At 38.5% G+C, this 57,671-nt stretch carries 50 protein-coding genes and 1 tRNA gene (2 of these 51 cut by a window edge); 29 read left to right on the top strand and 22 right to left on the bottom strand.

All coding sequences use genetic code 11. The features are described 5' to 3' along the window. Positions 1 to 445: the 5' portion of an ABC-F family ATP-binding cassette domain-containing protein gene (locus tag B3E92_RS13680; protein WP_070569254.1), read on the bottom strand. The gene continues 1,151 nt to the left of window position 1, outside the view; the window shows 445 of its 1,596 coding nt (coding positions 1-445); the start codon lies at positions 443 to 445; its stop codon lies beyond the left edge, outside the window. A gap of 228 nt (positions 446 to 673) precedes the next feature. Between B3E92_RS13680 and B3E92_RS13675 the strand changes: the two genes are divergently transcribed. Next, positions 674 to 2,011: a sigma-54-dependent transcriptional regulator gene (locus B3E92_RS13675; protein ID WP_070569931.1), complete on the top strand. Its 1,338-nt coding sequence runs from the start codon at positions 674 to 676 to the stop codon at positions 2,009 to 2,011. After that, positions 2,008 to 3,753 (top strand): sensor histidine kinase, encoded by a 1,746-nt coding sequence (locus tag B3E92_RS13670; protein ID WP_286897225.1) that lies wholly within the window; start codon positions 2,008 to 2,010, stop codon positions 3,751 to 3,753. Before B3E92_RS13675 ends, B3E92_RS13670 begins: the two co-directional genes overlap by 4 nt. 97 nt (positions 3,754 to 3,850) lie before the next feature. On the opposite strand, the gene yiaA is transcribed toward B3E92_RS13670, so the two are convergent. Next, complete coding sequence (gene yiaA, locus B3E92_RS13665) at positions 3,851 to 4,318, bottom strand: inner membrane protein YiaA (protein ID WP_046675653.1); 468 nt, start codon at positions 4,316 to 4,318, stop codon at positions 3,851 to 3,853. A gap of 141 nt (positions 4,319 to 4,459) precedes the next feature. Here yiaA and B3E92_RS13660 point away from each other — a divergent pair, with 141 nt between their 5' ends. Further along, positions 4,460 to 5,962, top strand: a complete 1,503-nt coding sequence (locus B3E92_RS13660) for a hypothetical protein (RefSeq protein WP_115047854.1) — start codon at positions 4,460 to 4,462, stop codon at positions 5,960 to 5,962. Here the strand turns inward: B3E92_RS13660 and B3E92_RS13655 are convergent, their stop codons facing one another. Together B3E92_RS13655 and B3E92_RS13650 are read right to left on the bottom strand one after the other, a co-directional pair. After that, positions 5,963 to 6,586: a murein L,D-transpeptidase catalytic domain-containing protein gene (locus tag B3E92_RS13655; RefSeq protein WP_286897223.1), complete on the bottom strand. Its 624-nt coding sequence runs from the start codon at positions 6,584 to 6,586 to the stop codon at positions 5,963 to 5,965. It lies immediately after the preceding gene. Between the two features lie 61 nt (positions 6,587 to 6,647). Continuing rightward, positions 6,648 to 7,751, bottom strand: a complete 1,104-nt coding sequence (locus B3E92_RS13650; protein WP_115047858.1) for a DUF695 domain-containing protein — start codon at positions 7,749 to 7,751, stop codon at positions 6,648 to 6,650. A 235-nt stretch (positions 7,752 to 7,986) separates the two neighbouring features. Here B3E92_RS13650 and B3E92_RS13645 point away from each other — a divergent pair, with 235 nt between their 5' ends. From B3E92_RS13645 to B3E92_RS13625, 5 genes are all read left to right on the top strand, one after another. After that, positions 7,987 to 8,493, top strand: coding sequence for a BON domain-containing protein (locus B3E92_RS13645; RefSeq protein ID WP_115047859.1), 507 nt, complete (start codon positions 7,987 to 7,989; stop codon positions 8,491 to 8,493). Between the two features lie 12 nt (positions 8,494 to 8,505). After that, positions 8,506 to 8,925: an SH3 domain-containing protein gene (locus B3E92_RS13640; protein WP_286897220.1), complete on the top strand. Its 420-nt coding sequence runs from the start codon at positions 8,506 to 8,508 to the stop codon at positions 8,923 to 8,925. A 228-nt stretch (positions 8,926 to 9,153) separates the two neighbouring features. Next, positions 9,154 to 9,993, top strand: a complete 840-nt coding sequence (locus B3E92_RS13635; protein WP_115047861.1) for a hypothetical protein — start codon at positions 9,154 to 9,156, stop codon at positions 9,991 to 9,993. A 239-nt stretch (positions 9,994 to 10,232) separates the two neighbouring features. Then, positions 10,233 to 11,432 (top strand): tyrosine--tRNA ligase, encoded by a 1,200-nt coding sequence (tyrS, locus tag B3E92_RS13630; RefSeq protein WP_070569280.1) that lies wholly within the window; start codon positions 10,233 to 10,235, stop codon positions 11,430 to 11,432. Between the two features lie 133 nt (positions 11,433 to 11,565). Further along, positions 11,566 to 13,323, top strand: a complete 1,758-nt coding sequence (locus B3E92_RS13625; RefSeq protein WP_201639459.1) for an aromatic amino acid hydroxylase — start codon at positions 11,566 to 11,568, stop codon at positions 13,321 to 13,323. A 105-nt stretch (positions 13,324 to 13,428) separates the two neighbouring features. On the opposite strand, the gene B3E92_RS13620 is transcribed toward B3E92_RS13625, so the two are convergent. After that, the gene (locus B3E92_RS13620; RefSeq protein ID WP_201640128.1) at positions 13,429 to 14,328 is read right to left on the bottom strand and encodes a flavin reductase family protein; all 900 of its coding nucleotides are present in this window, start codon (positions 14,326 to 14,328) and stop codon (positions 13,429 to 13,431) included. A gap of 10 nt (positions 14,329 to 14,338) precedes the next feature. Further along, a complete protein-coding gene (locus B3E92_RS13615; protein ID WP_201639458.1) occupies positions 14,339 to 15,313 on the bottom strand; it encodes a fumarylacetoacetate hydrolase family protein in 975 nt (324 codons plus the stop codon). Positions 15,314 to 15,630: 317 nt separating this feature from the next. Between B3E92_RS13615 and B3E92_RS13610 the strand changes: the two genes are divergently transcribed. The 8 genes from B3E92_RS13610 to B3E92_RS13575 all read left to right on the top strand — a co-directional run bounded on the left by B3E92_RS13610 (position 15,631) and on the right by B3E92_RS13575 (position 25,571). After that, positions 15,631 to 16,788 carry a homogentisate 1,2-dioxygenase gene (locus B3E92_RS13610; RefSeq protein ID WP_070569289.1) on the top strand — a complete coding sequence of 386 codons (1,158 nt, stop codon included), beginning with the start codon at positions 15,631 to 15,633 and terminating at the stop codon, positions 16,786 to 16,788. Between the two features lie 31 nt (positions 16,789 to 16,819). Beyond that, positions 16,820 to 17,947: a 4-hydroxyphenylpyruvate dioxygenase gene (hppD, locus tag B3E92_RS13605; protein ID WP_201639457.1), complete on the top strand. Its 1,128-nt coding sequence runs from the start codon at positions 16,820 to 16,822 to the stop codon at positions 17,945 to 17,947. Next, on the top strand, positions 17,919 to 19,199 hold the full coding sequence (locus tag B3E92_RS13600; protein WP_236586100.1) for a Glu/Leu/Phe/Val dehydrogenase dimerization domain-containing protein: 1,281 nt from the start codon (positions 17,919 to 17,921) through the stop codon (positions 19,197 to 19,199). The genes hppD and B3E92_RS13600 overlap by 29 nt, the downstream gene beginning before the upstream one ends. 826 nt (positions 19,200 to 20,025) lie before the next feature. After that, positions 20,026 to 20,805: an N-formylglutamate amidohydrolase gene (locus B3E92_RS13595; protein WP_201639456.1), complete on the top strand. Its 780-nt coding sequence runs from the start codon at positions 20,026 to 20,028 to the stop codon at positions 20,803 to 20,805. Beyond that, positions 20,795 to 22,627, top strand: coding sequence for a flavohemoglobin expression-modulating QEGLA motif protein (locus B3E92_RS13590; RefSeq protein WP_286897216.1), 1,833 nt, complete (start codon positions 20,795 to 20,797; stop codon positions 22,625 to 22,627). Before B3E92_RS13595 ends, B3E92_RS13590 begins: the two co-directional genes overlap by 11 nt. Before the next feature lie 13 nt (positions 22,628 to 22,640). Further along, a complete protein-coding gene (locus B3E92_RS13585) occupies positions 22,641 to 23,645 on the top strand; it encodes a glutathione synthase (protein ID WP_286897214.1) in 1,005 nt (334 codons plus the stop codon). Positions 23,646 to 23,777: 132 nt separating this feature from the next. Beyond that, complete coding sequence (locus tag B3E92_RS13580; protein ID WP_286768304.1) at positions 23,778 to 24,761, top strand: lipoate--protein ligase; 984 nt, start codon at positions 23,778 to 23,780, stop codon at positions 24,759 to 24,761. 42 nt (positions 24,762 to 24,803) lie between these two features. After that, a complete protein-coding gene (locus B3E92_RS13575) occupies positions 24,804 to 25,571 on the top strand; it encodes a methyltransferase domain-containing protein (protein ID WP_115047878.1) in 768 nt (255 codons plus the stop codon). Position 25,572: 1 nt separating this feature from the next. Here the strand turns inward: B3E92_RS13575 and ybaK are convergent, their stop codons facing one another. Together ybaK and B3E92_RS13565 are read right to left on the bottom strand one after the other, a co-directional pair. Beyond that, positions 25,573 to 26,049, bottom strand: a complete 477-nt coding sequence (gene ybaK, locus B3E92_RS13570) for a Cys-tRNA(Pro) deacylase (RefSeq protein ID WP_115047880.1) — start codon at positions 26,047 to 26,049, stop codon at positions 25,573 to 25,575. 3 nt (positions 26,050 to 26,052) lie between these two features. Next, complete coding sequence (locus B3E92_RS13565; RefSeq protein WP_286897212.1) at positions 26,053 to 27,714, bottom strand: DNA polymerase/3'-5' exonuclease PolX; 1,662 nt, start codon at positions 27,712 to 27,714, stop codon at positions 26,053 to 26,055. 261 nt (positions 27,715 to 27,975) lie between these two features. Between B3E92_RS13565 and B3E92_RS13560 the strand changes: the two genes are divergently transcribed. Then, positions 27,976 to 29,100 (top strand): lipid II:glycine glycyltransferase FemX, encoded by a 1,125-nt coding sequence (locus tag B3E92_RS13560; protein WP_286710309.1) that lies wholly within the window; start codon positions 27,976 to 27,978, stop codon positions 29,098 to 29,100. Between the two features lie 3 nt (positions 29,101 to 29,103). Here the strand turns inward: B3E92_RS13560 and B3E92_RS13555 are convergent, their stop codons facing one another. Then, entirely contained in the window at positions 29,104 to 30,306 is a 1,203-nt protein-coding gene (locus B3E92_RS13555) for a hypothetical protein (RefSeq protein ID WP_236560154.1), read from the bottom strand. 342 nt (positions 30,307 to 30,648) lie between these two features. Between B3E92_RS13555 and B3E92_RS13550 the strand changes: the two genes are divergently transcribed. Then, positions 30,649 to 31,077, top strand: coding sequence for a nuclear transport factor 2 family protein (locus B3E92_RS13550; RefSeq protein ID WP_083296087.1), 429 nt, complete (start codon positions 30,649 to 30,651; stop codon positions 31,075 to 31,077). A gap of 63 nt (positions 31,078 to 31,140) precedes the next feature. Here B3E92_RS13550 and B3E92_RS13545 read toward each other — a convergent pair. The 3 genes from B3E92_RS13545 to B3E92_RS13535 form a co-directional block, all read right to left on the bottom strand. Further along, positions 31,141 to 31,214, bottom strand: a tRNA-Ala gene (locus B3E92_RS13545). Between the two features lie 220 nt (positions 31,215 to 31,434). Beyond that, entirely contained in the window at positions 31,435 to 32,163 is a 729-nt protein-coding gene (gene bla, locus B3E92_RS13540; protein ID WP_070569933.1) for a BlaB/IND/MUS family subclass B1 metallo-beta-lactamase, read from the bottom strand. Positions 32,164 to 32,259: 96 nt separating this feature from the next. Continuing rightward, positions 32,260 to 32,598 (bottom strand): cupin domain-containing protein, encoded by a 339-nt coding sequence (locus B3E92_RS13535; RefSeq protein WP_070569321.1) that lies wholly within the window; start codon positions 32,596 to 32,598, stop codon positions 32,260 to 32,262. Positions 32,599 to 32,813: 215 nt separating this feature from the next. On the opposite strand from B3E92_RS13535, the gene B3E92_RS13530 reads away from it, so the two are divergent. Next, the gene (locus B3E92_RS13530) at positions 32,814 to 34,727 is read left to right on the top strand and encodes an AAA domain-containing protein (protein ID WP_070569327.1); all 1,914 of its coding nucleotides are present in this window, start codon (positions 32,814 to 32,816) and stop codon (positions 34,725 to 34,727) included. Between the two features lie 82 nt (positions 34,728 to 34,809). On the opposite strand, the gene B3E92_RS13525 is transcribed toward B3E92_RS13530, so the two are convergent. Beyond that, positions 34,810 to 36,330 carry an acyl-CoA dehydrogenase family protein gene (locus B3E92_RS13525; RefSeq protein WP_201639451.1) on the bottom strand — a complete coding sequence of 507 codons (1,521 nt, stop codon included), beginning with the start codon at positions 36,328 to 36,330 and terminating at the stop codon, positions 34,810 to 34,812. Positions 36,331 to 36,506: 176 nt separating this feature from the next. Beyond that, a complete protein-coding gene (locus tag B3E92_RS13520) occupies positions 36,507 to 37,373 on the bottom strand; it encodes a helix-turn-helix domain-containing protein (protein WP_172462352.1) in 867 nt (288 codons plus the stop codon). A gap of 224 nt (positions 37,374 to 37,597) precedes the next feature. On the opposite strand from B3E92_RS13520, the gene B3E92_RS13515 reads away from it, so the two are divergent. Further along, on the top strand, positions 37,598 to 38,812 hold the full coding sequence (locus B3E92_RS13515) for an exo-beta-N-acetylmuramidase NamZ family protein (protein ID WP_286897210.1): 1,215 nt from the start codon (positions 37,598 to 37,600) through the stop codon (positions 38,810 to 38,812). Between the two features lie 24 nt (positions 38,813 to 38,836). Then, the gene (locus tag B3E92_RS13510; RefSeq protein WP_070569336.1) at positions 38,837 to 40,090 is read left to right on the top strand and encodes a PQQ-binding-like beta-propeller repeat protein; all 1,254 of its coding nucleotides are present in this window, start codon (positions 38,837 to 38,839) and stop codon (positions 40,088 to 40,090) included. 33 nt (positions 40,091 to 40,123) lie between these two features. Here the strand turns inward: B3E92_RS13510 and B3E92_RS13505 are convergent, their stop codons facing one another. Next, positions 40,124 to 40,474 (bottom strand): DUF2200 domain-containing protein, encoded by a 351-nt coding sequence (locus B3E92_RS13505; protein WP_070569339.1) that lies wholly within the window; start codon positions 40,472 to 40,474, stop codon positions 40,124 to 40,126. A gap of 190 nt (positions 40,475 to 40,664) precedes the next feature. Between B3E92_RS13505 and B3E92_RS13500 the strand changes: the two genes are divergently transcribed. Both B3E92_RS13500 and B3E92_RS13495 read left to right on the top strand, forming a co-directional pair. After that, positions 40,665 to 41,414: a ThiF family adenylyltransferase gene (locus tag B3E92_RS13500; RefSeq protein ID WP_070569344.1), complete on the top strand. Its 750-nt coding sequence runs from the start codon at positions 40,665 to 40,667 to the stop codon at positions 41,412 to 41,414. Positions 41,415 to 41,532: 118 nt separating this feature from the next. Next, entirely contained in the window at positions 41,533 to 42,225 is a 693-nt protein-coding gene (locus B3E92_RS13495) for a hypothetical protein (RefSeq protein WP_070569347.1), read from the top strand. Between the two features lie 2 nt (positions 42,226 to 42,227). On the opposite strand, the gene B3E92_RS13490 is transcribed toward B3E92_RS13495, so the two are convergent. Further along, positions 42,228 to 42,989, bottom strand: coding sequence for a response regulator transcription factor (locus tag B3E92_RS13490; protein ID WP_070569349.1), 762 nt, complete (start codon positions 42,987 to 42,989; stop codon positions 42,228 to 42,230). A gap of 799 nt (positions 42,990 to 43,788) precedes the next feature. Between B3E92_RS13490 and B3E92_RS13485 the strand changes: the two genes are divergently transcribed. The 3 genes from B3E92_RS13485 (at position 43,789) to B3E92_RS13475 (ending at position 51,849) form a co-directional block, all read left to right on the top strand. Beyond that, a complete protein-coding gene (locus B3E92_RS13485) occupies positions 43,789 to 46,926 on the top strand; it encodes a GH92 family glycosyl hydrolase (RefSeq protein ID WP_115047891.1) in 3,138 nt (1,045 codons plus the stop codon). A gap of 356 nt (positions 46,927 to 47,282) precedes the next feature. Next, on the top strand, positions 47,283 to 49,568 hold the full coding sequence (locus tag B3E92_RS13480) for a GH92 family glycosyl hydrolase (protein WP_201303499.1): 2,286 nt from the start codon (positions 47,283 to 47,285) through the stop codon (positions 49,566 to 49,568). A gap of 34 nt (positions 49,569 to 49,602) precedes the next feature. Then, entirely contained in the window at positions 49,603 to 51,849 is a 2,247-nt protein-coding gene (locus tag B3E92_RS13475; protein ID WP_286897208.1) for a GH92 family glycosyl hydrolase, read from the top strand. A gap of 87 nt (positions 51,850 to 51,936) precedes the next feature. Here B3E92_RS13475 and B3E92_RS13470 read toward each other — a convergent pair whose 3' ends face one another. The 3 genes from B3E92_RS13470 to B3E92_RS13460 form a co-directional block, all read right to left on the bottom strand. After that, positions 51,937 to 52,497 (bottom strand): GNAT family N-acetyltransferase, encoded by a 561-nt coding sequence (locus B3E92_RS13470; RefSeq protein ID WP_112374362.1) that lies wholly within the window; start codon positions 52,495 to 52,497, stop codon positions 51,937 to 51,939. A gap of 114 nt (positions 52,498 to 52,611) precedes the next feature. Then, positions 52,612 to 52,842: a hypothetical protein gene (locus B3E92_RS13465; RefSeq protein ID WP_197084131.1), complete on the bottom strand. Its 231-nt coding sequence runs from the start codon at positions 52,840 to 52,842 to the stop codon at positions 52,612 to 52,614. 7 nt (positions 52,843 to 52,849) lie between these two features. Continuing rightward, entirely contained in the window at positions 52,850 to 53,098 is a 249-nt protein-coding gene (locus tag B3E92_RS13460) for a hypothetical protein (RefSeq protein WP_046675688.1), read from the bottom strand. Positions 53,099 to 53,485: 387 nt separating this feature from the next. Between B3E92_RS13460 and B3E92_RS13455 the strand changes: the two genes are divergently transcribed. Next, entirely contained in the window at positions 53,486 to 53,986 is a 501-nt protein-coding gene (locus tag B3E92_RS13455; RefSeq protein ID WP_070569355.1) for a hypothetical protein, read from the top strand. A gap of 26 nt (positions 53,987 to 54,012) precedes the next feature. Next, positions 54,013 to 54,888, top strand: coding sequence for a hypothetical protein (locus tag B3E92_RS13450; protein WP_139145081.1), 876 nt, complete (start codon positions 54,013 to 54,015; stop codon positions 54,886 to 54,888). A 65-nt stretch (positions 54,889 to 54,953) separates the two neighbouring features. On the opposite strand, the gene B3E92_RS13445 is transcribed toward B3E92_RS13450, so the two are convergent. Continuing rightward, positions 54,954 to 56,063, bottom strand: a complete 1,110-nt coding sequence (locus B3E92_RS13445) for a glutaminyl-peptide cyclotransferase (RefSeq protein ID WP_070569358.1) — start codon at positions 56,061 to 56,063, stop codon at positions 54,954 to 54,956. A gap of 199 nt (positions 56,064 to 56,262) precedes the next feature. Between B3E92_RS13445 and B3E92_RS13440 the strand changes: the two genes are divergently transcribed. Then, positions 56,263 to 57,027, top strand: a complete 765-nt coding sequence (locus B3E92_RS13440) for a DUF72 domain-containing protein (protein WP_070569952.1) — start codon at positions 56,263 to 56,265, stop codon at positions 57,025 to 57,027. Positions 57,028 to 57,040: 13 nt separating this feature from the next. On the opposite strand, the gene B3E92_RS13435 is transcribed toward B3E92_RS13440, so the two are convergent. Together B3E92_RS13435 and B3E92_RS13430 are read right to left on the bottom strand one after the other, a co-directional pair. Beyond that, entirely contained in the window at positions 57,041 to 57,373 is a 333-nt protein-coding gene (locus B3E92_RS13435; protein WP_286897207.1) for a hypothetical protein, read from the bottom strand. A gap of 11 nt (positions 57,374 to 57,384) precedes the next feature. Further along, positions 57,385 to 57,671, bottom strand: the 3' portion of a protein-coding gene (locus B3E92_RS13430; protein WP_070569365.1) for a hypothetical protein. 34 nt of this gene lie beyond the right edge of the window; 287 of the gene's 321 nt are visible here — the last part of the coding sequence; its start codon lies off the right edge, out of view; the stop codon is at positions 57,385 to 57,387.

The following is a 57,671-nucleotide window of genomic DNA, read 5'->3' as shown; positions in this document are numbered from 1 at the left end:
AAACTTTCGTTTTTTGTCCACCACTAAGGGAAGACATTTGCTGAGCCAATTGTATGTTGGGCAGATCCCATTGTTTGAAAGCCTCTTGGCAACGTTCTTCCAAAGCCCAGTCATCTTGAAGTCTATTGAAATTTTCCTCAGACGCATCACCGGCCAATATGGCATAAAGAGCATTCAATTTTTTATCGATTCTAAGTGCTTCAGCCACCGTCTTATGCTCGAATTGTCCAACAACCTGAGGGACATAATAGGTGCTAGCGCTATTATGTATGCTCCCACTGGTCGGCGATAATTCTTTGGCAATCAGTTGTAGTGCCGTTGATTTTCCAACGCCGTTATGACCGATCAGTGCGATTTTCTCTTGCGCGTTTATGTGCAGATTTATGTTCTCAAACAATAAATCTTTATTTGGATGTATATAGGAAAGTTGTTGTAATGAAAGCATGTTGAAATTCTTTAAATGTTAGAAAAGACCATTTGTACGGGTATCGTCAATGGATGGTATTTATTTCGTTCTAAAGAATTTTAATCTTACATGCAGTTTTAACGATGTTGAGCGCTACAAATATAGCGTTTTTATTTTGATGTCGGGAAATTTTTTGAGGAATAGTCAAATTGTTTATTTTTCTACTATTTGCTTGGGACAAATTGTACTTTTGAAAAAACGAATATTGTGAATAGAGTTCTCCTTATAGATGACGAAGAGAAGCTTCGGAAATTGCTGGCCAAAATTATTAGCCTGGAAGGTTTTGATGTGATCGAGGCTGCTGACATTAAATCGGGGTTAAAAAAGCTTGAAGTCAGTGATGTAGATGTTGTACTTTGTGATGTGAAGCTACCTGATGGTAATGGAGTTGAAACGGCTAAATTAATTAAAGAGCGGTATCCAATTTTAGAGATTATCTTATTGACGGCATACGGGAATATTCCGGATGGCGTTCGGGCGATAAAAAATGGTGCTTTTGAATACATTACGAAAGGAGATGACAATAATCGCATTATACCGTTGCTTTATAAAGCCTGTGAAAAGGTTGCATTAGCTAGAAGGGTGGAGCAGTTAGAAAAACGATTAGGCGACCGACTTTCTTTTGATAAGATTATTGGGAAATCCAGTGCAATAAAAGCGGCCATCGGCATGGCACAAAAAGTTGCTGTTACAAATACAACGGTCTTGCTAACGGGCGAGACCGGCACAGGTAAGGAGGTTTTTGCACAGGCAATCCATCAGGCGAGTTCAAGAAGAGATCGTAGTTTTGTGGCGATTAATTGTGCCGCATTTACAAAAGATTTGCTGGAAAATGAGTTGTTTGGCCATAAATCCGGTGCTTTCACTGGTGCGACTAAGGATCAACGTGGTTTGTTTGAAGAAGCGCATTTGGGGACTATTTTTCTGGATGAAGTCGGGGAGATGGCTTTGGAACTTCAAGCTAAAATTCTTCGTGTTTTGGAAACTGGCGAGTTTTTAAAAGTTGGGGACTCCAAACCAACGAAAGTGGATGTGCGCATCATAGCAGCAACCAACAGAAATCTCGAAACCGAAATTGCATCAGACCATTTCAGGAGTGATCTATTTTATAGGCTTTCTGTTTTCACGATTGAATTACCGCCATTGCGCGAGCGCATTGAAGATATAGCGACATTGGCGCAATACTACGCTGATATCTTTGCTTTAAAATCCAACTTGAAACCGTTGCAGATGACCCCTGAGTTTGTGCAGGCTTTGGAAGGCAACTTATGGCGGGGAAATATCCGTGAACTGAAAAATGTGATTGAACGCAGTGTGATTTTGAGTGAGGGTGGCGTATTAGGTGTGGAGAGCCTTCCTTTTGGTGAACGTGAGTATAGGGAAGGGGCAAACGTCTTGTCAAACTTTGCAATGTCCAACATGGAGAGGCAGCATATACAACGTGTATTAAAACATACGAATGGAAATAAAGCTGAAGCAGCTCGATTGTTAGAAATCGGCATCGCTACTTTGTATCGAAAAATTGAAGAATATCGAATCCAATGAAACTTAAAGCAAAGCTGACATTCGGGGTAGGATTTTTATTTTCTATGATCTTGCTGCTTGCGATAGTGAGTGGGTATTATGTTTATCGATTAAAAAAAGATACCAATAATATTTTAGTCGACAATTATAATACGCTGCATTATTCCAGAAATATGTTGCTGGCTTTGGAAGACCTTCATACGAATGGGAAGAGCATGGCGCTATTTGAAGATAATTTAAGACTCCAGAAGCGCAATGTAACCGAGCCTGGAGAACGGGCGGTGACCGAACGTATAGATCAACACTTTTTGAGTTTAAAGAAACAGGTGAAAGATGCAACAATTGCTGCTGACCTGCACAAAGATATATTTCAGTTAATGTATCTTAATATGCAGGCGATTGAACACAAAAATAATATTGCCAATGCAACAGCTGAAAAAGCAATTTTGGCCATCTCCATTGTAGGTGCGCTTTGTTTTATGATGGCATTTGTATTGCTTGTGAACCTCCCTCTAGCCATTGCTGGCCCAATTGTACAATTAACTGATAGTATTAAACAAATTGCTGCTGGGAACTATAAAAGGAGACTTCACTTTAAGCGAAAGGATGAATTTGGAGAAGTGGCGCATTCGTTCAATACAATGGCTCAAAAGCTCGAGGAATATACAGAAAGTAAATTGGGTAAGATCTTGCAGCATAAAAAGAGAATTGAAGCGCTTATTGATAATATGCATGATGCCGTTATAGGGATAGATGAGGAAAAAAGAGTGCTTTTTGCAAATGAACCCGCTTGTTTGCTCTCGGGGTTAAAACACGCAGAATTTGAAGGGCAAAAATTAGTGGAAATAGCTTCTTCCAATGATTTGATTCATAAGCTTCTCGATAGGATCGACGCTTTAAACCAGCAATCCGAACATCTGGGATTGGTTCAGATCTTTGCCTATGGAAAAGATAACTACTTTGAACTGGAGGTTATCGACATTAATGTTGTACCAACGGGAGAGGAGAGTTCGCAGTTTATTGGACAATTTATTTTGTTGAAGAACGTGACAAGTTTTAAGGAACGTGATGTCGCAAAAACAAATTTTATTGGAACGGTATCTCATGAACTGAAGACTCCAATCGCATCAATACGCATGGGGATCCAATTGCTCGAGAATAAGCGGATTGGAGCGTTGAATGAAGAACAAAAAGACTTGCTTGAAGGAATTGCTGATGATACAGAGCGACTTCTGAAAATTACGGGAGAACTTTTGGATATTGCACAAGTGGAGAGTGGTACCATTCAGATGAAGCTGAATCCGGCGACAATCGGACCGATTATAGATTATGCCCTGTTAGCCAATCGTTCAATGCTTGACCAAAAGAAAATTCGACTACAGGTTGAACTGGAAGAGGAACTGCCGATGGTTTTTATTGATAACGAGAAGACCGCATGGGTATTGACGAATCTACTGTCCAATGCAATTCGTTATTCCGATGAAGGGGGGGCGATTTGTCTTGCTGTCAAAAGAATGGGCGCCAGGGTGCTTTTGCGTGTTGAAGATCAGGGGCAAGGAATCCCGGTACAATATTTAGCGAAGATTTTTGATCGGTATTTCCGAGTTCCAGGGAGTACAAAGGGGGGGACAGGTTTGGGATTGAGCATAAGCAAAGAATTTATCGAAAGCATGGGGGGAGAGATTGATGTGCAAAGTGTTTTTGGAACTGGAAGTATATTTTTCGTTTACCTTCCTATTGCGTCGCTTAAACAATCCACTTAGAAAAAGGAAGAGTCAATGAAACGCTCTTCCTTTTTTGCTTAAGAGGGATTTAAAGATCCTGCAGCTTGCTAGGCAGAGGCTGCAGGATAGGCACCCGCTAAAGTTTTATTTCATTGTCATCGATCAGTTTTGCATCACGTGTGTTTTTTTGAACGGCGATAGCTGAAAAAATACTCAATGAGAAGGACATGGCATAGAATCCTTTTTCACTTAACAGCAGATCCGCGTTCCATAGGCCTACAGTTAATAGCACGACCGCAGCAATTGTTGCAAACCAGCTTAAACCATAGTACAATTCGGTAACAGCTAGTCCTTCTGCTTTATCTCTTACACTTTTTTGAACGGAGATAACCGCAAATAGCGCAAATAGTAAAATTGTAAAATAATACCCTTTTTCATTTAATGCCATTGTTGCATTCCATAAACCTACACAATAGCCAACGGTACCAACCAATAATGCAGTCCAGGAGGCTCCGATAAATGCTCCTGTTGGTTTAAATGGGTTTCTTTTGTCTAAATTTCTTTCAGCCTTTTTTTCTTCAATCATGTTTTTTAGCGGTTCCATAATTTTCTTGTTTTAGTTTTAATTTGTTGTTGTTTTATGATTCAAATATCGATAGGAACTAATTATTTTAAAACTTGAATTTATAAGAATACTGACGATATAATTTTGTTTAATATATTTGTTTAATTCTAAATTTTAGCTATGGCGGACGCGATATCGGATCTCCTATTATTATTGAATAAAGATGATATTAGGGATTTTAAAACCTTTTTGAAACAAAAGAATAAGCGAAATGATGTGAAAAATATCAAGTTACTTGATATTATAGAAACTGATGATATAAATAAGCTAAAAAAGTTATATGATCCCATTAAAAACCGGGATGCTTATCACGCATTGAGGAAAAGACTTCATGATAGTCTTTTGTTTTTTCTTTCAAATAAGGTTTTTGAACGAGACAACAGTGAAGCCCACGAAGCGTTGAGATTATTTGTTGTGGGCCGTTTTCTATTGGAAAGTCAGTTCATTAAGATTGGATTCAAATGCCTTCAACGGGCTGAGGACAAGGCTCTTGTTCTGGAGCAGTTTAGTTTGCTGAACGAAATCTTGCAAATCAGACTACAATATGCACATTTAGATTTGAATGTCAATTTGGAATTGCTTATCGATCGTTTTACCGAAAATCAGCAAAAACTGCAGCAAGAAGCAAAATTTCAGATTGCTTATGCGCTATTGCGTTCAGCATTGCAGGATATTCATTTGAAAGCAAAAATAATTGATATCAATAAGTTGATTTTGAGTGTACTGAGTAAATACAGTATTTCTTTGGATGATCTCTTATCATTTAAATCACTCTATCAACTTCTGTATATTGCAAATGAGTATGCCGCAATACATCAAAACTATACACTGGTTCATTCTTTTTTAAAAACAGCAGATAATTTTTTGATGAAGTACGATGAACCATCGGCGCATCAGCTATTTTACTATCTTCATATTTTGTATTATCTGGCCAATTTTAATTTGAGGAACGGATTCTTTAACGAGAGCATCGGGTATTTAGAACGCTTGAATGAAGTTTTATCTCAAGGAAATACGGTTTTTCGAGTCCAGTTTCAGCTGCGGTGCCATTTGTTGATGGCATTGAATTTCCATTACCTTGGCGATGGAGTAAAAGGTCTTTCCGTGTTAAGGGCGGGGATTAAGCAAGCCTCACCAAAATCAAGTGAGGTTGATCTTGCGGATCTACAGTTGTGTTTGGTGATGTTTTTAACGCAATTTGAAGATAAAACAGCATTGATTGAGCTTCGGCAGTTGATTCGAACAGATGCTTGGTACGAGAAGAAAATGGGCATGTTGTGGACGATTCGGAAGAGTCTGCTTGAAATTCTGATCCATATTCAATTCGATCACATCGATTTGGCAACCTTGAAATTAAAAAGCTTTGTCGGTAGGTATAAAAAATACTTGCTGAATGTCAAGGAAAACAGAGTGATTGATTTTGCCAAATTGGTAGAGAAATATCTTTTAAATCCAGCAGTTATTCAAGGGAAATCCTTTCGGGCAGCTGTTCAAACTATGGCGGAGGACAAAGAAAATAAAGATTTATTTATTATGGGATTTATTGCTTGGTTGAAAGCTCTTATTGTATCTCAAAGTCCGTATCAGGTTTTATTGAATTTGATCAAAGAGGATAGCCGGTGATCAATAATAAATATGTAAGACGATTTGTTTCTTTGAGGAGTCAATCAGGTTCTGTAGTCTTTTGTAGAATTCGACGTTTACCATAGGACAGCCTTCACTGAGACATATTGGATCTACTTGTTCATCGTAAGGCATGCGGTCATATTTGTGTAGAACGATGTTTCTAGCATATGCATTGCTATTGGAGCTATCTAAGCCATATAATTTATATGCTTTTCCAAATTTACCGTTATACGAGCTGCCGATAGCATAACTACCTAGCGATGTCGCATGAGAGTTATCCGTATTACTAAATTGCAAAAGATTCTTTTTTCCGGTTTCGGAGCCGGATCCATGTGCCACTAGCCCTTGATCTAGAATCCGATCTGTTTTTAGATCGACGACAAAAAAACGATTTCTTCCCGAGGGTCTTCTCATATCCAAGAGAAAGGATATGTCACTATTGTACTTTTTGTTGTTTGTGATGCGTTTTTTTACTTCCTTTATCGCCATCGTATAGCGGAAAGAGTCTGAAGGGGCATTTTCTTCCTTATCAACAACGGCTAAAAGCGTGTTCCTTTGAATGGTTTTGTATGTGATAATGCCAATGCAAAGGATAATGATCAAAAGAATGATTTTATTCATATAAATTAAGCATAATTCATCAAGTACTTTTAGTAGAACTTATGGCAGTTGTACGGGAGACCTATTCTATTTGTTTATAAAATCGTTCGAAGGTTTTCCAGTATTTATCTTTGTAGATGCTATAATCAATTTGAAGAATTTCCCTGTATTGTTCAATTAATCGATCGATCACTTGTGAGGCTTTTCGGAATTCTGTACAAGCCAGGTAAATTTCCCTTAGGCTATCGGCAGTTTCTCTACCGATATTAAGAAATCCAATATCATTTGGAAGACTATTCATTAATTCTTCTTCATATTTATCCATTAAATCGTAGGTCTCCTGATCGGGCATACCATTGGTTGTTGTTCCGTCATAACTAATCTTTAATGTAACTATCCAGGGATGAGAAGCTTTTCCATCCCAGTCCAACAAGGTCGTATTTATGATGGCAAAGATGGGTAAGTCATTCTCCAGGGTGCCCTCAAAAGCGGTGTATGTATCATCTGCAGTTAGGTGTCTAACGTCGGTATATTTTTCCACAAATTCCTTTTCCCGCCAGATCAAATAGTCTTTTAATTTAAGTAGTGGAATCAGCTCTTCTGCTGCAAGCTCTTTTGAGGTTACATTTAGGTTGTCTATGGCTATGATCGAGTTCAATTCACCAATGTAATTGTCGAGAAATATTTCTATACCATGGGAAATATTGGCTTTATGCTCTTCCGTATAATCGGGGTGAACAATAACAATATCAACTTCATCCGGATGGTATTTATGTTGAATGGGGTAAAAAAACATATCCTTGATGTCAAAAGTGAAGCCATACATCGTGATTTTGAATTTTTCCATATCCGCAATAGCGGGTTTTAATGCGGTAAATTTCCAATGCGCTAATGCTGGAGCAGAAGCGATCAGATGTTCTACGAACGCAATGTTTTTGATGACACCGTCAGGGGTGATTACAAGTTCTGCGGTGTTATCATCGTACATTCCCGTTAAAAAATACAGCTCCTTGCGAAGAGCATCGATCTTCGGCGAAAGTTTGCTGAAAAAATGCTGATCAATTTGTTCTCCAGCCTTGACGATTTGAAAAAATGCCTGTTCGTTTTTTTTAAACCAATCCCAAAACTCCGTTATACTGTCCTTTTTATTTTCTTTTTTACCAAAAATAGTGTTCAAAAATCCCATAATTAATAGCTGTTTGATTGAATAATCAACGTGCGTATCTGTTACTCAAAGCGTTTTTTATAACCGTAGCGGAGAAAATGATCCGAATGAAACCATCATGAATACCTCTGCTCCTAAATTTAATTATATAATTACGATCAGGCAAGGGAATTTAAGTTTAAAAAAAAATGAACAAACAATTGTGTAGGGAGTTTGTTAGGATTATTGTTGGAATTAATAAATTAAAATTGGTCTTATGAAATTGAGCAAATTAACATTTTGTCTATTGGCAACTACGGTTGTACTTTCCTTCACGGCATGCAAATCAGGTTTGTCTGATGATAAGTTGGAAGAAAAGATCGAAAATGCACTCACGGGGCGTAAAACAGTCGACGTTGAAGTTGAAAAAGGGAAAGTTATCTTAAGTGGTACAGTTGCTTCCGAAGAAGAAAAGCAACAAGTGGAATCGATTGCTAAAACAGCAGGTGATAAAGACGTCAAGTCTATTCAAAACAATATTATCGTTAGCGCACCAGTGTCTTCAACGCCAGCTCCTATTGAGGTATCCAATAATGATGCGGTACTTGGCGCAGCAGTGAATACGCTTATGAAGGATTTTCCTACAGTACAGGCCAGTGTAAAGGACGGTGTGATCGCAGTTACAGGTACTTTGGAGCAAGCTAAGATAATTACTTTAAAACAAGGTTTGGATAACTTAAATCCCAAAAAAGTAGATTTAAGCGGTATTGTTGTCAAAAAATAAACTAGTGAAATTATGTCATTGCAGGAAAAATATAAGGTTCTTTTAGATACGGCACAGTCTTCAGGTGTAAATGACTTGAACTATGCCGAAATGGATGGCGTATTACAAATTCGTGGTACCGCACCAACAGCAGATGTGAAAAATAAGCTCTGGGAAATCTACGGTAATATAGATCCTAATTTCCAAACCGGAGATGTGGTCTTAAATGTAGATGTGGCTACAGAAGTGCCCGAAAGCCAGGTGAAAGTTATAACAGAAAATAGCAATTTGAACATTCGAAAAGGTCCCGGTACAGACCAGCCTATCGTGGGAAAAGCTGCTAAAGGAGAAATCATCACATTGATTAGTAAGGCTAATGATCAATGGTGGTTGGTCAGAACCAAAGATAATGAAGAAGGGTATTGTTATGCACAATATTTAGAGTCTGTTTAGTTCTCGAATGTTATTCATACGATGGGTACCAGTACCAATTGGCTTTGAAAAAAGGGGAGTTATTGATAAATAACTCCCCTTTTTTCATTTCACGATTAAGCTTGTCTGTTCTGCAATATGAGGGTACTACAGCATCTATCGTATTGGGGAATTGTTTGGAAAATCAACTGTACTTTAATTTTTGGTGTAATAATTGTATTACTATGATTGCAACAATTTTATTACATTATGTCGAAATCACGTTTTATCCTATTATTATGCTTGTGTTTAGCTGTTCAGTTGGGAGTTGCGCAAGAGTATGTTCGCTTGGACAAAGATCGTTATCAATTGCATTTGTCGGAATATCCAAAGGATACCATCCGGATACTAGAAAAAGGTAAGGAGACGAAATTGAAACAGGGTAAATATATTCTGCAGAAGAATCAATTTATGGGACTTTCCAATGCATTTATTACGATTAATCAGGATGGCATCGTCGATCGTGATTTTAAAATTGAAAAAGATGGGCGTACCGGTGATGTTATCGTAAGACATGGTGTATTGCAGCAAATGAATGTGAGATCTGCTGCCTTGCCAGACTTTCAATATATGATAACGGATAGTTCAAGTGTGCAGCGTAATTTTAAGAATGGGAAAATCAGTCAGGAAAAGACGGTATTCTACCGAGCTGCCAATAGGGGTAAAAAAGTGACAAAAGTCTTTTTTGATAATTATTACACGGTTGAAAATGATTTTGACCATACCAGAGCCGACTATCGATTAGACAATACGTTGATGTACAGTGCCAAATTGAATTGTGGTGGTCAGGTACAGGAATCAAAGTCATTTGATGCCAATGGTCAATTACTAAAACATACCTATCGGAAAGCTAAAATTGAATACACGGATCTATATCAGAATAATAATCTTGTTGAGCGGAAATATAGCGTTAATAACTGCTTTTACCATGAGTATTTTAAGAATTCATTGTTAGTGCAAAAGGTCGTGGAGAAAAAGGATAAAGGGAATACAGAAAAGTATGTTTATAATGGAGCGGGAAAATTGATGGATAAAAATACGGGTGGATAATTTAAAAATGCATATCCAAGCAAGTGTGGATGCGAATATTTTTGAATTTAAAAAATATAGCGCTACCTTTGTCAAACAATGAAGAAAATGAACAACATATTACGTCTTCCATTTTTCTTTAATTATTATCTCCCGATAATCGTTCGGGACCCCTATGCCTATTAAATTAAGAAATTCAATTATTATTTATAGCTAAGCCCGAACATAACGTTCGGGCTTTTTTTATTTTATATCACACCATGTTAAAAGAGTTAGCAGAAAATATCGAGATTATTTTACCGAAGGAGGGACTTGCATCGAAGTTGAAGGAGGCTGAAGAAAAGAACCGACCACTGATTATAAAACTTGGTTTTGATCCAACAGCTCCGGATCTTCATTTAGGGCACGCTGTTGTGTTAAAGAAACTACGGCAGTTTCAGGAACTGGGGCACGAAATCGTGATCCTCGTTGGTAGTTTTACAGCCCGTATCGGCGATCCTACAGGAAAAAATAAAGCCCGTAAGCCTTTGCGCCAGGATGCGATCGCTCACAATGCGGCAACCTACATTGCGCAACTGTCTAAAATTATTGATGTTTCAAAAGCGAAAATTGTTTTTAATGGAGACTGGTTGGATCAATTAAATTTTGCAGCTGTTATCCAGCTGGTATCGAAAGTCACTGTTGCACAGTTGATGCAACGACATGATTTTAATAAGCGTTTTAACGAAAACCAATCAATAGCCATGCATGAATTGCTTTACCCGATATTGCAGGGCTTTGACTCCGTACATGTCAATAGCGATATCGAAATGGGGGGAACGGACCAGCTATTCAATTGCGCGATGGGCCGGCAGCTGCAGGAATCATTTGGACAGGATCCGCAAATCGTGCTGTGTATGCCGTTATTGCGCGGGCTGGATGGAAAAGAAAAAATGAGTAAATCATTAAACAACACGATTGGTCTTTTGGATGAACCGAATGAAATGTTTGGTAAAACCATGTCTATTCCTGATCATTTAATTCCGGAATATATTGACTTGACTACTGATTTCAATCAGGAAACCAAACTTAGCATGAAAACCCGTATTGAAATGGGGGAAAATCCAATGGAAATTAAGAAACTTATTGCACAGAATCTAGTTGCTCAATACCATGGCGACGAGTTTGCGACCAGTGCTGTTGATTATTTTGTCAGGCAATTTCAGCGCAAGAAATTGGAAGAAAAGGTCTTTGAGGAGGTATCGGGTCAACTATTGCGCGACCAGTTTGGTGAACAAGTTAAGCTGGTCGATCTATGTCATTTCCTAAAGGGGGGAACAAAGTCAGCTATGCGAAGATTGATTATGGGCGGTGCGGTGCAGATTGATACGATAAAACAGCTGAATGCGGAGCTAATGGTTGACTTGAATGTGTGTTTTAAAATTAAATTAGGAAAAAGAACTTATTTTAAAGTTATTTAGTAAGGTTTGTGAGGGTATACTTTTGTAATATTTTGCTAAAAGCCGTAAATTAACGTAAAGATTCTTTCTTAAACCATAAATAATTTCTACCTTCATATAGGAGTCTCATACTTTATTTTCATACCAATTATAGATGGAAACATATAATAATATTGTTTTGGAGCGGTTGCCCAAACATTTGAAACGCTATGTAGTAGCCCAACGATATGAACGTTACACCGCGCTGGATCAAGCATTGTGGCGTTATGTCATGCGTCAGAATTATTCTTTTTTAAAAGATGTAGCCTATTACCCCTATATTCCTGGATTGAAGAAAGCGGGATTATCCATTGCGACCATCCCGAACCTACAGGACATGAACGATAGTCTAAAATTAATTGGCTGGGGGGCAGTGACAGTGGATGGATTTATTCCGCCGGCTGCTTTTATGGAATTTCAGGCACATCGCGTACTTGTTATTGCTGCAGACATACGTCAATTGGAACATATCGAATATACACCGGCACCAGACATTATCCACGAATCTTCGGGACATGCACCTATAATCGGTGAGCCAGATTATGCGACATATTTGCAGTATTTTGGGGAGGTTGGCACGAAAGCACTTTCTTCGGGCAAAGATTTTGAACTCTACGAAGCTATTCGTCACCTATCTATTTTAAAAGAACACGCTACAACAACGGCGGCTGAGTTGGCGGAAGCAGAGAAAAATTTGCAGATCATTCAAGATAATATGGGCGAGCCTTCGGAGATGGCATTGTTGAGCAGGTTGCATTGGTGGACTGTGGAATACGGACTTATTGGAGATCTTCATAACCCCAAAATTTATGGAGCTGGTTTACTGTCTTCCATTGGAGAAAGCGCAAGCTGCATGCAGAAAGATGTGCCTAAGTTGGCGTATGGTTTAAATGCAATCGAATATCCTTATGATATTACCAAACCACAACCACAGCTATTTGTTACACCGGATTTTGAACACCTAAAGCTCGTATTGGATAAATTTGCTGATACCATGGCTTTTCGCGTAGGGGGCAAACAGAGCCTTGACAAGGCAATAGACTGTAAAGCTGTTTGCACTGTGGAATATAGTTCCGGTTTGCAGGTGTCGGGCGTTTTTAAGTTGGCCAACGCGGATAAAAATCTCTCTTATATTCAAACACAAGGACCTACAGCTTTGGCTGTAGCGGGTAAACAACTTGAAGGCCATAGTATAAATTATCATAGTGAAGGGTTTGGCTCTCCGGTGGGACACTTGCTAGGTGCCGATCGTAACTTAGCCGATTTTGATGAAACAACATTGATTCAATATGGTATAGCGGAAGGGCGGCAGTGTTCGTTAAACTTTGCTTCTGGGATTATTGTATCAGGAATTGTTCAAGGAGTTGTACGTCATTTGAGTAAGATTGTTTTGATTTCATTTACCGGATGTGAGGTATACCGTAGCAATGGGGAAGAGGTGTATTTTAAACCTGAATGGGGAACATACGATATGGCTGTCGGAGCAGAAATTGTATCTGTATTTGCGGGCGCTGCAGATAAAGATGCCTATGATTTGGTTGAGGAGCATTTGGATCAGGCTCTATCTTCAGTACCTACCGAAACGGAAGATGTTAAACTAGTGAAGTGTCATGCTGCGATACGGAATTTGCGGGACAACGGATTTAATCAAAAGATCTGGCTGGAAATTTTCAGTCAATTGGGGCCGGAAAATGCAGATCATTGGTTAGGTTTGGTTGAATTATTTGAAATTGCCTGGGCTAATGATGAAGCGCAATTATCTACTCAGGCCGAACAGAGGCTCTTGGAATTTATTACCCTATATCCAAATTTGAAAAAACTGATTCGCGATGGACTGCGTGTTGCTAAAGAGGAGGCTTTAAATAATCACTAAAATATCAGCTGAGCAATAGGAAAACTAATTGGCCTTTAGCATTGAGTTCTAGAAAATAGGACGGTCTAAGAGTTTGAACGTACTATTTTCTGAAACTTAATTATACTAGCCCCTTAATAAAATTTGCCACGCTTCATGAAGTTTGCCCGCATCTAATAGTTGGGCAGCGTATTCATGAACTTTTTGCGTGAATTTTGATGGGCTATCTTCGAAATTTAGCTTCAGATAGTTGAAGTATTTATCTTCTTGCTGTGGGTCTTTTATTGTTGGTTGTGTTTCAACATTAGCCAGCAAGCCCAGGTGATTTCCGGTCAATACAGTCGAAAATCTAATTTTTTCTGGAAGTTGATCTATGCCAATTCCTAGGCTACGGAGTGGCTTCGGTACAATAAATAGGTTTTCGTCGGTTACACGACAATACCAATCACCACCGAGCCTTGCTACCAAATCCAAATCTTTTTGTTGAACGGTATTGTTCTCGCCCAATAAGTGTTTATGAACATGCATATAGAGGATCTCGGCGACAACGAGATTGCCAGCTCCTGGCTCATCGCTTAATGCGACAACTTCTCTGACCTGGCATTCCAGCTGGACTGGGGATTCGGCTACACGGGGCGGCGCCACTTGAATAGAGGCGATAGGCGTAAAACCCGACTTATCAAATTCATTTATTTCCTTGGCATATTCGGTACTGGCAAGTGATTGTTGCTGGACCATAGCGTAGTTCACAATATTGATGACAACTTCATTGACCTCCTGGATATTATCCAATGTATGTTTGGTACTACCATCACGCATGCGTCGCAATGGAGAGAAAACACAGATTGGCGGCTGATGGGACATCAGGTTGAAATAGCTGAAGGGGCTTAAATTTATGTTTCCATTGTTATCGATCGTGCTTGCAAAACAAATTGGCCGCGGTGCAACAGCGTATTTAATTAAATTATCTATAATCGCTTTGTCTTTAACAGATTCAAAGGTGATGGTTTCAAAGGAAGAGGTCATATCCGTATATTTATGAATGGTATAATACAATAGAATTAAAAAGTTTTCCAAGCGCCGTGATTTCGAGCTCAATCTCATCGCCAAGGTTGAGCCATTGGTCTTTATGATTAGGGTCGGCTATGCGTGCCGTACCATTGAGCTCAAGAAAGCAACCTGTTCCGACTGTCCCAGAGCCGATTATATCACCGGGGTAAAGTTGTACACCATAGGAAACCCGCTCAATAATTTCTGCAAAAGTCCAATGCATGCTCGCAAAATTGCCCGCTGAGACTTGCGTGCCGTTTACTTTACAAGTCATATTGAGCGCATAACAGTCGCCAGTATGTCCTGCTGCAGGTTGAACCTTATAAGGTTCCAATTCATCCTTTGTCACCAAGTAAGGTCCAATTGCTGTTGCAAAATCTTTGCCCTTGGCAGGGCCCAAACTCAATTTCATTTCATCCATTTGATGTTTTCTGGCACTAAAATCATTCATAATCATATAGCCAGCAATATACTCATCCGCCTGCGCAGCGGGAATATTTATTCCCGGTTTATTGATGACTATTGCAATTTCTAGTTCAAAATCCAGTTGATTTAAATGCAGGGGCATGCATCGAACGGGGCCAGGTCCTTGTATGGACTGATGGTTGGAGAAATAGAAAACAGGAAATTCATCAAATTCAGGGATCATATCCAGCCCGCGGTTTCTTCTCGAGGTTGCGACATGCTGTCGAAATGCGTAAGCATCACGAAAAGATGCTGGCTGCGGCACGGGTGCGATGAGTTGGATGTCATCTAGTAGATGATAGGGCCTGTTTATAGCGCCGCGGCGCAAAGCTGTTTCAAGGATTTGTAGCTGATTCATGGTATCTTCGCCACCTTTGAGGAAGTCCGACATCGTTGTGGGAAGGTTTTGATCGATGGCTGAGCAACTATAAAAGCGGTCGTCTATAACAATGCCCAATTCTTGTTGACCATTTTTAGTGCTAGTGACAATTCTCATATATGAAGTGTTCTATTTGGTTATTCAATGTTGTTAGCATTCGACACAAATATATTGTATAAGATTTGAAAAAAATATTTCTTCTCTTGAAAACAGAAAAATATTCTTACCTTTATTAAAGCATTATAAACTATAAAAAATGATCAATCGTGGTGTACATCGCTTTGCGTCCTCCATGCCCTATGTTGCTTTTAATAAAGCAATCATAGCTGATATCGTTTTTGCACAATACTAATCTTCTCTCTTACTACTTGTCGATAGTTCTATTGGCAATTTGGATATTCATTTAATTTTATAACCGTTTAAATCGTAGAATTATGCCATTTTATGTTAAACAAGGGCAAATTCCAATGCAGCGACATACTGTTTTTAGAAAGCCCGATAACACGCTTTATGCCGAGGAATTAGTATCCACACATGGTTTTTCCAGTCTTTATTCCTTAGTGTACCATTGTCATCCACCCACACTCGTTAAACAAATCAGCGAACCTTATGATGTGTCTCCCCGGATTGCCCGCGACAAACATCTTAAACATACCAGTCTAAAGGGATTTCAGGTACAGGCAAAAGATGACTACCTCGAAAGCAGGACCCCTGTGTTGGTTAATCAGGACTTACATATATCCTTAGCCGCTCCCCGTCGGTCGATGGATGACTATTTTTATAAAAATAGCCAGGCAGATGAGATTGTCTTCATCCATCAGGGGATGGGAAAACTCAGGACTGGATATGGGAGTATCTCCTTCAAGTATGGAGATTATTTGGTAATCCCCCGAGGAACGATTTATCAAATGGAATTTGAACAGGAAGATAATCGGCTGTTTATTGTTGAATCATTTTCTCCTGTACGTACGCCCAAACGTTATCGCAATGAATTTGGTCAATTGATGGAACATGCGCCCTTTTTTGAGCGGGACATTCGGGTACCTCAAAATTTGGAAACTTTTGATGAACTGGGTGACTTTGAAGTGAAGATCAAGAAGCAGGGTATGATTTATCCGTATGTTTATGGGAGCCATCCATTTGATTTTGTTGGTTGGGATGGCTATCATTTTCCATGGGCATTTTCGATTCATGATTTCATGCCGATAACAGGCAAATTGCATCAACCACCACCCGTTCACCAGACCTTTGAAACAGACAATTTTGTATTATGCAGTTTTTGCCCTCGTATGTATGATTACCATCCGCATTCGATTCCGGCACCATATAACCATAGTAATGTAGATTCAGATGAAGTCCTATATTATGTGGATGGCGATTTTATGAGTCGAAAATCTGTGGAAAGGGGACAGATAACGTTACATCCAGGTGGTATACCCCATGGACCTCATCCAGGGACGGTGGAAAAAAGCATTGGGCAAGTGAAAACCGAGGAGTTGGCCGTGATGATCGATCCTTTTCGACCACTGATGTTGACCCAAGAAGCACTCGATATAGAAGATCCAGATTATTATAAATCTTGGATGAGTTAGGAAAAATAAACGGATAACCTTTATATAAATTATGGCAAATACATTTGCAGAAAAAATTGCCCAAGCGCAAGATTTTCTACCGATTAATGGCACAGATTATATTGAATTTTATGTTGGCAATGCCAAACAGGCCGCACATTATTACAAAACAGCTTTTGGATTCCAGTCGGATGCGTATGCCGGACCAGAGACAGGTGTTCGAGACCGTGTATCCTACGTGTTAAAACAAAATAAAATACGTTTAGTGCTTACCACCGCATTGAAATCTGACCATCCTATAACAGAGCATGTTAAAAAACATGGTGATGGTGTCAAAATATTGTCTCTTTGGGTCGATGATGCACGAAAATCATTCGAAGAAACAACAAATAGAGGGGCGAAAGTCTATCAGGAACCACAACTTCTGAAGGATGAAAATGGAGAAGTTTGGACAGCAGGTATTTATACCTATGGCGAAACGGTCCACATGTTTGTTGAACGCCGCAATTATTCTGGTCCGTTTATGCCGGGATATGAAAAATGGGAAAGCGATTACAATCCAACGGAGACTGGACTGCTTTATGTTGATCATTGCGTAGGTAATGTCGGATGGAATAAGATGAATGAAACCGTAAAATGGTATCAGGATGTAATGGGCTTTGTCAATATTTTATCTTTTGATGACAAGCAGATTAATACAGAATATTCTGCTTTGATGAGTAAAGTGATGAGCAACGGAAATGGCTTTGTGAAGTTTCCGATCAATGAGCCTGCCGAAGGAAAGAAAAAATCGCAGATAGAAGAATACCTTGAGTTTTATGAGGGTGAAGGTGTACAACATGCGGCTCTGGCAACCAAAGATATTGTGGCAACCGTGCGGGAACTTAAAGCAAGGGGAGTAGAATTTTTGGGTGCTCCTCCCGAAGCATACTACGATATGTTGCCCGAGCGAGTTGGAAAAATTGATGAAGAGATACGGATCATCCAAGAACTGGGCATTCTAGTTGATCGTGATGAAGAAGGTTATTTGCTACAAATTTTTACAAAACCGGTAGAGGATAGACCAACTTTATTTTATGAAATCATCCAACGTAAGGGGGCACAAAGTTTTGGCGCAGGAAATTTTAAGGCTCTTTTTGAAGCAATTGAACGTGAACAAGAACGCCGAGGAAACTTATAGCAGTATGGAAGGGATGAAGGAATTATTGGGCGCTTTTGAGCATAAAAGCCCTGAAATTGTTTTCGAATGGAAAGATAGTGAAACTGATGCCAGGGGATGGATTGTTATTAATTCCTTACGTGGAGGTGCCGCCGGCGGAGGTACCCGAATGCGGGCTGGATTGGACAGGCATGAGGTAGAATCTTTGGCAAAAACAATGGAGGTCAAATTTACGGTATCTGGACCTGCAATAGGGGGCGCAAAATCTGGAATTGATTTTGATCCACACGACCCAAGGAAAAATGAAGTGTTGGAACGTTGGTTTAAAGTTGTCACACCGCTATTGAAAAACTACTATGGAACCGGTGGAGATCTAAATATCGATGAAATTCATGATGTCATTCCGTTAACGGAAGAATATGGACTATGGCACCCTCAAGAAGGGATTTTGAATGGTCACTTTAAGGTGAATGAAAGCAACCGTATTCATCAAATTGGGCAATTGCGTTATGGGGTCTCCAAAGTATTGGAGGATAGTTCCTACAGTCCGGATCTGAAGCGTAAGTACAAAGTGGCAGATATGATCACGGGTTATGGGGTGTCAGAGTCAATTCGTCATTATTATCAACTTTTTGGTGAAAATTGCTTTGGGAAGCGAGCGGTAATTCAAGGTTGGGGTAATGTTGCTGCCGCAGCGGCATTTTATCTGTCTAAACTTGGTGTAAAAATAGTTGGTATAATTGATCGCGTCGGCGGACTTATCAATCCGGAAGGATTTGGAGAGGAAGAGATTACCCGTTTGCTTTTAGAACGCAAAGGCAATGAGCTTTGTTCTCCGGATTTGATTTCTTTCGATCAGATACAGAAAGAAATATGGAGTCTGGAAACGGATATTTTTGTGCCTGCTGCGGCCTCCCGTTTAGTGTCAAAAGATCAGATCCAACAGCTGATAAATCATGGGCTTGAGGTGATCGCGTCAGGTGCCAATGTACCATTTGCAGATCAGGAGATATTTTATGGTCCTGTGATGGAATTCGCAGATCAGCATGTTGCGGTTATACCAGACTTTATTGCCAATTGTGGTATGGCGAGAGTATTTGCTTATTTAATGCAACGGAATATCGAAATCAGTGATGATGCAATTTTTTCGGATGTTTCCAGCGTAATTTTTGAAGCACTAAAGAAAATTAGGTCGGTTTCTTCTAAAAAGACTCATATTTCATCGAGAGCATACGAAATTGCATTAAAACAGTTGGTAGAAGCCGGAAATTAACCGTAAGAGGCTAAATTCTAATTTGCTTTTGCCGCAACATTATAAAAAAAACACTTGAAGCGGGGAACTTCAAGTGTTTTAACTAACCAATTATTAACCTAAATTTATGAATGCTTAAAACATTGCAATACCTATGCCAAAACTTATTTTCTTAGCATGAACATATTGTCATTTTTTTGTTATTAAAATTTTCTGCCTGAAATTCGATTTTTTTGAAGTTTAGTTGAGAGATCAAAACAGCGTAGACTAAAAAAAACTCGTTGTACAGTTTTCAAAAACTGATGCTCTGAATGATTTTTTTTGTTTTGTATTTGTCTTAACGTGTTGATAAACAAAAACTCCTGAAGCGGGGAGCAACAGGAGTTTTCCTAACCAATTATTAACCTAAATTTATGAAAAGTACCTATATAACGTAGTAAGTTCAAGAAATGTTTCAGCTGATTGTGTATTTTTTTAATTTTTAACATTTTTTGACTATTTACTGTTGAATTTCAATAAAGTGTACTACTATTTATTTTGTTTTCTTTTTAGGGGAAATAAAAAACCTGTTAGCGGGGACTAACAGGTTTTTTATAAACTAACTAAATTATTAACCTAAATTTATGAAACTATTGAACAATATTCAAGAAAGATGCCAATGTGCTGGATCCGTTGGCTGTTTAACGATTTTTAACAGCTGCTTTTCCGACAAGAAGGGGAGCCTCTAATTCTGCAGGACAATCCATTTAATTTTCAAACCTTTTATTGCTCATAAGCGTTTATCTAAGCAAAAGGGGCAGCAATCCATGCTGTCTATTTGACACAAACTGTTTAAAAAAAAAGGTACATGTCTTTAACATATCGCTATCAATTTGAAAATGACGATAGCCCATTTTGGGCTTTTGCCATTCATGATGGCCATCAGGTCGATGCGCATTTGATGCCCTACATGAATATTGCAGAAGAGGAACGATTACGCGAAGAGGATCCTTATACAGCTATTTTGGCGGAATTACCTTGTAATCGATTTGTATCTGGAACTTCCAGGTTTCAATTGGATCTTAATCGAAAACGAGAAGATGCTATTTATCTTTTGCCTGAGCAATCTTGGGGGATACAGGTATGGCGAAGAGATCTACCCAATGAACTAAAAGATCAGCTGTATGCTGCCTATGATAGCATGTATGAGGAAATAAGCCAAGCGATTCAGCGTACGATTGATCGTTATGGTTATTTTATCGTGTATGATATTCATAGTTATAATATGCGTCGCGGGGGACCTCAAACTAGTGTGAATAATGCCGCCGACCCTCAAATCAACATTGGGACACAACATAATCACGAAAAATGGCGAATGCTGACTGATCAGGTACTGGAAGTACTACAGACTGGAAAAGATGGACAAGTTTACGACGTACGCGAGAATGTGAAATTTAAAGGCGGATTCCTTTCTGCGTATTTGAATGATAAGTTTGGCGATAAGGGCTGTATTTTTTCTATCGAATTTCGGAAAGACTTCATGGACGAATGGACCGGAGAAGTATTTCCGCAAAAGCTTCAGGAGTATAAGCAACTTCTCTTGCACAGCATTGGAACACTGGAAAATTATTTTGCCTATGAAAGATAATGCGAAACAACTTGCTGGCATTTTAAAAATGATCAAAAATAAGGAGGTTTTCCACGTACAGATTCCCCCAAAAAACAAACTGGTCTTTAATCAAGTTGTTCCTTATCTGTTTTTATACAGACAGTTTTTCAGTCAAGATCCTATGCTGGCAGAGTTGGTTAAATCAGAACCAGCTTATTTTAGGGTAAGAGATCCGCAGATGAATGTTTCTGAATGGATCGCTCCAATCCTCAATCAACTTGTCGAAGAGTTTGGTGCTTGTTTGATTATTGAAGCTTGGGCCGCAGATCCGGCACAGGAGGAAGATATCCAAATTCATATTGCGCGGAAAAATGTACAGGCTATCGCTCAGTATCTAGGCAAGCAACTGACAACAGAAGAATCGATTTCCAAAGTGGAGATACTGACAGATTCCAAAACAAATGCAACGCAAAGTTTATCCCCTTCGAGTGTACAGTTGGATAATCTGAACACCAATATATTTTACATGGGGCTAGAGATAAAACCGAAATACCTTTTAGGCGTAGATCAGCAAATTTTACCGATCGATCTGCGTCATTTCCGTGAAGCCATATCCAGGAGTCTGTCGAAAACATTCTTTGAATTCATACGTATGCACACCTTATCTAAACCTACGGCATTTAAAATAAGCCAGCCTAAAAAGATGCTTCCTTTAGCTTGGGAGATTGATCAGAAATTAGCACGGGAAAGTCAACGATTTGATTTTTTATTATTGGTTACGCCAACAAATTCGTATGATGCCTGGCAGCAATTCAAGAAAGGAAATTACCGAAAAACCCCTGTTTTTCGATATAGACCCATGCCCATTGATCCAGATATTATCAAGAGAAACCTCTATAACTTGCATATCGAAGATTTATTTGATCCTTCCATTGCTTATTTGTTTCGTGATAAACGCAAGGAGCTTGATCAGATGATGACCATGCTGAGTGAGCGGGGAAAAGAAGGATTTTTGTTGGGCAGCATGCAGGTCTTTGGTACTGTCAATGAAAAATTACTAGAAAAGGCACAAGCAATTTTGACCATTACGACAACGGATCGAGAAGTGAGAACGAAAGAAGAGGACATTGTCTATGCCGAGGAATTTGCCAAGCTTGCCCAGGAAGAATTCGATTATCTGAAAAACCAAGATCCAAGCTTTGGCACCACAGTGAGGCTACGGGATGATATTTATGGTGTGATGGTCAATCAAGGTGTACTCAATATAAGTAAGCAGTATAGTTTGCCGCGGAATAGGGTCAAGGCACTGATTCAACATGAGGTCGGTACACATATCGTTACGTACTATAACGGCAAGCAACAGCCGTTCAGTCTCTTTCGATTAGGAGTTCCCGGTTATGAAAAACTTCAGGAAGGCCTCGCCGTACTTGCTGAATATTTGGTAGGGGGCCTGACAAATAATAGACTACGTATTCTGGCAGGCCGAGTTATCGCTGTCCATCAGATGCAGCAAGGCGGTTCATTTATTGATACATTTTCCGTCTTGGTAGACAAGTATCAATTTTTGCCAGAAACAGCTTTTCAAATGACAATGAGGGTCTATCGAAGTGGTGGGCTTACCAAAGATGCATTATACTTGAGTGGTTTAATCGAATTGACCAATTATATCAAGAGTGGACGAGATCTATCCCTATTGACGATGGGTAAAATCCGCGAAGATTATATACCAATCGTAGAAGAACTTATGTTAAAGGGGGTATTGAAAGCCCCGACCCTAATCCCAAGGTATCTAATGGATCCATACAAGGATGCCTTGTTACACCTCAAAAAAAGTAATGGAATATTTCAAATGATTCAGTAATCAGATATTTTATATGAAGATAGCATTCGTGATCAACCAAACCCATAAAGAAACTGCTCGTTTCACGACGACTGTTTTGGCATTGAAAGCCCATCAAATGGGACATGAAATTTATTATATTGGCTTGGCCGATTTCTACTATGAATCGGCCCATATTGCCGCCCATGTACGAAAAGTACTTCCTGATCAGATGCTTACTTCTACTAATCAACTCATGGAGGTATTGCGCACAACGGAAAAAACTAAAATGATTTTGGAAGATATGGATGTGGTTTGGCTACGGTTTGATCCAGTCCTCGATATGGTTAGCCGACCTTGGGCTGCCGCTTCAGCCCTACAATTTGCCGCTCTCCTAAAAGAAAAAGGTGTATTGGTTATCAATGATCCCGATAGCCTTAGTCGGGCTAGTAATAAGTTGTATCTCGAGGGATTTGATGAATCTATTCGACCTAAAACAATTGTAACCCGAAACTATGCCGATGTCATTGAATTTTTTGAACAACAGAATAAGCTTATTATTTTGAAACCCTTGAAGGGGTCCGGCGGTAAAAACGTGTTTTTAATCAATAAGGATAATCAGCAAAACCTCAAGCAAACTGTAGAGGCTATTGCCCGAGATGGTTATGTGATTGGCCAGGAATATCTTCCGGAAGCTGCCCGCGGTGATATTAGATTCTTTTTACTAAATGGAGAGCCTATTTCGATCAATGGCAAGTATGCTGCTGTTCATCGCGTGCAACAGGGGGATGAGATTCGGAGCAATGTGCATCAAGGTGCAAAGACGCAAGAAGCTATTATTTCACCGGAGTTATTGCTTATGGTTGATAAGATCCGGAATAAATTAGTTCAAGACGGAATGTATTTTGTTGGTTTGGATGTGGTAGGAGATCGTATTATGGAAATCAATGTATTTAGTCCGGGGGCATTATGCCAGACGGAAGAAATTGTAAAAGAAGATTTTTCGGCGCTTATTATTGAAAAATTAGCGGAGAAGGTTGCTTTCAGAGAACGAGGTTGATGACAATTGTATCGATGAAAATTGATGTTGTTGAAATCGCTGCGGGAGTGCTAAGTTAATGATTTGCGGTAATTATGAATTTGAAATGAATTACAGGAATTAAATTCTTGTTATTTTTGAAAAAAGAAAAATATGCTGATTATCGATTCTCCATCCCGCAACGCCTATTTTAACATCGCTTCAGAGGAGTATTTATTTGGTAAATTTCCTGAAGAGGATATTTTTTTACTCTATGTAAATGACCCTTCAATTATCGTGGGTAAATTTCAGAATACCTTGTCCGAAATCAATCTTGATTATGTCAACGAGCATCAGATTAAGGTTGTGCGACGAATGTCTGGCGGTGGTGCTGTTTATCATGATGCTGGAAACTTAAATTTTTCTTTTCATGCCTTATTGGGAAATCATGATTTTATGGATTTTTCGACCTTTACCCAGCCGATTGTACATATTTTGAACAAATTGGATATCCCTGCAAAATTAGAAGGAAGAAATGACCTCCTGGTAGATGGGAAGAAGTTTAGTGGAAATGCCAAGCTTGCAAAAAATGGGAAGATGATTCAACATGGTACGATATTGATTGATTCGCAGATGCAGGTATTAAGCGATGCCTTAAAGGTCAATCCATTGAAGTTTGTAGATAAGGCGGTAAAATCGAATCGCGCACGTGTCACAAATTTAATTGAATATCTACCTGCTGGTTTTACGACTGGAGTTTTTAAGGAATTGCTGATTGAAGAAATAAAACGTGAGAATCCAGCAGCCAAAATGATTGAGTTTACCGCTTCGGATATTGAAAATATAGAAAAATTGGTCGAAGAGAAGTATGAAACATGGGATTGGAACTTCGGTTTTTCACCAAATTATAACTTTAAAAAAGCAATTAAGATCCCAGCAGGATTCATCGAGTTGCATTTGGATGTACATAAAGGATACATTGAAAGGGCTAAAATTTTCGGTGATTTTTTTGCATCCCGATCAATTCATGAACTTGAAAATTTATTGATTGGTGAAAAGCATGAAGTAGGAGAAATTGATAGCTTACTGAAATCAATTGATTTGACGGCGTATTTTGGTAAAGTTGAACCCGCAGAAATTCTTACCTTGTTTAAATAGAAAATGTAGTATTGCCCGATACGGGTGTTAATTAATAAATATATGCCTTGGAATCCAGTTGTATACAATCAATTTAAAGATATCCGTTTTAAACCGTTTTATGATTTATCTGAGCTAATTACTGCCGATAAAATGGAGCATGCAGTCGATTTAGGTTGCGGTACAGGTGAACAGACAGCTATCTTAAGCGAACAATTTTCTCAAGCGACCTTTCTTGGGGTAGATTCTTCTGCGGAAATGCTTTCTAAAAGTCATAAGTTGGAAACGGAACGTCTAAAATTTAGGCAAAGTTCCGTTGAGAACTTCATTGCAGAGCCAAAAACATGGGATCTTATATTCAGTAATGCTGCTTTACAATGGCTGGAAGATCATCAGGCTGTTTTCCCTCAAATTATTTCTAAGCTTAATGTTGGCGGGCAATTGGCGATACAAATGCCTTATCAGCCCGAAAATATACTCAATAAAATTTTATTCGAATTGGCGACGGAAGAACCCTATCGATCCTATTTAAGGGGCTGGAATAGGCCTTCTTCGGTATTGGATATTGATACTTATGCGCAATTGTTATTTGATAATGGCCTGGATCAATTAAACCTTTCTCTTCGTGTATATCCGCTCATTGCTGCTGATGCAGATATGCTTTACAATTTTATCGCTGGGTCTGCTTTGATTCCTTACATGGAACAATTGGAGGAAGATAAGAAGCCTATGTTTGTAACTGAATTTAAAACACGCATCAAAAAACATTTTACTAAATTTCCAGCGATCTATTCTTTCAAGCGCATTTTATTATATGGGCGTAAAGGGTAATTCACATATCGATCAGATCGGACCAATGGGCAGCTGTGATCGTAGCCAAGTCTGTTGGGGCTAAAATAATCTGAAGCCCCCTTTTTCCTGCGCTTACCGAAATCGCTGTCTCCAATTGTGCGGCCTCTTCAATAAAGGTTGGGAACTGTTTTTTCATGCCAATAGGTGAACAGCCACCACGAATATAGCCGGTCACCGTTAAAAGGTCTTTCATCGGGAGCATTTCGCAGTTTTTATTCCCAGAGGCCCTCGCTATTTTTTTTAGATCGAGCTGTGCATTTCCGGGAACTACGGCGACAATATAAGGATCTTTGTTGCCTTTTAAGACTAAGGTTTTATAAAGTGTTTCGGGTGATAAACCTAGGGTTTCGGCGACATGCTCAGCACTGACGTCCTGTTCGTCTACCTCATATGCTCTGAGTTCATACGTTATTTTTGCTGTGTCCAACAGCCGAACAGCATTTGTTTTACTCGACATACCCTAGCCTTGTTTTTTCTTATTAAAATAGGTCGTTATGGCATCTAGCGCGTATGCATTCAAACAGTTGCTTGCTTGCAGACCACCCTTTTGAGCCACCAATACACCATATTGCATATCATGCAATCCCTCTGTACGATGGGCATCGGGATTGATGGAAAGTAAAACTCCTTTCTCTACTGCATAACGGTGCCATCTCCAATCCAGATCTAATCGTAAAGGATTTGCATTTATCTCAATGACAACGCCATTTGCCGCACAAGCATCGATTACCCGTTTAAAATCTAAGGGATATCCGGCTCTACTTAATAATAGTCTTCCTGTTGGATGGCCTAAGATTGTTGTATACGGATTTTCGATCGCTTTGATTAGTCTTGTTGTGGCTTTGTCTTCGTCCATTTTCAGATTGGAGTGTACGGAGGCGACAACGAAGTCAAACTTAGCCAATACCTCATCGGGATAGTCTAATGAACCGTCACCTAGAATATCAGATTCAATTCCCCTGAAAATCTTGAATGGAGCCAATTTTTCGTTTAAGGTAGCAATCTCATTCCATTGTTGTTCCAATCGCTCAATGGAAAGGCCGTTGGCATAGACTGCAGTTCGCGAGTGATCGCATATACCCAAATATTCTAGCCCCAGGACATCTTTACAATGCACTGCCATTTGCTCGAGGCTATGTACGCCGTCACTATAGGTGGAGTGATTGTGGAGTGTTCCCCTGAGATCTTTGTATTGAATCAGCTTTGGCAGTGTATGAGTTTGGGCCTGCACTATTTCATTCAAGCCCTCTCGTAATTCGGGTTCAATATAATCTAAACCCAAGTTACGGTAAATGGCCTCTTCACTGGAAAGTGAAGGTAGATCCGGTAGAATATTAAATAGAAGATCGAGATGTGCAGTGGATCCGGTACTAAGAATCAGGTCGCGATAAAAATCATTGATATTACTACTGAATACTTTGAAAGTAAAACCCAATTCATCGGTCAGTTCTATGGAGTTTTCTGTTTTTTCCACTAAAGTAAATCCATCGAGGAATTTTTCGACGTTGTCTATACTTTCCGATATTAAAAGATCTACGGTACTCAAAACCTCGCATTTTCTTCTGAAATCTCCTGTAAATGACAGCAGCGAAGAAGGGAAATGCAATTTCAATTCGTTGAAAAATTTTTCTGCCAGTGGAAGTACTTTCGCATATAAAAACCATCCTTTGTTGGAAATAGAAAACTCAATGGATTTTTTGATGTCTTCCTGCGTTTTAAGACCAAACCCTTTTGCTTCTACGAGACGGTTTTCATTACAGGCGTAAAGTAATTCGCCGACACTTTCAATCTCGAGTTCTTTCCAGATAATTTGAATCTTTTTAGGGCCAAGGCCCTTAATAGTTAACATTTCAGTAATACCGGATGGTGTGTTTTCAATAAGATCCTCAAGCTCTTTGAAAGTTCCCGTAGCAGCGACTTCTTTGGCTTTTTCAGCAGTGCTTTTTCCTATTCCAGGTTGTGCACTCAATTCTTCAAGACTGGCCTCTTCAATACGGAAAGGTAGCTTGTCCAACTTAAAAGATGCACTTGCAATGGATTTTGTTCGAAAAGGATTTTCGTTGTGAAGCTCCATCAATTGGCTACATAATTTGAAAATTTTTGAGATCGCTTTATTGTCCATCGTATTTGAATTGTTAAGCTACAAATATCTTAAATTTTAGGTCAAAATAACAATTCAAACGCGGATATTATAGCGTTAAATAATGTAAAAAAGCGACTTTGAATGCCTGTTTTTCTCTATTTCTTGAAATTAACAACAAAGTGACAAATGCATGTGCGCTTAACCAAACATTTTGGCTATGTTTGCCGTTTTTGGGTGTTAAAATTGGAGTTATTTTGTGACTATCCTTTAAAAAACATCCCTATTCAATAGTAAATTAACATGATAGCAGACATTAGTGACAAAGAAATCAGTGGACTTTATAAAACAGGTATTATTCAACAAACGGCTTATTGGTCTGCAGTAAAAAAAATGCAAGGTATACAATCGAAGGCATTTAATTTTAAATCCAAACAATCCGATCTGTATGTCGGAGTCGACGACGATACCTATTTTATCGGTGATCTATTAATTATTATACAAGCCATAGATCAGGAACATAGCATAGCCTATGTACCTTATGGACCTGAGATTGAACCTTCAGATGAAAACCAGGGCTATTTTTTAGAACAGTTGTCGGAAAGTTTACGTTCCCATCTGCCACCAAATTGTATAATGATACGCTATGATTTATCTTGGGAATCACATTGGGCTAAAGAGGATGATTGTTACGATCTTCATGGTAACTGGCTAGGGGTGCCGGAGAAACGGATTCAGGAAATGCGCTTTAATTTTAACACAGAAAACTGGAACTTTCATAAAGCCAATACGGACATACTTCCTTCAAACACGATTTTTATGGATCTTAGAAAAGGGGAGGACATCTTGCTTGGAAATATGAAATCTAAGACACGGTATAATATCAATTTAGCAGAACGAAAAGGCGTACGTGTGCGTTCGCTGGGGCTTGAAAGTTTGGCGGTTTGGTATGAGCTTTATCGGCAGACAGCTCTTCGAAATAACTTTTTCTTACATGATATAAGCTATTTTAAGATCGTTCTTTCTGCAAGGGCAAGTGATACATTATCTCCCGCAGATGTCTATCTTTTAGTGGCTGAAGTGGATAACCAGCCTTTGGCCGCTATGTTTTTGGTGATTGCGGCAAATCGGGGGACTTATCTATATGGAGCTTCTGCTTCCGAAAATCGTAATTATATGGCGACCTATGCTTTGCAATGGCGTGCTATGCAGCTTGCGAAAGAAAAAGGTTGTACAGAATATGATTTTTTTGGGGTATCGCCACAGGCAGATCCTTCACATCCTTTATATGGGCTTTATCGTTTCAAAACAGGATTTGGTGGTGAAATCTACCACCGTATGGGCTGTTGGGATTATCCCTTGGACAATAGGAAATATCAGTATTATGCTTCAATGGAGTTTAAAAATCAGCGCTATCATTTGAGTTAGTAATTAAAATACCTCACCCAAGGTGAGTCTAACACCGCGGTGGTTCTTACTGATACCATAGTCGATGCCGATGTTGGTGCCCGAGTTTTTATTAAACTTAATTCGCGCACCTGCACCAGTGCCGACGTTCCAGTCCTCGAACATGGAATTCTTTGGTCCATTTAATGTCGTAAAATTCATAAATGCTACGAATCCAAATAAGCCGTTTTGAGTGATATCACGACGATATTCCGTTTCTAAGTAATAAAGTGATTTGCCACGAAAACGGCTGACTGGAAAGCCTCTTCCCGAACTATTGTATGGATCCCATCCCAAATTAGGAAGATCGAGATAGGGTGCTTTACTATTAAATACGGTCCAGAAGAAACTCCTTATGGCAATCATATTTTGTCGGTTTCGGTCTTGGGTGAGCCTATGGTATCGTCTAACTTCAAGAAATAGCGATTTCCAATTCTGATCACTACCTAAAAATGTCGGATTTATACGGAACTGTAAATTGGCATAGTTACCCGACCAAGTATTGATCGAATTGGCCCGTGTATCGTAAATTAAATTGAAGCTTACTCCCGAAGACATGGTATTGTCTTTTAAATCTGTTCCATAAGGGTAGGACGTGTAGTCTTCGAGCTTGGTGTTGCTCGTAGACTTAATATTCATTCTATAATCTAAATCATAACCGATTCCCATAAAAAGTCCCCCATGAATTCTTTTTAATGCGTGTTGGTATAAACGAAAGTAGGTGTAGTCTAAATTAATCTGCTGATCGCCATAATGCTCTTTGCCAATTCCCCAAGTTTCGTGCGGGTATTTTAGTAGTCGGATATCGCCATCGATCACCCATGTATTCTCTTTTAACCAGATGTAAGAACGTATTGGCAGACCAAATCGTTTACCAAAATTTGTGTAAGGGGTAAATGTCATCTTGGACATATAGGTATCGGAACGATCTCCTAAATAAAATCCTGCTGTGGTACTTGTAATTAAGGCGTGTCCTCCTCCGGGAACATTTGTCGAAAACGGTAAAAAGGAAAAATAGATTTTCTTTCCTGTACTATCGACTGTTTGGGGGGGCTTGATATTTAATATTTCTTTTCCAATATCAATCAGGTCCCGTTGTCTACTTGTATCGGCGAGATGTTTGGTGGTTTCTATTTCATTGACAGGACGTTGTGCATATACAGTGTCGCCAAGTACAAGTAAAACCATCAACATAGAACATTTAATATAAAAAAAATATACGCTATCGTAGTGTGTCATGAAAGAATGCAATCTAGCAGGAAATAGACAGAATAACAATATTCAAACCAATAATTTATTTATTCTGTCACGTTTTGGCTATACAGCGAATTGATTGGAAATTTCATTCGCCTAGAAAAAAATAGCATTTACCGATTTTAATGTAATGTTAATCTAAATGTAATGAAATCAATATATGAGTTGTCTTAACTTTGAATCAGAAAATAAATAAAAAAAGTACGCAACAAATTTATAGAGTAAGCGACAGCAAAATAAGAAAATATACTAATACATTATAAAATTGAAAAAGATATGAAAACTTTAGTAAAAACATTTGTAGCAGCGGCAATGATTGCAATCTCTACTTGCTCGATGGCTTCAGTTAAGCCAGAAGAACGCAATTTAATTACTGCTGATTTAGCCATCGATGAATACGTTGGTGCAATGACCGAAGGTCAAGTAGCTAATTTAGACAAGCTTTTTACAGCTGATTTTGATCAAAAGGTTTGTGGTAAACAAGATTTGAAACATAGCCGTCATGAGATGATTGAATTTTTGAAAAAACAAAAAGGAATTAAGATGAACTGCAGAACAACAACACAGATCGTTGAAGAATTACCTGATTATGCCATTGCGAAAGTTACGATGCAATTTGATGGTTTTGCTAAAACAGATCTGATCACACTGGTTAAAGAAAACGGAACCTGGAAAATTTCTAAATCTGTAAACTCTTATAAATAAGAATTTGCTGTCAAAATTGGTCGATTAAAAATAAGAAAAGGGTACTTAAGTACCCTTTTTTTGTGGAGCATATCAGATTCGAACTGATCACCTCTTCACTGCCAGCGAAGCGCTCTAGCCAAATGAGCTAATGCCCCTGCTTTATTTGGTGTCGCTAAGATAGTACTTTTTTGGATAAACAAAGCCTCTTTTTTATTTTTCTACTGTTTTTTGTAGGTCTGTTATCTAGTTGCTTCTTTTTTGACGACCTAAATGCATTATAATCAATGGTTTTATCTATTTGGTTCCTTACAGATATTTTTATCCTATTGAAAAACAAGAGAGTTTACCGGCATCCTTGGGGATAAAAGAAATGTATTAGTGTCCTTCAGTAAGCAGAGCTTCGGTTCGCTTTATCTGACCTTTATCTTTCCAGGCATCATGTCCAGGAATAACCATATTAATTTCGGGATATTTTGCCAATAACCTCGCTAGGGATGGCTTCCAGGATTTTATATCCCCATCTGCCGTAAATCCTAGATCTTGGGCTTCGGAGCTTTTTATAAAACAACCACCGTCTAGAATCTTATATTCAGGAAACCAGACAACAACATTGTCCATGGAGTGTCCGGCACCAAAAAAGTTCAGAACAAAAGATTGTCCGCCGACGCTGTAGGTTTTATTGGTGGAAACAAGATGAGTGGCCTGGGCTTTGTGATTTGCCTTTAGTAGGTCGTTCGTCATTTTCGTTGCGTAGGTTGGAATTCCAATACGGTTGTAATACGCAAAACCACCCGCACGGTCTTCGTGCCAGTGTGTTGCGTACACCGCAATGACGGGTAAATTATGTTTCTGTTTGATACTGTCCAATAAGGGTTGATATTGTGTGGAATCCCATGGTGTATCAAATAGAATAACGCCTTTTTTTGTTATTAAATAGACCGCATTAGCAGCATATTTGGTGCCTTCAAAATTATTAAAGGTGGTATAGAGGTATAGTTGCGAATTTATCTTCTCTATTAAAAGAGGTTTTTCTTGCGCTTGTAGAGATGGGGAAAGACCGAGTAAACCAATGCTCAGGCATACACCAGCAAATGTTGCGCGCATATGAGGAGAAAGAAGTGAGATCATATTTTTGAATGTTATTGCATTAACGTTAGAACAAAATGATTATTATTTTTTCAAGACCTTATCAATGCATTTTTACGTATACTGAACAAAGTCTTCGCGATAAGGAGTGAATGAATCGATCAGTTCACCCTCCTCGAGACATTCACATCCATGAACCAATTGCGAATAGATGATACAAGAGTCTCCTGCAGTTAGGATGCGATCAACACCGTCAATATGGTATCTGAATGTTCCAGCACTAACATAAGAAATCTGTGTATGGGGGTGTTGATGAAGTGCACCGATGGCCCCTTTTTTAAAACGAACTTTCATGAGCATGAGTTCATCATTAAAAACAAGTATTTTTCGCATCACACCTTCGCCCAAGTCTGTCCATTGCTGTTCGCTGTCGTGTAAGAATATTTCGCTCATCTAATTGTTGATTTATGGATGTTTCGATTGGAAAACGCTCTGTTTTTCAATTATAACAAAAAAAAATGAATTTACGGCTACATCCATTGCTTCCTTAGAAGGATATCGATTTGCTTTACAAAATTTGGCAAAGGATGAGATGAAATTAAAAACCAAATGGTCCAAATACGTGAAAAAACAGTTATTTTGTGCCTGAGCAATATATATATGACACGATGAATTATTTCGACGAGCTTATTACTTTATTACAAGAAGAGCAGCAATTTGATAAATTACAACATGAAAATTTGTTGTTGAAAAGTAGTTTGAATGAACGAAGAATGCAAGGTGTCACCTGGTTTCCGATTCAGATAACGGATATGGAGCTTGGAAGAGGAGACTATTTGTCCGTTAACTTAAACCGAACAAATCATTATGAGGTCGAACATAAGTTTCGCTTTGGTATGCCAGTTTGTCTGTTTTCAAATCACGATCCCGACCGAGATCGAATAGAGGGCATCATATCTTCGATCAATAGGGATGGGATGCGAATTTCATTTCGTGTCGATGAACTTCCAGAATGGAGCAGAAGAGGGAAGCTTGGTGTTGATTTGTTATTTGATGAGTATTCCTATCGGGAGATGTTTAATGCATTGGAGAAAGGAAAGGAATTGAGCCGTGATGCAAAGCAGGGTAGTTTAGTGAGAAGATTAATCGGTGAAGAGGTCATTCCGATTGCTTCTATTGGAGAATTCTTTGAGCATCCCAGCTTAAATATGGGGCAAAATAAAGCGATCCAACAGCTATTGGAAGCAAGTACCGTGGCTCTTTTGCATGGGCCGCCGGGGACAGGGAAAACAACAACATTGGTTCAGGCCGTGCAGGCACTCCTAAAACAATACAACAAGCAAGTATTGGTTGTTGCCCCGAGCAATACGGCCGTTGATCTGCTAACCGAACGTTTAGACGCTGCTGGCATTACAGTAACAAGAATAGGTAATCCTGTTAAGGTTTCGGAACATCTTCAAGAATTGACACTCGATGCAAAGATTGATCGACATCCCGCAAATAAGGATATTAAAACACTTCAAAAACAAGTGCGGACGTATACAGAGATGGCTCAAAAATATAAACGTAATTTTGGAAAGGCTGAGCGGGAGCAAAGAAAAGCATTGTTTGATGAGGCCCATCGAATCAGAAAAGATGTCGATAAAATTCAAGATTTTATCAGTGCAGATGTTTTGGATAAATCGCAGGTAATCACTGCAACTTTGGTTGGATCAAATCATGAGGTTATCCGCAATCGTAGCTATGAAACAGTCATTATTGATGAGGCCGCACAAGCATTAGAGCCTGCTTGCTGGATACCGATATTAAAGGCACATCGGCTTATTTTGGCCGGTGATCATAATCAATTACCTCCAACAGTAAAATCGAGTAAGGGATCTAACCATGGCCTGAGTCATACATTATTTGAAAAATTGGTAGACCGTAATCCACAATTAGTTTCTTTGCTAGATGTGCAGTATCGCATGAATGAACAAATTATGCATTACCCATCTGTAGCCTTATATAATGGTTCGTTAAGAGCAGATAGTACCGTGGCACAGTGGAGCTTAGCAGTGGATACTGAACCGGTGTTATTTATTGATACAGCAGGAGCGGGATTTGAAGAAACGGAAAGTGACGGCGCAATCTTCAATATGGGCGAAGCTCATTTTATTAAAGCTCATCTAAACGACCATATTGGGGCTTGGAAAGCTTCCTCGACCCTAAATGAAAGCCTGAGCATCGGGGTGATTGCACCTTATCGGAAACAGGCTACTTTCCTGAAGGAAGTATTGGAAGGGGAAGACGAGCTGCGACCTTTTAATGACTTGATTAAAATACAGACAATAGACAGTTTTCAGGGACAAGAGAAGGATGTTATTTATATCAGTTTGACCAGAAGTAACGCTGAACAGCAGATTGGTTTTTTGTCTGATGTCCGCCGGATGAATGTGGCAATGACTAGGGCTAAGAAGAAATTGGTTGTTATTGGAGATAGTGCTACAATAGGTTCACATCCGTTTTACCGAGAATTTATTGCCTATACCGAGTCGATAGGGCACTATCATAGTGTTTGGGAATGGGATATTTCAGCAATATAACGCAGGAGGCCACTTCATAGGAAGTGGCCTCTTGCGTTTATTGAAACTTACTGACTAGTTTGATTCCTGTAATCTCTCCTGATTAAGAAGTGAACTTCATCCAATCCGTGTTCTCGTCATAGTTCATAAGTGGTTCGGCATTATTGTTATTTGATAATTGGCCTACCAACATATAAATATCCATACTTACGTGTTGACGTGTTATTTCAGTCATCTTATCATTGAACCCGGCATTGTTAATTTCTAAAACATACTGAAAACAAATGACGCGGGCGATTACCTTTCCAAGTGTAACCAGTTCACGTTGTTTCGGCTGTAGCGGAAAGTCAAAATTCAAGATTGATGAGAAAAATGGTGCTGCAAATTCAGTTGAGCTATATTTTTTTAAGAAAGATAATAAGTTGCTTTCTTTGGTTTTGCGCATAAGTTTACCGATCGCTTCAGCAACTTGAGAATATAGCATTTCATTTGATCCCTCAAAGATTTGAAAAGGTCTACTGTCTATGAGGCCACGACCGGCAACATGGTCTAACCTGTAGCCATTTGCACCGGATAATTGCACACATATTTGCGCGGCTTCATGCATTAAGTCTGTCACAAATGCTTTCACACTATTGGCATCTACACCATAGGCTGAAAGGTCATTATGGATAGAGCTGATCGAGACACTGTATGAACACATTGCAGAACACAAGGTAAATGCAGCCTGTATGCGCGACAACTGAAATTTAACAGCGTCTAATTCAGTTAAACTAATACCTGCTACACGGCGTTCGGAACAATGTGTCATGGCCTCATCCAACATTCGTTTTATAAAACCCATGCCCATTCCTGGGAACTGTAATCTGCTGCGGTGGAGGGTATCTAACATCAATTTAATTCCTGTACTTTCCGGATTTAGTTTATGATCCGCGGGAACATTGATATCAATGTTGTTGACACCATAAGGAATTGCATAGAGACCGAGGCTATTGTATTTCTTTGTTACAACAATCTTTTGTTCTTCGACGGCGTTCTCTGTGACAAAGAAATCTATATCCCGCACCAGTTCTCCATTTTCATTTTTCTTGCGTGCCGTCACGAGCCAAAAGTCTGCAGCTCCAGTAAGACCTTGCCAGTGTTTTTCACCTTTTATATAGTACTTATCGTCCCTTTGTTCGTAAGATGTTCGCATATTGAGTGCGTCACTGCCGTAAGCCTGTTCGGTAATCATTAGTCCTCCCATTGCCTGATTTTCCAAAAATTGATGGAATACCCTCTCTTGAAGTAAGGTGTTGCCGTATTTGGCAAAAGGTTCCAAAAATAGTGCAATATTAATCCCGAAGATTAGCGATAACGATAGTGATTCATAAGAAGCTGCCGCCAGTACACCCAAACATTCTTTTACATGAAGACCACGACCACCGTGATGTTCGGGGATAGCAACCGACAATGGTTGCATTTTCATGATCTCTTTTAAAAACTCAGGCGGAAGCCCACGCGTTAAACTGAGCGAGTTGTAATCGTATTCCTTATTAAATAAGCTTGACAGCCTAGTTTTAAAATCTGCAATAAACAAATCGAAATCCTGGGTTATATTGTTGTCTTCTGAAACCTTAAGCATCTTTAAATATGTAATTAAATGATGGAACAATGTAAATTGAAACATCGAGAATAAAGAGTGCTACCGAACTGAAATTCTCTTTTGCTTCAATGACTTACACAAAAATAACTGCAATCAATTTGATTTTCTTGTGTACTTCAGTATAAAAGATAGGACAAATCGTGCATGTTGAAAATTTAAGTTGCTCTGTTTCGATAAGAAGTAGGAGAGACGCCAACTATTTTTTTGAAAAGTCGTGAGAAGTAAGACGGGTCAGAAAAATCCAATTCATAACAGATATCTGCAATGCTTTTAGTGGATTCAAACAGCAGAAATTGACTGTGCATAATCAGTACTTCTAGAATAAGTTCTTTGGAAGATTTTTTAAATACTGAAAATACACAGCGATTAAGGTAGTTTGTAGATACTGCAAGTTTGTCGGCGTAGAATGAAATATTTTTTTGCTTTTTGAAGTTTTTGTGCACAAGCTGTTTGAACATCATTGCAATTTCCTGCCGACGATTGAGGGCTTGATTGGAGGACGAAAGTTTGATGATTTTTAAAATTGCCGATTTTAACAAATTTTCAAACAGTTCTCGATAAGGGAATTCCGAAAGTAGTTCATTATAAAGTAATCTAAAAAGCTCCTGAAGATCACTACTATCTTGTGCAGTTAAGTTAAGTAAGGGCGAGATGTTAAAGATATTCAAAATCTCCTGTTCCCTGAATATGGACGTCATCGCATTGTCGTTGATCAAGACGCAATGCCCTTTCGAAGATTTATCGACAGACTTTATTGTTGAAATATTACCATAATTGCTGATAAGAATTGCTGGAGCCTGAACGACATATTCTTTGGCACCGATCTGATGTTTAAAATAACCTTCAGTTATATGGACGAGGAGGTTATAGCCCAAGAAAATAGGCGGAGTAGGGAATTTAATGTAAGGGGCGATTTCACTGAGCTGAAATATCTTGATCGGCGATTGCTGGTAGCGAAGGTGCTCCAAACTACCTGTCATAAAACGATCTACAAATTCGCCCGCATTTACCTGCTTTTCCATTATCAATTATTAGTATAAAATTTAGTATGCCACAGCTTCTGAATGTCATCTATTGTTTCATGTGCAAATCACGCTCCCAATAATATTCCAAAGGTAGCTGGATAAAACTTGTTTATCAATTTTAACAAATGATTTGCTAAAATAAAGCTTTATCCTTAGTTTAGTTTTTGCAATCGGATAAATAGCTTGATGCTCAGGGGCTATATTTTAATAGTATAAACCAAATGAATATGAAACCAGTGCTTATTTCTATCTTGATTCTATTCCTATTCAGAAATGCAACTGCACAGATCTCGTTGAATTATTGTAATGATCGTATACAAACTGGAGCAGAACAAACCGAGCGTTACCTTCCTTATTTAATGAATAAACGCATTGCGATATTGGGCAATCCATCTACGGTTATTAAAGGGCGGCACCTTGTTGATAGTCTGCTTGCGCGCGGGGTTCAGATTGTGAGAATCTTTGGGCCTGAGCATGGATTTCGAGGGAATGCAAGTAATGGAACTGAAGTGGGGGATGAAGTCGATCCGACAACTAAAATTCCTATTGTCTCTTTATACGGGAATAAGAAAAAGCCAACAGCGAAGGATCTAAAAGATTTCGATCTGTTTATTTATGATGTGCAGGATATGGGGGTGAGGTTTTATACCAACATTAATACCCTTCGGGATATTATGGAAGCTTGCGCCGAAAATGATAAGGAGCTCTTGATCTTAGATAGGCCCAATCCCAATGCTTATCTAATTGACGGTCCTATTTTGGAGGAAGAATATAAGTCGGGTATTGGGCAATTCCCTGTTCCTATTGCGCATGGGATGACTACTGCTGAATTTGCCCAGATGATCAACGGAGAAGGTTGGATGAATACTAAAAAGAAGTGTAAATTGAAGATTATTCCTGTAGCAGATTATGATCATAGTATGCTTTATAAGCTGCCAGTCAATCCTTCGCCCAATTTAAATACGGAACAAAGCATACTCATATATCCAAGTACCTGTCTTTTTGAAGGTGTAAAAGTAAATCATGGTAGAGGCACCGATTATCCCTTTGTTGTGATCGGTAGCCCAATCTATAAGGGTACATATGATTTCTCATTTGTCCCCGTCAGTAAAAAAGGGATGAGTGAATCGCCTCTCTTTATGAATGAAGAATGTTATGGAATAGACCTGCGTAAATATGATCTGCAGCAGCTTGTCGATAGCAAAAAAATAAACCTATCCTGGATGATAGCGCTTTATCGGAATTCTCCGGAAAAAGATAAGTTTTTTGATCAATCATTTTCGAAACAGATTGGCAGTATCGAAAAGCTCGTCGGCGTAGGTTTATTTCGGAAGCAAATTGAAGCCGGTGTTTCGGAAGAAGAAATCCGAAAAAGCTGGGAGCCGGGCCTAAGTAATTATAGAAAAACTAGGGAAAAATACCTTTTCTATCAATAATATAACCTGAATAGAAGTACAGCGATGTTTGGACTAAAATATGATTGGCGCCCAATTATTATCCTATTTATTGCAGTGGGATGTTTTTGTCAATTACGGGCGCAGCATCTGGCTAGAGACCTAGATCGCCAAAATTATACAGCACAATCCAATATTAGGTTAAATCCCGCGTTGAAATGGAAATTCAAAACAGAGGGAAGGCTGTTTTCTTCGCCCGTCGTTTGGAAGGATATCGTTTTTGTCGGGTCTTGCGACAGTAATCTTTACGCATTGAATAAAACGAGCGGTAATATACTTTGGAAGTATAAAACTACCGGCGAAATTCGGTCGACGGTTGCTCTTGATGGCGGAAAAGTGTATTTTTTAAGCACTGATGGCTACTTGTATGCCCTGGATGCCCAAACAGGTCGAAAATTATGGCAGTTTTCAACCGATGGTGAAAAGAGTTATGATATATGGGACTATTTCCTCTCATCTCCTGCGGTTGCAGATGGTGTAGTTTATTTTGGATCTGGGGATCATCATGTCTATGCCGTAGATGCTAAATCGGGAAAACTTGTTTGGAAATTCCTGACTGGGGGCATTGTGCATGCAGCCCCAACGCTGACACAAGAACGTGTTTTCATTGGTAGTTTTGATGGTTATTTTTATTGTTTGAAAAAAGATGGTACCCTACATTGGAAGTTTAAAACGGTTGGTGAACGTTATTTTCCAAAAGGCGAGATTCAGTTCCATGCAGCAGTCGCCGACAGTACAGTCTATTTTGGTGCTCGTGACTTTAATGTATATGCGCTTAATGCCGCGAATGGAAGTGGCTTTTGGGTATATCATCAACCAGGGAGCTGGACGAGTGTTCCTAGTATTTTTGACGATAAGCTTGTCGTAACCATGTCGGATTCCTATAGTATACTTGTTTTAAATAGAATGGACGGCGTGAAAATAGTTGAACCTAAAGTGCCTTTAAATACATTTAGCAGTGCCACTATCGTAAGTAATGAGGCCTTTTTTGGAACGCTGGATGGTGTAATTTATAGATTGGATATAAAAAACGGAGGGGTTGTGCCTATTTTTCAAACGGAGTCAAGTAAAAAGAATAGGCAATTGTTTATAAATGATGAAAATGTGCTGCGAGCCGATCTGCAACAAAAATATGAGGATGATATTACAAGACTGTTTGCAGACTACCTGCAGATGGGAAGTATCTTTTCAACAATATGGATCGATGAAAATCGGCTTTATTTTAGCTCCGCAGATGGTGCCATCTATGCATTGGAATAGTAAGTACGCGCTATTTACGAATCGTAGCAGAGTTTACTTTCTCAAAATTTTTTCCATGGGTTTCCCTTTGGCCAGTTCATCAATTAATTTATCGAGATAGCGAACTTTCTGAACCAGCGGATCTTCAATATCTTCAATGCGATAGCCACAGATTACACCCGTGATCTTCGAAACATTCGGGTTTAAACTTGGTGCTTGTTTAAAGAAATGTTCAAAGTCAGTTTTATTTTCAACTACTTGCTGTAGCGATATGGGACTATAGCCGGTAAGCCAGAAAATGATTTCGTCAACCTCTTCTTTTGTACGTCCTTTTCTTTCGGCTTTTTGTATATAAAGCGGGTATACACCAGCAAATGACATGCGATATATTCTTGTATTATCCATTTTTACACGTTGATTTTATTAAAGGTATTCATTTTGAATCAAAATAAAAACAAAAGATAGGTGGCTAAATTAAGCAAAATCGCCGCTAATTTGTACTACGCAACTATGAAATTTACTTAGCAATTTCTTTAATAATAATATAAATTATAATTCTATCTTTATGTGATACAAAATTATTGAGAGATTATATATGGATTTGAGGTATATTCGAAATAACATACATATTAAAGAAGAGGATCAACAACATATCAAAGACTTTCCGGTGTTAATAGGAGGTTGTGGAATAGGAAGTTACATTGCCGAGTGCTTATTGCGTATGGGTTTCGAAAATTTGACAATTGCCGATGGAGATGTTGTCGAATTGACAAATTTAAACAGACAAAATTATACAAACAAGGATATTGGTATTAAGAAAGTATTTGCTTTGCAGGAACGTTTGCATTCAATTAACCCGCAAGCCAAAATAACAGTGTTTTCTGAATTTATTAACCAAGATAATTTATATAATATCGATATTAATCATAAGGTTGCCATTAATGCGTTGGATTTTTCTTCTGATATTCCTTTTGTCTTTGACCAGTATATGGCAAAACGAAATATACCGGTAGTACATCCTTATAATTTGGGCTGGGCAGGATTTTTAACGGTTCTTCCTCCTGAAGGCCTTAATCTTCATTCATTGGAAAAGGCCCACAAGACATTTGAATTAAATGTCGGTAAATTTATTGTTGACAGTTTAAAAACAAAAGGAATGGAAACGAAATGGTTTGAGGAATTTTTGGCAGAATATGGTAAAATCGCGCTGACGTCTTCTCCTCCGCAATTATCATTAGGTTTGTATTTATTATCGGGTATGGTTAGTCATATTGTATTTAATTTAGCGACATCTAAACCTGTAAAATTCTTTCCAGATTCCTATTATTTATCAATGATTGGTTGAACTTAATATAGTTGAAAAAAACATCCGTTTCATTACACTTTTGTGTAGTAAATTTGTCTCTGTGGGAATTTAAACGAAAAGTCTTTATTTTTATAATTGCATATCGAATAACATTTGCATGAACTGGACGCCTGAAAACCATTATTTTACCAAGCTTAATAAAAACGAACTTCCTGAACTTATTCATTTTTATTTAGTAACGACTCAGCAGCATTACAAACTGGATAGTTATTCCGAAGAGGAATATGCGTTTGACTTTGAGTCATTGATAGGAGAGGATCAGATTTTTTTTGATCGTTCCATTTATTATGTGCTTCGAAGTAAGCTTGATAACTGTATTCAGGCATCCATTAGAATTACATTTTGGGATAAGGAAACGAGTTTGCCGATTCAAAAATTATTTGATATCGAGACAGAAAGTTTGTTAATTCCAGATGTAAAGAATTTTTGGCACATTGGACGTTTCGTAATTTCTGGAAAGATAATAGGTAATCGCATTAATATTCTGAAAAAGATGCTTTTTGACGCATTCTATGGTCCGTACAGCCTTGGTAGTGGATTGGTTATAGCTGAATGTGATCGAAAAGTGGTCAATACGCTTCGAAAATTGGAGATAGAATCTTTTCAACTTGGTGATCCAATCATCTACCTCTATTCTGAGACATTACCGATCTATATTAAATCGGAATGGCTGGAGACTTTTATTGAAAAAAATAAATATTCCCAGTTTAGTATAGGAAATCATGCCGATATTCAAAAATTTGTTGAGATGTCAAAACTAATGCTATTATGTTCAAAAAATAATGAATAAGATTAAAAAAGAGATAGTTCAATGGCTAATGCTGTAGCCTCTGTAATACTTTTGACTTTCAGTTTTGAAAATATCTGTTTTTTATGAAATTTTACCGTATCAATCGATACATAAAGTCGATCTGCTATTTGATCCATAGTAAGACCCTGTGCGGAAAAAAGAAGAATGTCCTTTTCACGGGGTTTCAATTTAATTCGCGGAGTTTCTACCCAAATATCTTTATCCAAGTCATATTCAAACTGTTTTCCATCCTCATCAGATTTAAATCTAATGTTTCCTGAGTTAGCATGTGAGGACATGGAAACTAAGCATAGGGCGATCCAGGGGTTAGAAAATTTATCCAGGAGCAGAGGTTTTAGTTTATGGTTTACTAACAGTGGCTTATTTCCCGGTTGTTTTAAATGAAAATCATAAGATATGGAGTATTTTAAGCGATCTTCGGCATCTAAATTTCCAAAAAAGTCAAAACCAACGTCATTGATCTTTTTTAATAAATGTAAATCACTCTCAGGTACATTATTAACATAGTGATAATACCCTTCTCGCATGACTTCCCCAGGCGTGCTTCCACACAGAAAGATTGGATTATCAGACACAAATAGAAAGCTTTTCTTTGAATAGTCAATTAAATATATACTCTGATAGGTTAATCTGCTTAAGGACTTGGCAAAATTTATAAAGGCTTCGACAATCTCATAATCATCTTTGCTAAAGTCGTCTTTAACTTGTACCGGCTTGAAAAAATCTTCAATCTTAATTTTCATAGTGTAAAATACAAAGATGATCCGCAATCGCTTTTGAATACCACGTAAAATCGATGTTGTCCTGGCGTGCAAGTTACAAAAATAAGGACGTAATCTCAATTTATACGCTAATAATAGACTTTTTTTACCTTCCTATCCTTACCTCGTAATCATTGTCAACGTTTATAGTTGAACTTGTTCAAACATTGCATCTCTATCCAGCAATGAAATAAGTTTCTACACAAATGGGTAGAATATCGTTTATTATGATAATACAAAAGATAATACTCTTATCTTTAAGGTTTCAAAGCAAATAATTGTATAAATATAACTTATTAGATCCAAATAGCCAATAGTAATTATTGCTTTACTTGAGTTTTGACAAAGTTTTAATCCTAAAATAATGGACTCTAGGCAAATATTGCAATGAGAAAACTTCTATTAAGTTTTTTTATCATAAATAATCTGTAGAAACACTTTTCTAAGTAAAGGCAATTTTTCCCCGAAAACTGGAAAATGCGGTGGATATTGCGCAAACTACAAATTGATATAACTTTCCTCTCTAAGAATCAAAACCTTTCATTTTCGCTAACTTGTGTCAATAAATTCATTTTGTTTCTTTCTTTTTATATGTATATACATTTTGCTGTTTTTCATTTGATATTTGTTTTTTTTGTAGTAATATTGTGCATAAAGTTTTGCTTTTAAACGTTTTTGTAAGTTATTAATGTATGTACAATGTAATGTGTTTTGTGAATTGTTTTGTGCAGTTTATGAGGAAAGCAACTGATGTAATTAAAAATTATAAAATCTGATACTTATGAAATTACGTTTCTCACTTTCTTTTGTCGCCGGTCTGTTGTTCATGTGTGCTCAGTCTGTTGTTGGCCAGGAGCACACAATATGGCAATTGGGAAATTCAGACGGTTCAAGCAGCGAATTTGCCTTGTCCCCGAATGGATATAAGAAATTTTTGGAACATGATTTCGGTTATGAAGACAATGCGTTTATTATCGGCCAATCTTCTTTAACAAGGGATTTACCCTATGTATTGCCCGGTCCGGCCAATGAATGGGGCGGGACTGGAGGAACCTCTGGTCTGAGAACACATTTTTTGAATTTATACTATGTGTTAAACAATAGTATAAAAAATGGTCAGTGTACACTTCAGGTTAAATTGGCCAATAGTGACCCTAAAAATAAACCTACACTACAGATCGTAATCAATGGCAAGCCCTATAATTTTGAGGTGGAGGGGGGAGCAGGAAATGGTGAGCCGTTAGAGAATCCTTTAAAATCTGGAAATTCTACGATAAATATACCATTACCAGCTGATCTCATTAAGAAAGGCGGAAATCAGATTACAATGACTGTCATAAAGGGAGGATGGGTAGAATTTGATTCCTTTAAACTGCTGGGGCCACAGCAAGTAAAGCTAATAGCCAATCGTTCTGTAATTGTTAAAAATGTACAGCAAGCTGAATTTGAGATCTTAAATGCAGGGAAACCCGTCCAAAATATGCTGGTTGATCTCTTGAAATTGAAAGATGATGAACAATTGAAAGTAGTCTTAGATGGAAAGAAAATTTATGAGAAAACACTTGAAAAAGGTGCAGCGAAATTGGAAATACCAATGCCTTATGTCGCTAAGGATATATGGAGTAAGTATGAAATTTATAGTAATGGGCAATTAATACAGTCTTCAACAATCAAGCGGGGCCCAAAAAGACTAGGTGGAGTTTCAGATTATGTGAACACGATGATGGGGGCAGCACATTCCAGATGGATGATAGCCCCGGGACCATGGATGCCTTTTGGCATGGTAAAGATAAGTCCAGATAACCAAAATATTGGCTGGCAGGCAGGTTATGAACCTTCTATCGAATCTATTGGTACTTTTAGCCATATCCATGAATGGACAATGGCTGGATTGGGTACATTTCCGACAGCAGGTCAATTGAAGACTCGGGTCGGAGATCAGTACAGTAAAAATTCAGGATATCGATCAGCGATAGATAAAACCAGTGAAAAGGCACCATTGGGATATTATGCTGTTCATCTGCTTGATCACGATATCGATGTGAAATTGACGGCTGGTACACGTTCCAGTTTTCAACAATATACCTACCATAAGTCGGACACAGGACGTATTATGATTGATCTTAAGGTTAACGGAGAATATGATTATAAAATTAAAGTCTTCTCGCTAAAAAAGGTTTCTGACTATAAGGTCGTAGGATATAGTAATCAATTATCTGAAAACGTTTGGTCCACGGATGCAAAACAGGATTATGTCGTATACTTTGTGATGGAGTTTGACAAACCTATCATAAACTATGGCACATGGCATAACGATCGGTTGACTGAACGGGCTGATTTGGTTGCTGATAGCGCTCAATTTGCGGGAATGTACGTGGAATTTGATGTGCATAAAGATAAGGCTGTACAACTGCGCACAGGGATTTCTTATGTGAGCTTAGCCAATGCGGAGGAGAATCTAAAAACGGAACTGTCGGAGCCATTCGGATGGTCGATTGATCGGGTCGTGGAAAACCAACATAAAGTTTGGGATGAACTTTTAAGTAGATTGGCGATAAAGTCTTCAGACTATTTTGAAAAAGAGAAATTCTATACAAATATGTATCGCACTTTGGCAAGCCGAAACACATTTAGTGATGTGAATGGTCAATGGAGATCTTCGGATGAAGTGATACGAACTTTAGCCCATAAAGGGGATCTCGCTTTAGGCTGTGATGCTTTCTGGAATACCTTTTGGAATTTAAATCAGTTTTGGAACTTGGTTACGCCGGAATGGTCCAATAAATGGGTCAGATCGCAACTTGCGATGTATGACGCAAATGGCTGGTTGGCGAAAGGACCGGCTGGAATGGAGTATATTCCCGTCATGGTTGCAGAACATGAAATACCGTTAATTGTTGGGGCATACCAGATGGGGATTAGAGACTACGATACTGAAAAGGCATTTGAAGCTGTTAAAAAAATGCAGACAACAAGTCCATTGAAATTTGAAGGTGGTTTTGCAGGTAATCGTGATTTGGATGTCTATTTAAAATATAAGTACGTTCCTTATGATTTGGGCCGGTTTTCCAATTCAATGGAATATAGTTTTGACGACTGGACAGTTGGGCAGTTCGCAAAATCGTTAGGAAAGGAGCAGGAGTACAACTATTTCAATGATCGCGGAAAATGGTGGAGAAACGCGATAGATGTCAGTAGTGGCTATGCCCGGATGAAGGATTCAAAAGGAGAATGGTATAAAGATTTTGATCCTTTTAAATCGGGAGCTAACCATCATTATGTAGAAGGAAATGCATGGCAACTGACCTTTTTTGTGCCACAGGATATTCCTGGGTTAGCTAAAATGATCGGACAGGATGTGTTTTTAAAACGATTGGAATGGGGATTTCCGGAAAGTGAGAAATGGCGCTACAATGGTCCCAATGATCAATATTGGGATTATCCTGTTGTTCAGGGAAATCAGCAATCGATGCATTTTGCCTATATTTTTAATTGGTTGAATAAGCCTTGGTTGACGCAAAAATGGAGTCGCTCCATAGGTGAACGCTATTATGGCCAAGGGGTTTCAAATGCTTATTTGGGAGATGAAGACCAAGGGCAAATGAGTGCTTGGTATATTATGAATGCTATTGGTTTATTTCAGATAGATGGCGGGACAAGAGTCAAGCCAATTTATGAAATTGGAAGCCCTCTCTTTGAGGAAGTGAAGATTAAATTGGGCGGTAAATACGGTAGAGGTGAACAATTTATTATCATAGCGAAAAATGCAAATAAGAAAAATATGTATATACAACGTGCTACATTAAATGGAAAACCGCTTAATACGTTTTATTTTGATGCTTCGGAACTTCTGAAAGGAGGTGAGCTTGTTTTAGAAATGGGCGCTACACCGAATAAGCAATGGGGACTGTATCAATAAAATATATTTATTGCTGGACCAAACCTGATGCGCATTGAATGATAACAACGATTTGTTAAAATTTGGTTAAACCATTCGGCCTAACATAAGAAACTCGTTTTTGATGACGTTATATCAGTAGTTTCATAATTTAGGTTAATAATTGGTTAGTTAGTAAAAGCCTGAAGTTCCCCACTTCAGGCTTTTGTTGTTATTGACCATCATAAATCTCTTTGCTTAATATGTATAGTTTTGCTAAATCCTATTAACAAACGTAAAATCATCGATATAACGACAAGTACGATTTGTAAATCTTTGCGATTATCTGTAGTATTGTAGGTACACGCTAAAATGCGCGGCCTATGGTGTTTGCTTGAATGAAAGCAATTAACAATGTCGTCTATCAAGATTATATGATCAAATCTATTCGTTTTTTACTTTTAGGATTATTTCTTTGGGAGAACGTTTCTGCCCAAAAGCTTCCTACAGACTATGTCAACCCGTTTATTGGTACCAGTAATTATGGAACAACTAATCCGGGTGCTCAGGTTCCCAACGGCTTGATGAATGTTTCTCCGTTTAATGTAATGGGATCATCACTTAATGCATTTGATAAGGATGCAAGATGGTGGTCTACTCCCTATGAACATAGCAATAGTTATTTTACAGGTTTTTCTCATGTTAATTTAAGTGGGGTAGGATGTCCAGATATGGGAAGTCTGTTGTTGATGCCAACTTCGGGGAAATTGGAGGTTGATTATCATCAATATGGGAGTACCTATACACAAGAGGTTGCCCATCCGGGATATTATAGCAATATATTAAAGAAATACGGTATCAAGACAGAAGTTTCAGCGACAACCCGTGTAGGTGTGTCGAAATTTACTTTTCCAAAAGGACAGGCAAATATCCTACTTAATCTAGGCGAAGGGTTAACAAATGAAACGGGAGCAACAGTTCGTTATGTAAGTGACACCGAAATAGAAGGATCTAAATTGTTGGGCTCTTTCTGTTACACGAACAATCAGGCTGTTTATCCCATCTTCTTTGTTATGCGTGTCAATAAAAAACCGTCAAAAAGAGGATATTGGAAATTCCAGCGTGCCGGAGAAAAATGGGAAAACGATTGGAATAAAGATGCCGGAAAATATAAAATTTTTACGGACTATACCGATCAGCTTTCAGGCGATGATCTTGGTGCGTATTTTAGTTTTGACGTCAAAGAAAATGAAAGCTTAGAAGTACAGCTGGCCGTATCATTTGTGAGTGTTGAAAATGCGCGTAAAAATCTAGACGCTGAGCAAGCAGACTTTAGCTTTGAAAAAACGCAAAAGCACGCAGCTTCACTTTGGAATAATGCATTGTCAAAGATACAGGTCGAAGGTGGTACAGAGGACCAAAAAACAGTGTTCTATACGGCATTATATCATGCTATGATTCATCCAAATATCTTGCAGGATGTAAATGGAGAATATCCGGCAATGGAAACCCGGAAGACGCTCGTTGCAGATCACAATCGTTACACCGTGTTTTCGCTATGGGATACGTACCGAAATGTTCAGCCTCTAATGTCACTGGTTTATCCTGATAAGCAGGTGGGTATGATACGTTCCATGATCGATATTTATAAGGAAAGCGGTTGGATGCCCAAATGGGAGTTGTATAGTCGAGAAAGCTATACCATGGATGGCGATCCGGCAGTTCCAGTGATCGTTGATGCATGGATGAAAGGCATTCGGGATTTTGACGTTAATACAGCTTACAAAGCGTTTCTGAAATCGGCTACGACTACGGATTCGACAAATAAAATTAGACCAGACAATGCGGACTATGTGAAGTATGGGTATGTTCCACTGCGCGATTCATTCGATAATTCGGTATCTCATGCCATTGAATATTATGTTGCCGATTGGAACCTAGCCCAACTGGCCGCCTCATTGGGGAAAACTAAAGATGCTCAGCTTTTTGCTAAGCGAGCACAGGGGTATAAACACTATTATTCTTCGGAGTATGGGACTTTCAGGCCTATTCTTCCTAACGGCGAGTTTTTAAGTCCATTTAGCCCATTGATGGGCGCCAATTTTGAACCAAATCATGGTTTCCATGAAGGTAACGCTTGGAACTATAGCTTTGCCATACCATTTGATATACCTGGTTTGGTGAAGTTGATGGGCGGAAAGCAAAAATTTGTGGATAGACTGCAGGCAACGTTTGATAAAGGGTATTTTGATGTTACCAACGAACCAGATATGCTGTATCCACATGTGTTTTCGGAAATCAAAGGAGAAGAATGGCGTACCCAAAAGCTGGTTAAGGAAATTTTAGAAAAACATTTTACGAATAGCCCTGGGGGTATACCGGGAAATGACGATACGGGAACAATGTCCACATGGGCTTTAATGAACATGATCGGCATCTATCCTTTTTGTCCAGGTAGACCAGATTATACTGTTGTAACACCTGTTTTCGACAAAGTGACCATTCAACTCGATAAAAAATATTATCCAAATGGCGACAAAGTGACAATAAGACGTCAAAAAGAGGGTGCCGGAGATTATATAAAAAAGATCTTTATCGATGGAAAACCATTCAATGGATTTAAAATCAACCATCAGACTTTGGTCAATAGCAAGGATATTCTAATCGTTACTGGAAATAGATAATTAGGCAAACTAAATTGAAAAACTGATCTACACGATGAAATATATTAATTACGCGGTCTGTGCAGGCCTTTTGTCCTTAATGGGTTGCGCTTCACTAAAAAACTCCGATGAGACTTCTTATGCTGGGTATGTAAATCCTTTTATCGGAACGGATTTTATGGGGAATACATATCCTGGAGCACAGTCACCTTTTGGAATGGTACAGCTTAGCCCAGATAATGGACTGCCTGGCTGGGACCGTATTTCCGGATACTTTTATCCTGACAGTACGATTGCTGGTTTTAGCCATACACATTTAAGTGGAACCGGAGCCGGCGACTTGTACGACATATCTTATATGCCGGTTACCTTACCTTATCATGAAGCCCCGGCTCCCTTAGGTATACATTCCAAATTTTCGCATAAAGACGAAAAGGCTCACGCCGGATACTATCAGGTAAAACTTACTGATTACGATATAAATGTAGAGCTGACAGCAACGGCACGCTGCGGTATTCAACGTTATACGTTTCCAAAAGCCGAGTCTGCAGTATTTTTAGACTTAAAGAAAGCAATGAATTGGGATGCTACAACAGATTCACACATCGAAGTGGTTGATTCTGTTACTATCCGTGGTTACCGTTTTTCGGAGGGCTGGGCAAGAGGCCAACGCGTTTATTTTGAAACTCGGTTTTCTAAGCCTTTTATGGCCGTTCATATCGATAGTTCAGCAATATTATCCAGTGCTGATACAACGGCAAAAAGTGCAAAACGTATTGGTACAGCATTCAAAGCACGTTTTGATTTCAAGACAGCAGCTGGAGAACAAGTGACTTTAAGTACGGCCCTTTCGGGAGTAAGTATGGAAGGCGCTTCAAAGAACTTAAAAGCAGAAGTTCCAAATGATGATTTTGATTATTATTTAAAAGAGGCCGAACAAAATTGGAACCATGAATTGGGGCGGGTAGCAATCGAGACCAAAGACAAAGAGGAACAGGTTAAATTCTATACAGCACTATACCATTCGATGTTGGCACCGACAATTTTCAGTGATGTTGATGGTGCTTACATGGGGGCGGACCGGAAGGTACATCAGGCTGAAGGTTGGACCAATTATAGCACGTTCTCACTTTGGGACACCTATAGAGCTTCGCATCCATTATTTACCTATATAGACCCTAGTCGAGTAAATGATATGATTAAGTCCTTCATTGCCTTTTATGAACAGCATGGCCGACTACCGGTATGGAATATTTATGGGAGTGAAACGGATATGATGATTGGCAATCATGCCATTCCTGTCATTGTAGATGCATATTTAAAAGGAATTGGTGATTTTGATGCAATAAAAGCGTTAGAAGCCTGTGTTGCCACAGCTAATATTGATAATTACCGGGGTATAGATCTTTATAAAAAATTAGGCTATGTGCCCTATGACGTAAAAGATGAATACAATGCCGAAAACTGGTCCTTATCACGAACACTTGAATATGCCTATGACGATCATTGTATCGCAATGATGGCCGATAAGATGGAAAGGAAAGATATTGCAGGAGCGTTTTTTGCGAGAGCTCAAAATTATAAAAATGTGTATAATCCGGCTACTTCATTTATGCAACCTCGAGATAGCCATGGTAAATTTATTACCCCGTTTTATGCGGAGGAATATAGTGCACATATCTGTGAAAGTAATGCATGGCAATATTTTTGGTCTGTACAACATGATATTCCTGGATTGATTAAACTTGTTGGTGGGCAAGAGCGCTTTGGACAGAAGCTAGATAGCATGTTTACATTTCATCCTTCCGACACCAGCAAGCTGCCAATTTTTAGTACAGGAATGATTGGGCAGTATGCACATGGTAACGAGCCGAGCCATCATGCACTCTATTTATTTAATGCGGTTGGACAGCCTTGGAAAACGCAGCAATATGCAGCCGAGGTAATGAACAAACTTTACTTGAATACACCTTCGGGATTAAGTGGAAATGATGACTGCGGGCAGATGTCGGCTTGGTATGTATTCAGCGCATTGGGATTTTATCCTGTAGATCCCATAAGTGGAAAATACGAAATCGGTACACCTTTATTTGAAAAAGCTGAATTGAAGTTGTCCAATGGAAAGAAATTTACCGTGAAAGCTAACCATGTCAGTAAAGCCAATATTTATATCCAAGCCATTACGATTGATGGTAAGCCTCTTGAAACAAGTTATATCACACACGAACAAATTATGTCCGGAGCGACATTGGTGTTAGAAATGGGCGAAAAACCGGGACCGATATGGTACAAAAATAAATAGGATCTATAAGTATATGGAGATTCATATGTGAAGCTCCCAAATAATTAAGAGAAGCCTCCAAATGAATATTAATCGATTTGGGGGCTTTTATTTTGTTGGCAGAATTAAGTTTTTGTAGAAATATGTCGTGCTACACAATGTTCCATTCGGGAAGAGCGCATAATTTGGGATATCGCCGACTTTCGTCCAGCCACATTTTTGATACATAATATAAGCCGGGCTATCGGTTACAGTATCTAGTACCAATAGTGTCTTATTTAGATCAATAGCTATATTTTCAATGTGTTGAAGTAAATTTTGTGCAATGCCCATTCTTCGAAAGTCAGTATGGACTAACATTTTGGCTACATCTGCACGATGTATTTGATTTGAGGGGAGGTCGATTTGGAGTTGAACGGTTCCTGCGATTCGATGCGTAGAAGCATCTTTTGCAATAATCAATATTGTTTTTTGCTGCTTGACCTTGTTCAGTACTTCAGTCCAAAATCTTTTTGCCTGCTCAACTGTTAGATCTTCCATAAAGCCTACAGAGGCACCTCCTTGGACAATATTAAAAGTCAGGTCTACTAATTCAGAAATTAAGGTAATGCTGGATTCGTTGACTTCTTCAACGACAAAATCTGTATTGGAAATAGGTGAGGAACTCATGTGTTTGATTGCGGATGAGATATAGAAAAGGAATTGATCGCTGTGTTATGTAAGAAAAGACATTCTGCTAATGATCGGCTTGGCTCTTCTGGTGAGAATTATAGTTAAAAATCGTTACTCGTTGCGGGTGAATGCATAATAGATGACGTATAACCAACCGAGTATCCCATGAATTAAAGCCCATAGTATGGATTTGTTGCGATCCCATGAGGTGACAACGGCAATGACAGAACCCAGCCCAATACCCGATTGGGTGATCGTCTGTGTCGTTGATTTACTTATCTCTTGGCCAAATACAATATCCGAGATGAAAAGAAAGAATATGAATAATGCGAGGTGTTTCATGATGGGTTTATTGAGCTCCTCTTATTTTGAGTTCTTCATTGATTTCTTTTATTCTTTTAAAATTAAGAATAACAATAGGAGATAAGGCGAAGGGAATCGCCATTAGTGCGCTGAATCCTTTGTTAATTGAAGTATAGATCCCCATGCCTAATAGAATAAAGAGCATGGTGGTGAGCATCCATGTAATTACCAGCGCATTTTTTTTGTTGGTTTGAAGCTCTTCGTCAGTCATTCCGTTTAAAGGTCTGTTATTCATATTTCGGTGGTTTATAGTCTCTAAGTTCCGTAATTTTTTTTAAGAAACAAAGAATTTTGCCTTAAATGATGTGTGATTCTTAAATAAATATAGCTTTTTTTTCTGATTTTTTAAAAAATGATTAATTAAATGGCTAATATAGTAGGTTTCGAAGGACCTTTTTTACAATAATGCAGTATAAGGTGATTTTTATGGATTCCCTGTTTAGAAGAGTAGGCTTTTCATCTCTCAAAGAAATAAATAGTTTGTGCAAAGTAAGGATAAGCGTATTGCTTTTTAGCGAGCAGGTTGTACGGAAAATAACGAATCTTAAAACAACGACCACGAATATTAAACGAGACGGATAGGCTGGTTTAAAAAACTGTTATTTGTAAAAAAAATTAAGAAATGAGAATGCTAGCTTTAATCTTTATGCTATTTACCATGTGTTCCTGTAGGGGTAATTTGGATTTGGGGTACAATGAGAAAATGGCTAAGCTCTTTCATAGCTGTCGAGAAAAAATGGATGAGAGCTATGGAAAATTGCTAGAAGGGGAATATGATGTCGATAAATCAGACTATTCCTATCACATGAAATTGAATGAGGCACGCGCTTTGAGTAGTTACATCAAAGGATTAAAATGCGAAGCCTCTCAACTGAAATACAGTAAAACTGCCGAAAGTTTTCACATCGCTTCAGTTGGTTACATGACAGAGATCGTTGATGGATATGGTATTTTATTAATTAAATATATTGATGAACAGAAAAAAGGGACTCGGAAAAGTCTGTTGCGGGAGATTACTGATGAAAAAGAGAAAATTGAAGCCTTAGCTGAGTCGTGTTTAGGACATCAAATAGCCTTCATGAATCAAGCTGGAATAAAAGTAGATAGTCAAACAGGAAAGTAGTTGAAATATATTTTAATTTTATAACCATGTTAATACGAAAAAATATGTGGTATTTGCTTATCATTTTACCTATGATGGCATTGTCCTGTAAGAGCAAAATAGCAGCGCATCAGTCAATACCCCCGTATTCATTAGCTGATACTGTGAAACCCGATTGGTATCGTGAATACTATGGTCGGGTTGTAATGATCGACAATGATTTTGTAACGCAGAAAGATGGCAATTATTTAGTAGATCTTCCTTTGCAGATCGTTCCGGATTCCACTTACGTTTTCTTTTTGAGTACTAAAATTCCAGTGGAGTTACTAAAAAAATCCAATGAATTCTATCCCGATCTTCAACATTTTGTACTGATTGTTCCCGATTGGAAGTTTTATGGTGAAGTCGCCGAAGAAGCTTCGAAAAATGGGATGTGTATAGAACCTGCGACAACCAATTTTTATTATTCCATAAAAAGAGAGGACGGTATGGTTAAAGTCGACAGTCTCCGGCTTTCTGGTCTTGATAACCCTAGATTAGATTTTGTTAAACCAATTTCAGCTAAAGGCATGCTTACAATTTATCGAAGAGACAGTTACGGATCGGTTTGTTGCCCGCGTGACCCGAAATGGGATAATGCAGACAAGGATGAGCTTTTCCTACGTGATTTTGAACACCGCAGTCACCTGAAAGTAACTAAAGGGCGGTATGTGCAGATGGAAGGTAAAGAAGGCGAAAAAAGTATCTATTATACCTTACCGGGATTATCTTCAGCACAGCGATTGGAATTTTTAGCAAATAAATATGCGCAATGGATTGCCAATAAGGATACGGGGACAAGGACGATTATACCACAGTTATTTGCACCACAAATTATACCGATGGTAACTGAGGGCTTTAACAAAATGAAAGAATTACCATAAAGTCAAAAATAGTGCGATTTGGTTCTTTCCGGAACAGCATGTTGTTTTTTTTGATGGAGATAAAGCTATTCTGTTAGCTTTATCTCGAACATTTTATCCCAGTTTTTACCGGTAACAAAGAAGGTGTTTGATCTTTTATTGTAAGCGATACCATTTAATACATCTAAATCCACATGCTGTGTTACATGCTCACGTAATTTGGATAGATCGACTAAAGCCTCCACTGTACCTGTTTTAGGGTCTATTCGTCCAATGACATCCTCCATAAAGAAATTTGCATAGATTTTCCCTTTTACCCATTCCATTTCATTGATTTGATCCACGATGGCCGTGTTCGTTGCTGCACGGATATAATCCACTTTTGAGAAATCATTTGGATTAAGTGTATAGATATAATCAGAACCATTCGACATGAATAAGTTTTTACCGTCAGAAGTTAAGCCCCAACCTTCCATTGGCTGAAAGTAAGGAAGTGTCTTAATAACAGAAAGACTGTTTATATCGTAGAGGTAGGCTAGATTGTTTTTATAGGTTAATTGATATAATTTTCCATTTAGGACGGTAGCACCTTCGCCAAAAATTGAATCATCCAATTCATTTTTTTTGATGGGCTGACCCGTTTTAGGATTAACAATACGGATACTCGATTTCCCCTTATTTCCACTTGGACCAACCCCATTCCCAGTACTTTCGATCAAATTATCACCGTAAAACTCCAGTCCTTGTGTGAAAGCTTTGGCATCATGTGGATAAATATTCACAATGCTATAACTTAGCAAAAGCGGAGGGTTAGAGGCGAATAGATCGATGTTGACCGAATTTTCTTCTCGCTTTCCATTACTAAATACGACAGCTTTAATAATTTGCTTACCAAATTTCTCCTGTTTTAATGAATAATTGAAGGGCTCATTTCCGACGACCTGGCCAATCTTTTTATCGTTTATAGCGTAAATAACAGAGTCTATTTTGGATGTGTTTTTGCTATACATCTTTAATATCAGATCCTCACCCCGCGTATAGTGCTGTTTAATATTGTCAAAGGTAAATGTCGGATTTTCATCAGCATGTTCGGACTGGGAACTTAAAGTTGTATTGGTATTGTTGCTTTTATTTCCGGTACAACTGCCCAAAATGGCGCCAATAATGAAACAAATGAGGTACGATTTTTTTTGCATTGATATAGTGTGCTTGATTAATTATCCACTAATAAACTAGAAAACAAGTTGCTTAAAAATAGCTGTTGCTGTACTACTTGTTTCTCAAACTTAGATAAATTGTTTTTTATATGCAATTCAATTGCAGACCAATACAAAGGATAATTCGTCTATGAAAGAAAAAATGAACCATTGCATGCTGCTCGATTGTTATAAGGGTATGGAAAAATCATATTTTACTGGAACGAGCGGTATCCTTTTACCTTACAAGAATAAAAGTTATTATCCTGAGGAGTTACAGGATAAAAGTCGATTGGCTGTATACAGTTTACTATTTAACTCATTGGAAGTAAACAGTTCTTTTTATAAAATTCCCAGAGAAGAAACAGTCAGAAGATGGTCCGAAGAGACGACCGATGATTTTCGTTTCACCTTTAAACTATGGAAGGGAATTACGCATCAAAAAGAACTTAAGTTTGATCCACAGGATGTCGCTAGATTTCTATCTGTTATTGACGCTATCGGCCAAAAGAAAGGGTGCTTGCTCATACAATTACCACCATCTTTTAAATTTGCTTCTATTGGAATGCTTGTTGAACTGCTGGATTGTATTGCCCAGGATAAGAGAAGTGAAAAATGGCAGGTATGTGTAGAATTTAGGGACCTTTCCTGGTATAGAGAAGAAACTTTCGAACTTTTAAAATCCTATGAAATGCATCTGGTTATTCATGATAAGGATATGCAAGGTATGCGTCTTCAATATGCGGATGCAAAGATAATCTATATGCGCTTTCATGGCCCAAATGGTGACTATAAGGGAAGCTATTCGGACAGCCTATTGTTGGAATACAGTACCTATATTAACGAATGGATTGCAGCGGGAAAAGAAGTCTATACTTATTTTAATAATACAATAGGAGCGGCACTTCCTAATCTAAAGACATTAGCCTCGTATATCACTGCGAACAAAATATTTCCTGCTTAAAAGGTGTCTTTTTTTAAAGTACACTGCCACGGATATATTCATTTCCCATATAGCCGTCCCAGCCTTCATGTTCACGCATAATCCGCTGATAAGCATTGGTCAATGCTTGAGTTTTCGTAAATAAGGGAATACCTCTCCGGATGCAGTCGTGATCAGCGTAAGTCCCAGCATTATTGTGCCATTGTAGCCAAGCAAGTAATTCTTGTCTTTTCATCAGCATTAATCTATCGAATAGTGTCTTATCTTTTAAGTTCATGAGCTGATAACGCCAATCTGTGCGATGCGATTCCATAGCTAGAATTTTTGGAAGCTGATGCGCTATGATCTGTTTAATAAAAGACTCCATAATCTGAAATTTTAGTTGTTAAAGATGAGTTGTGCGTGTGTATTCGAAAAGGCATTGTATCTTCTTTTCATGTGGATGCGCAGGATTTCTTTATGGATATACGCGACAGCCTTTAATTTGGAAAGCTGCTGCACGCCATTTTCAATACATTTACGATCGGTATAGTTTCCTTTTGGATCATGCCATTGTAGCCAATCAAGGAGTATTTCTCTTTCTAGATTCTCGAGTCTCTGATGTAAGCCGATTAATTCACTTTCCCGGAGTTGTTCTCGCCAGTCAGACCAGATCGGACCTGACA

Source organism: Sphingobacterium sp. UBA6317 (assembly GCF_002440385.1).
GTDB classification, from domain to species: domain Bacteria; phylum Bacteroidota; class Bacteroidia; order Sphingobacteriales; family Sphingobacteriaceae; genus Sphingobacterium; species Sphingobacterium multivorum.
This window is presented reverse-complemented; position numbering and strand designations above follow the sequence as displayed.

Coding starts and splice junctions, on each gene's coding strand:
- B3E92_RS13585 (WP_286897214.1), top strand. CDS start 22,641: ATGAAGATAGCATTCGTGATCAACCAAACCCATAAAGAAACTGCTCGT.
- B3E92_RS13640 (WP_286897220.1), top strand. CDS start 8,506: ATGTCATTGCAGGAAAAATATAAGGTTCTTTTAGATACGGCACAGTCT.
- B3E92_RS13590 (WP_286897216.1), top strand. CDS start 20,795: ATGAAAGATAATGCGAAACAACTTGCTGGCATTTTAAAAATGATCAAA.
- B3E92_RS13615 (WP_201639458.1), bottom strand. CDS start 15,313: ATGAGAATTGTCACTAGCACTAAAAATGGTCAACAAGAATTGGGCATT.
- B3E92_RS13550 (WP_083296087.1), top strand. CDS start 30,649: ATGAAAACTTTAGTAAAAACATTTGTAGCAGCGGCAATGATTGCAATC.
- ybaK (WP_115047880.1), bottom strand. CDS start 26,049: ATGTCGAGTAAAACAAATGCTGTTCGGCTGTTGGACACAGCAAAAATA.
- B3E92_RS13560 (WP_286710309.1), top strand. CDS start 27,976: ATGATAGCAGACATTAGTGACAAAGAAATCAGTGGACTTTATAAAACA.
- B3E92_RS13450 (WP_139145081.1), top strand. CDS start 54,013: ATGTTAATACGAAAAAATATGTGGTATTTGCTTATCATTTTACCTATG.
- B3E92_RS13445 (WP_070569358.1), bottom strand. CDS start 56,063: ATGCAAAAAAAATCGTACCTCATTTGTTTCATTATTGGCGCCATTTTG.
- tyrS (WP_070569280.1), top strand. CDS start 10,233: ATGTTAAAAGAGTTAGCAGAAAATATCGAGATTATTTTACCGAAGGAG.
- B3E92_RS13645 (WP_115047859.1), top strand. CDS start 7,987: ATGAAATTGAGCAAATTAACATTTTGTCTATTGGCAACTACGGTTGTA.
- yiaA (WP_046675653.1), bottom strand. CDS start 4,318: ATGGAACCGCTAAAAAACATGATTGAAGAAAAAAAGGCTGAAAGAAAT.
- B3E92_RS13635 (WP_115047861.1), top strand. CDS start 9,154: ATGTCGAAATCACGTTTTATCCTATTATTATGCTTGTGTTTAGCTGTT.
- B3E92_RS13565 (WP_286897212.1), bottom strand. CDS start 27,714: ATGGACAATAAAGCGATCTCAAAAATTTTCAAATTATGTAGCCAATTG.
- B3E92_RS13520 (WP_172462352.1), bottom strand. CDS start 37,373: ATGGAAAAGCAGGTAAATGCGGGCGAATTTGTAGATCGTTTTATGACA.
- B3E92_RS13650 (WP_115047858.1), bottom strand. CDS start 7,751: ATGGGATTTTTGAACACTATTTTTGGTAAAAAAGAAAATAAAAAGGAC.
- B3E92_RS13510 (WP_070569336.1), top strand. CDS start 38,837: ATGTTTGGACTAAAATATGATTGGCGCCCAATTATTATCCTATTTATT.
- B3E92_RS13660 (WP_115047854.1), top strand. CDS start 4,460: ATGGCGGACGCGATATCGGATCTCCTATTATTATTGAATAAAGATGAT.
- B3E92_RS13480 (WP_201303499.1), top strand. CDS start 47,283: ATGAAAGCAATTAACAATGTCGTCTATCAAGATTATATGATCAAATCT.
- B3E92_RS13470 (WP_112374362.1), bottom strand. CDS start 52,497: ATGAGTTCCTCACCTATTTCCAATACAGATTTTGTCGTTGAAGAAGTC.
- B3E92_RS13655 (WP_286897223.1), bottom strand. CDS start 6,586: ATGAATAAAATCATTCTTTTGATCATTATCCTTTGCATTGGCATTATC.
- B3E92_RS13525 (WP_201639451.1), bottom strand. CDS start 36,330: ATGCTTAAGGTTTCAGAAGACAACAATATAACCCAGGATTTCGATTTG.
- B3E92_RS13465 (WP_197084131.1), bottom strand. CDS start 52,842: ATGAAACACCTCGCATTATTCATATTCTTTCTTTTCATCTCGGATATT.
- B3E92_RS13555 (WP_236560154.1), bottom strand. CDS start 30,306: ATGGTTTTACTTGTACTTGGCGACACTGTATATGCACAACGTCCTGTC.
- B3E92_RS13625 (WP_201639459.1), top strand. CDS start 11,566: ATGGAAACATATAATAATATTGTTTTGGAGCGGTTGCCCAAACATTTG.
- B3E92_RS13515 (WP_286897210.1), top strand. CDS start 37,598: ATGAATATGAAACCAGTGCTTATTTCTATCTTGATTCTATTCCTATTC.
- B3E92_RS13485 (WP_115047891.1), top strand. CDS start 43,789: ATGAAATTACGTTTCTCACTTTCTTTTGTCGCCGGTCTGTTGTTCATG.
- B3E92_RS13505 (WP_070569339.1), bottom strand. CDS start 40,474: ATGGATAATACAAGAATATATCGCATGTCATTTGCTGGTGTATACCCG.
- bla (WP_070569933.1), bottom strand. CDS start 32,163: ATGCGCGCAACATTTGCTGGTGTATGCCTGAGCATTGGTTTACTCGGT.
- B3E92_RS13435 (WP_286897207.1), bottom strand. CDS start 57,373: ATGGAGTCTTTTATTAAACAGATCATAGCGCATCAGCTTCCAAAAATT.
- B3E92_RS13610 (WP_070569289.1), top strand. CDS start 15,631: ATGCCATTTTATGTTAAACAAGGGCAAATTCCAATGCAGCGACATACT.
- B3E92_RS13595 (WP_201639456.1), top strand. CDS start 20,026: ATGTCTTTAACATATCGCTATCAATTTGAAAATGACGATAGCCCATTT.
- hppD (WP_201639457.1), top strand. CDS start 16,820: ATGGCAAATACATTTGCAGAAAAAATTGCCCAAGCGCAAGATTTTCTA.
- B3E92_RS13490 (WP_070569349.1), bottom strand. CDS start 42,989: ATGAAAATTAAGATTGAAGATTTTTTCAAGCCGGTACAAGTTAAAGAC.
- B3E92_RS13535 (WP_070569321.1), bottom strand. CDS start 32,598: ATGAGCGAAATATTCTTACACGACAGCGAACAGCAATGGACAGACTTG.
- B3E92_RS13670 (WP_286897225.1), top strand. CDS start 2,008: ATGAAACTTAAAGCAAAGCTGACATTCGGGGTAGGATTTTTATTTTCT.
- B3E92_RS13440 (WP_070569952.1), top strand. CDS start 56,263: ATGGAAAAATCATATTTTACTGGAACGAGCGGTATCCTTTTACCTTAC.
- B3E92_RS13500 (WP_070569344.1), top strand. CDS start 40,665: ATGGATTTGAGGTATATTCGAAATAACATACATATTAAAGAAGAGGAT.
- B3E92_RS13575 (WP_115047878.1), top strand. CDS start 24,804: ATGCCTTGGAATCCAGTTGTATACAATCAATTTAAAGATATCCGTTTT.
- B3E92_RS13580 (WP_286768304.1), top strand. CDS start 23,778: ATGCTGATTATCGATTCTCCATCCCGCAACGCCTATTTTAACATCGCT.
- B3E92_RS13455 (WP_070569355.1), top strand. CDS start 53,486: ATGAGAATGCTAGCTTTAATCTTTATGCTATTTACCATGTGTTCCTGT.
- B3E92_RS13620 (WP_201640128.1), bottom strand. CDS start 14,328: ATGACCTCTTCCTTTGAAACCATCACCTTTGAATCTGTTAAAGACAAA.
- B3E92_RS13475 (WP_286897208.1), top strand. CDS start 49,603: ATGAAATATATTAATTACGCGGTCTGTGCAGGCCTTTTGTCCTTAATG.
- B3E92_RS13530 (WP_070569327.1), top strand. CDS start 32,814: ATGAATTATTTCGACGAGCTTATTACTTTATTACAAGAAGAGCAGCAA.
- B3E92_RS13460 (WP_046675688.1), bottom strand. CDS start 53,098: ATGAATAACAGACCTTTAAACGGAATGACTGACGAAGAGCTTCAAACC.
- B3E92_RS13495 (WP_070569347.1), top strand. CDS start 41,533: ATGAACTGGACGCCTGAAAACCATTATTTTACCAAGCTTAATAAAAAC.